Annotated in this window: 54 protein-coding genes (2 of these 54 cut by a window edge); 20 read left to right on the top strand and 34 right to left on the bottom strand. The window is 65.7% G+C overall.

What is annotated here, in order from left to right; translation table 11 throughout:
• Positions 1-440, bottom strand: the 5' portion of a protein-coding gene (locus tag HDC29_RS16580) for a Crp/Fnr family transcriptional regulator (RefSeq protein WP_179499408.1). Its footprint begins 253 nt before the window's first position; the window shows 440 of its 693 coding nt (coding positions 1-440); it begins with the start codon at positions 438-440; its stop codon lies beyond the left edge, outside the window.
• 53 nt (positions 441-493) lie between these two features.
• Positions 494-1,306 carry a universal stress protein gene (locus HDC29_RS16585; RefSeq protein ID WP_179499409.1) on the bottom strand — a complete coding sequence of 271 codons (813 nt, stop codon included), beginning with the start codon at positions 1,304-1,306 and terminating at the stop codon, positions 494-496.
• A gap of 268 nt (positions 1,307-1,574) precedes the next feature.
• Here HDC29_RS16585 and HDC29_RS16590 point away from each other — a divergent pair, with 268 nt between their 5' ends.
• On the top strand, positions 1,575-2,000 hold the full coding sequence (locus HDC29_RS16590) for an ion channel (RefSeq protein WP_179499410.1): 426 nt from the start codon (positions 1,575-1,577) through the stop codon (positions 1,998-2,000).
• A 24-nt stretch (positions 2,001-2,024) separates the two neighbouring features.
• Here HDC29_RS16590 and HDC29_RS16595 read toward each other — a convergent pair whose 3' ends face one another.
• From HDC29_RS16595 to HDC29_RS16610, 4 genes are all read right to left on the bottom strand, one after another.
• A complete protein-coding gene (locus HDC29_RS16595) occupies positions 2,025-3,467 on the bottom strand; it encodes a CHAD domain-containing protein (RefSeq protein WP_179499411.1) in 1,443 nt (480 codons plus the stop codon).
• A 138-nt stretch (positions 3,468-3,605) separates the two neighbouring features.
• On the bottom strand, positions 3,606-3,914 hold the full coding sequence (locus tag HDC29_RS16600; protein ID WP_179499412.1) for a helix-turn-helix transcriptional regulator: 309 nt from the start codon (positions 3,912-3,914) through the stop codon (positions 3,606-3,608).
• A complete protein-coding gene (locus tag HDC29_RS16605; protein WP_179499413.1) occupies positions 3,911-7,081 on the bottom strand; it encodes an efflux RND transporter permease subunit in 3,171 nt (1,056 codons plus the stop codon). The genes HDC29_RS16600 and HDC29_RS16605 overlap by 4 nt, the downstream gene beginning before the upstream one ends.
• Positions 7,078-8,124 carry an efflux RND transporter periplasmic adaptor subunit gene (locus HDC29_RS16610; RefSeq protein ID WP_179499414.1) on the bottom strand — a complete coding sequence of 349 codons (1,047 nt, stop codon included), beginning with the start codon at positions 8,122-8,124 and terminating at the stop codon, positions 7,078-7,080. Before HDC29_RS16610 ends, HDC29_RS16605 begins: the two co-directional genes overlap by 4 nt.
• A 259-nt stretch (positions 8,125-8,383) precedes the next feature.
• On the opposite strand from HDC29_RS16610, the gene HDC29_RS16615 reads away from it, so the two are divergent.
• From HDC29_RS16615 to HDC29_RS16635, 5 genes are all read left to right on the top strand, one after another.
• Positions 8,384-9,661, top strand: coding sequence for an NAD(P)/FAD-dependent oxidoreductase (locus tag HDC29_RS16615; RefSeq protein WP_179499415.1), 1,278 nt, complete (start codon positions 8,384-8,386; stop codon positions 9,659-9,661).
• A gap of 15 nt (positions 9,662-9,676) precedes the next feature.
• The gene (locus tag HDC29_RS16620; protein ID WP_179499416.1) at positions 9,677-9,880 is read left to right on the top strand and encodes a DUF2892 domain-containing protein; all 204 of its coding nucleotides are present in this window, start codon (positions 9,677-9,679) and stop codon (positions 9,878-9,880) included.
• The gene (locus HDC29_RS16625) at positions 9,877-11,139 is read left to right on the top strand and encodes a TolC family protein (protein ID WP_373562827.1); all 1,263 of its coding nucleotides are present in this window, start codon (positions 9,877-9,879) and stop codon (positions 11,137-11,139) included. The genes HDC29_RS16620 and HDC29_RS16625 overlap by 4 nt, the downstream gene beginning before the upstream one ends.
• Before the next feature lie 65 nt (positions 11,140-11,204).
• Positions 11,205-12,128, top strand: a complete 924-nt coding sequence (locus HDC29_RS16630; protein WP_179499417.1) for an MBL fold metallo-hydrolase — start codon at positions 11,205-11,207, stop codon at positions 12,126-12,128.
• 123 nt (positions 12,129-12,251) lie between these two features.
• Positions 12,252-12,467, top strand: coding sequence for a hypothetical protein (locus HDC29_RS16635; protein ID WP_179499418.1), 216 nt, complete (start codon positions 12,252-12,254; stop codon positions 12,465-12,467).
• Between the two features lie 62 nt (positions 12,468-12,529).
• Here the strand turns inward: HDC29_RS16635 and HDC29_RS16640 are convergent, their stop codons facing one another.
• From HDC29_RS16640 to HDC29_RS16660, 5 genes are all read right to left on the bottom strand, one after another.
• The gene (locus HDC29_RS16640; protein WP_179499419.1) at positions 12,530-13,333 is read right to left on the bottom strand and encodes a universal stress protein; all 804 of its coding nucleotides are present in this window, start codon (positions 13,331-13,333) and stop codon (positions 12,530-12,532) included.
• A 101-nt stretch (positions 13,334-13,434) separates the two neighbouring features.
• Positions 13,435-13,833 (bottom strand): response regulator, encoded by a 399-nt coding sequence (locus tag HDC29_RS16645; protein WP_179499420.1) that lies wholly within the window; start codon positions 13,831-13,833, stop codon positions 13,435-13,437.
• Between the two features lie 135 nt (positions 13,834-13,968).
• Positions 13,969-14,763, bottom strand: a complete 795-nt coding sequence (locus HDC29_RS16650; RefSeq protein ID WP_179499421.1) for a universal stress protein — start codon at positions 14,761-14,763, stop codon at positions 13,969-13,971.
• Positions 14,764-15,153: 390 nt separating this feature from the next.
• The gene (locus tag HDC29_RS16655) at positions 15,154-16,197 is read right to left on the bottom strand and encodes a L,D-transpeptidase family protein (RefSeq protein WP_257018345.1); all 1,044 of its coding nucleotides are present in this window, start codon (positions 16,195-16,197) and stop codon (positions 15,154-15,156) included.
• Positions 16,194-16,883 (bottom strand): Crp/Fnr family transcriptional regulator, encoded by a 690-nt coding sequence (locus tag HDC29_RS16660; protein ID WP_179499422.1) that lies wholly within the window; start codon positions 16,881-16,883, stop codon positions 16,194-16,196. The genes HDC29_RS16655 and HDC29_RS16660 overlap by 4 nt, the downstream gene beginning before the upstream one ends.
• A 243-nt stretch (positions 16,884-17,126) precedes the next feature.
• Between HDC29_RS16660 and HDC29_RS16665 the strand changes: the two genes are divergently transcribed.
• Both HDC29_RS16665 and HDC29_RS16670 read left to right on the top strand, forming a co-directional pair.
• Positions 17,127-17,459, top strand: coding sequence for a TraR/DksA C4-type zinc finger protein (locus HDC29_RS16665; RefSeq protein ID WP_179499423.1), 333 nt, complete (start codon positions 17,127-17,129; stop codon positions 17,457-17,459).
• A gap of 79 nt (positions 17,460-17,538) precedes the next feature.
• Positions 17,539-18,819 carry a DUF4010 domain-containing protein gene (locus HDC29_RS16670; protein ID WP_179499424.1) on the top strand — a complete coding sequence of 427 codons (1,281 nt, stop codon included), beginning with the start codon at positions 17,539-17,541 and terminating at the stop codon, positions 18,817-18,819.
• A 12-nt stretch (positions 18,820-18,831) separates the two neighbouring features.
• Here HDC29_RS16670 and HDC29_RS16675 read toward each other — a convergent pair whose 3' ends face one another.
• The 3 genes from HDC29_RS16675 to HDC29_RS16685 all read right to left on the bottom strand — a co-directional run bounded on the left by HDC29_RS16675 (position 18,832) and on the right by HDC29_RS16685 (position 21,627).
• Positions 18,832-19,071 (bottom strand): response regulator transcription factor, encoded by a 240-nt coding sequence (locus HDC29_RS16675; RefSeq protein ID WP_179499425.1) that lies wholly within the window; start codon positions 19,069-19,071, stop codon positions 18,832-18,834.
• A 77-nt stretch (positions 19,072-19,148) separates the two neighbouring features.
• Positions 19,149-19,763, bottom strand: a complete 615-nt coding sequence (locus HDC29_RS16680; protein WP_179499426.1) for a response regulator transcription factor — start codon at positions 19,761-19,763, stop codon at positions 19,149-19,151.
• Complete coding sequence (locus HDC29_RS16685) at positions 19,753-21,627, bottom strand: PAS domain S-box protein (protein WP_257018346.1); 1,875 nt, start codon at positions 21,625-21,627, stop codon at positions 19,753-19,755. The genes HDC29_RS16680 and HDC29_RS16685 overlap by 11 nt, the downstream gene beginning before the upstream one ends.
• Before the next feature lie 234 nt (positions 21,628-21,861).
• Here HDC29_RS16685 and HDC29_RS16690 point away from each other — a divergent pair, with 234 nt between their 5' ends.
• The 5 genes from HDC29_RS16690 (at position 21,862) to HDC29_RS16715 (ending at position 25,030) form a co-directional block, all read left to right on the top strand.
• On the top strand, positions 21,862-22,416 hold the full coding sequence (locus HDC29_RS16690) for a hypothetical protein (RefSeq protein WP_179499427.1): 555 nt from the start codon (positions 21,862-21,864) through the stop codon (positions 22,414-22,416).
• Positions 22,413-22,793 (top strand): STAS/SEC14 domain-containing protein, encoded by a 381-nt coding sequence (locus HDC29_RS16695; RefSeq protein WP_179499428.1) that lies wholly within the window; start codon positions 22,413-22,415, stop codon positions 22,791-22,793. The genes HDC29_RS16690 and HDC29_RS16695 overlap by 4 nt, the downstream gene beginning before the upstream one ends.
• Before the next feature lie 62 nt (positions 22,794-22,855).
• On the top strand, positions 22,856-23,398 hold the full coding sequence (locus tag HDC29_RS16700) for a GNAT family N-acetyltransferase (protein ID WP_257018347.1): 543 nt from the start codon (positions 22,856-22,858) through the stop codon (positions 23,396-23,398).
• A 593-nt stretch (positions 23,399-23,991) separates the two neighbouring features.
• Entirely contained in the window at positions 23,992-24,231 is a 240-nt protein-coding gene (locus tag HDC29_RS16710; protein ID WP_179499429.1) for a hypothetical protein, read from the top strand.
• A 46-nt stretch (positions 24,232-24,277) separates the two neighbouring features.
• The gene (locus HDC29_RS16715) at positions 24,278-25,030 is read left to right on the top strand and encodes an alpha/beta fold hydrolase (protein WP_179499430.1); all 753 of its coding nucleotides are present in this window, start codon (positions 24,278-24,280) and stop codon (positions 25,028-25,030) included.
• Here HDC29_RS16715 and HDC29_RS16720 read toward each other — a convergent pair.
• From HDC29_RS16720 to HDC29_RS16730, 3 genes are all read right to left on the bottom strand, one after another.
• Positions 24,984-26,027 (bottom strand): alpha/beta fold hydrolase, encoded by a 1,044-nt coding sequence (locus HDC29_RS16720; RefSeq protein WP_179499431.1) that lies wholly within the window; start codon positions 26,025-26,027, stop codon positions 24,984-24,986. The genes HDC29_RS16715 and HDC29_RS16720 overlap by 47 nt on opposite strands.
• Before the next feature lie 51 nt (positions 26,028-26,078).
• Positions 26,079-27,746 (bottom strand): MFS transporter, encoded by a 1,668-nt coding sequence (locus HDC29_RS16725; protein ID WP_179499432.1) that lies wholly within the window; start codon positions 27,744-27,746, stop codon positions 26,079-26,081.
• 180 nt (positions 27,747-27,926) lie between these two features.
• On the bottom strand, positions 27,927-29,306 hold the full coding sequence (locus HDC29_RS16730) for a DEAD/DEAH box helicase (protein WP_179499433.1): 1,380 nt from the start codon (positions 29,304-29,306) through the stop codon (positions 27,927-27,929).
• 335 nt (positions 29,307-29,641) lie between these two features.
• Between HDC29_RS16730 and HDC29_RS16735 the strand changes: the two genes are divergently transcribed.
• Positions 29,642-31,114 carry a glycerol kinase gene (locus HDC29_RS16735; RefSeq protein ID WP_179499434.1) on the top strand — a complete coding sequence of 491 codons (1,473 nt, stop codon included), beginning with the start codon at positions 29,642-29,644 and terminating at the stop codon, positions 31,112-31,114.
• A gap of 12 nt (positions 31,115-31,126) precedes the next feature.
• Here the strand turns inward: HDC29_RS16735 and rpmE are convergent, their stop codons facing one another.
• The 12 genes from rpmE to rpsB all read right to left on the bottom strand — a co-directional run bounded on the left by rpmE (position 31,127) and on the right by rpsB (position 42,484).
• On the bottom strand, positions 31,127-31,354 hold the full coding sequence (gene rpmE, locus HDC29_RS16740; RefSeq protein WP_077030436.1) for a 50S ribosomal protein L31: 228 nt from the start codon (positions 31,352-31,354) through the stop codon (positions 31,127-31,129).
• A 114-nt stretch (positions 31,355-31,468) separates the two neighbouring features.
• Positions 31,469-31,948, bottom strand: a complete 480-nt coding sequence (gene fabZ, locus HDC29_RS16745) for a 3-hydroxyacyl-ACP dehydratase FabZ (protein WP_179499435.1) — start codon at positions 31,946-31,948, stop codon at positions 31,469-31,471.
• Between the two features lie 4 nt (positions 31,949-31,952).
• The gene (locus HDC29_RS16750; protein WP_179499436.1) at positions 31,953-32,642 is read right to left on the bottom strand and encodes an OmpH family outer membrane protein; all 690 of its coding nucleotides are present in this window, start codon (positions 32,640-32,642) and stop codon (positions 31,953-31,955) included.
• A complete protein-coding gene (gene bamA, locus HDC29_RS16755; RefSeq protein WP_179499609.1) occupies positions 32,642-35,323 on the bottom strand; it encodes an outer membrane protein assembly factor BamA in 2,682 nt (893 codons plus the stop codon). Before bamA ends, HDC29_RS16750 begins: the two co-directional genes overlap by 1 nt.
• Positions 35,324-35,396: 73 nt before the next feature.
• A complete protein-coding gene (rseP, locus tag HDC29_RS16760) occupies positions 35,397-36,530 on the bottom strand; it encodes an RIP metalloprotease RseP (RefSeq protein ID WP_179499437.1) in 1,134 nt (377 codons plus the stop codon).
• Positions 36,523-37,689, bottom strand: a complete 1,167-nt coding sequence (locus HDC29_RS16765) for a 1-deoxy-D-xylulose-5-phosphate reductoisomerase (protein ID WP_179499438.1) — start codon at positions 37,687-37,689, stop codon at positions 36,523-36,525. The genes rseP and HDC29_RS16765 overlap by 8 nt, the downstream gene beginning before the upstream one ends.
• Before the next feature lies 1 nt (position 37,690).
• The gene (locus HDC29_RS16770; protein WP_179499439.1) at positions 37,691-38,368 is read right to left on the bottom strand and encodes a phosphatidate cytidylyltransferase; all 678 of its coding nucleotides are present in this window, start codon (positions 38,366-38,368) and stop codon (positions 37,691-37,693) included.
• A gap of 4 nt (positions 38,369-38,372) precedes the next feature.
• A complete protein-coding gene (uppS, locus tag HDC29_RS16775) occupies positions 38,373-39,086 on the bottom strand; it encodes a polyprenyl diphosphate synthase (RefSeq protein ID WP_179499440.1) in 714 nt (237 codons plus the stop codon).
• 96 nt (positions 39,087-39,182) lie between these two features.
• Positions 39,183-39,737: a ribosome recycling factor gene (frr, locus tag HDC29_RS16780; RefSeq protein WP_179499441.1), complete on the bottom strand. Its 555-nt coding sequence runs from the start codon at positions 39,735-39,737 to the stop codon at positions 39,183-39,185.
• Positions 39,738-39,758: 21 nt separating this feature from the next.
• Positions 39,759-40,478 carry a UMP kinase gene (gene pyrH / locus HDC29_RS16785; protein WP_179499442.1) on the bottom strand — a complete coding sequence of 240 codons (720 nt, stop codon included), beginning with the start codon at positions 40,476-40,478 and terminating at the stop codon, positions 39,759-39,761.
• 115 nt (positions 40,479-40,593) lie between these two features.
• Positions 40,594-41,520: a translation elongation factor Ts gene (gene tsf, locus HDC29_RS16790; RefSeq protein ID WP_179499443.1), complete on the bottom strand. Its 927-nt coding sequence runs from the start codon at positions 41,518-41,520 to the stop codon at positions 40,594-40,596.
• A gap of 133 nt (positions 41,521-41,653) precedes the next feature.
• Complete coding sequence (gene rpsB, locus HDC29_RS16795; RefSeq protein ID WP_179499444.1) at positions 41,654-42,484, bottom strand: 30S ribosomal protein S2; 831 nt, start codon at positions 42,482-42,484, stop codon at positions 41,654-41,656.
• Between the two features lie 314 nt (positions 42,485-42,798).
• Between rpsB and HDC29_RS16800 the strand changes: the two genes are divergently transcribed.
• Complete coding sequence (locus HDC29_RS16800) at positions 42,799-43,059, top strand: hypothetical protein (protein ID WP_179499445.1); 261 nt, start codon at positions 42,799-42,801, stop codon at positions 43,057-43,059.
• On the opposite strand, the gene HDC29_RS16805 is transcribed toward HDC29_RS16800, so the two are convergent.
• Both HDC29_RS16805 and HDC29_RS16810 read right to left on the bottom strand, forming a co-directional pair.
• On the bottom strand, positions 43,043-43,816 hold the full coding sequence (locus tag HDC29_RS16805; protein WP_179499446.1) for a phosphatidylcholine/phosphatidylserine synthase: 774 nt from the start codon (positions 43,814-43,816) through the stop codon (positions 43,043-43,045). The genes HDC29_RS16800 and HDC29_RS16805 overlap by 17 nt on opposite strands.
• A 2-nt stretch (positions 43,817-43,818) precedes the next feature.
• The gene (locus tag HDC29_RS16810; RefSeq protein WP_179499447.1) at positions 43,819-44,553 is read right to left on the bottom strand and encodes a phosphatidylserine decarboxylase; all 735 of its coding nucleotides are present in this window, start codon (positions 44,551-44,553) and stop codon (positions 43,819-43,821) included.
• 162 nt (positions 44,554-44,715) lie between these two features.
• On the opposite strand from HDC29_RS16810, the gene HDC29_RS16815 reads away from it, so the two are divergent.
• Positions 44,716-45,930 (top strand): NADP-dependent isocitrate dehydrogenase, encoded by a 1,215-nt coding sequence (locus tag HDC29_RS16815; protein WP_179499448.1) that lies wholly within the window; start codon positions 44,716-44,718, stop codon positions 45,928-45,930.
• A 64-nt stretch (positions 45,931-45,994) separates the two neighbouring features.
• The gene (locus HDC29_RS16820; RefSeq protein ID WP_179499449.1) at positions 45,995-47,779 is read left to right on the top strand and encodes a cation:proton antiporter; all 1,785 of its coding nucleotides are present in this window, start codon (positions 45,995-45,997) and stop codon (positions 47,777-47,779) included.
• Here HDC29_RS16820 and HDC29_RS16825 read toward each other — a convergent pair.
• Positions 47,776-50,706 (bottom strand): pitrilysin family protein, encoded by a 2,931-nt coding sequence (locus HDC29_RS16825; protein ID WP_179499450.1) that lies wholly within the window; start codon positions 50,704-50,706, stop codon positions 47,776-47,778. The genes HDC29_RS16820 and HDC29_RS16825 overlap by 4 nt on opposite strands.
• 84 nt (positions 50,707-50,790) lie before the next feature.
• Between HDC29_RS16825 and HDC29_RS16830 the strand changes: the two genes are divergently transcribed.
• Entirely contained in the window at positions 50,791-51,651 is an 861-nt protein-coding gene (locus HDC29_RS16830) for a carbon-nitrogen hydrolase family protein (RefSeq protein WP_179499451.1), read from the top strand.
• Between the two features lie 114 nt (positions 51,652-51,765).
• Here HDC29_RS16830 and HDC29_RS16835 read toward each other — a convergent pair whose 3' ends face one another.
• Entirely contained in the window at positions 51,766-51,993 is a 228-nt protein-coding gene (locus HDC29_RS16835; RefSeq protein WP_179499452.1) for a hypothetical protein, read from the bottom strand.
• A 175-nt stretch (positions 51,994-52,168) separates the two neighbouring features.
• Positions 52,169-52,966 (bottom strand): NUDIX domain-containing protein, encoded by a 798-nt coding sequence (locus tag HDC29_RS16840; RefSeq protein WP_179499453.1) that lies wholly within the window; start codon positions 52,964-52,966, stop codon positions 52,169-52,171.
• Positions 52,967-53,071: 105 nt separating this feature from the next.
• Here HDC29_RS16840 and HDC29_RS16845 point away from each other — a divergent pair, with 105 nt between their 5' ends.
• On the top strand, positions 53,072-53,698 hold the full coding sequence (locus tag HDC29_RS16845) for a DUF4126 domain-containing protein (protein ID WP_179499454.1): 627 nt from the start codon (positions 53,072-53,074) through the stop codon (positions 53,696-53,698).
• A 73-nt stretch (positions 53,699-53,771) separates the two neighbouring features.
• Positions 53,772-56,072, top strand: partial view of an autotransporter outer membrane beta-barrel domain-containing protein gene (locus tag HDC29_RS16850; RefSeq protein ID WP_179499455.1) — the 5' portion only. 495 nt of this gene lie beyond the right edge of the window; 2,301 of the gene's 2,796 nt are visible here — the first part of the coding sequence; it begins with the start codon at positions 53,772-53,774; its stop codon lies beyond the right edge, outside the window.

A 56,072-nucleotide genomic window follows, 5' to 3' on the forward strand; every position in this document is an offset into this window, starting at 1 on the left:
GCCGACTTGCGCCCGAGCAGCATCATCCAGTGCCGCGCGCGATCGAGCTCGTCGAGCGTGCGGCGCAGCAATTTCTGCTGGAGGTCGGGGTGCGAGCTGGCGAATTCGTCGAAACTGTTGCGGTTGAAAATGCACACTTCGGCGTCAGTCATCGCGGTGACGCTGTACGGGCTCTCCTTGCCGAACGGGCGGCCGATGAAATCGGACGGAAAGACGACGCCGACGATCTGCTCGCGCCCGTCGGCGGTCGATACGACCAGCTTCAGCACACCGTCGAGCACATTCGCGACCACGGGCGCGCCATCGCCTTCCCACAACAACGTCTGACCCTGCCGGACCTTCTGCCTGCGCCCCATCTTGCCCAGGTCCGCAAGCTCGGTCGCGTCGAGGCTCGCGCAAATCGCGCGGTTTCGTACGACACAGGCGGCGCAGTCGGTCACGCCGCCGCCGTACAGCAGGCGGTGACCATTGGAAAGCAGCGAGCCGCTGGGGATCAGTGCATCAACAGCAAGGGAGCCGGCGCCGCTTCGAGCAAATAGCGCGTGACGCCGCCGAAAACCGTCTCACGCAAGCGGGTATGCCCGAATGCGCCCATCACGATCATGCCCGCCCCCAGCTCGACCGCCGCGCGCTCGAGCGTCTCTTCGATCGTCTCGGCACCGCGCCCGACCTCGCGCAGCTCGGCATGAAGATCATGGCGCGAGAGATAGCGCAGCGCGTCGTCCGCGGCGACCTGCCCCCGGGCCTCTCCGACGGTCACGAGAAGGATTCTGCTGGCGTTGGCCATCAACGGCACCGCAGCGCGGATCGCGTGCGCCGCCTGCGGGCTACCGTTCCACGCGACCATCACCGGCGCATCGAGATCGACGGGACCGCAGGGTTCGGGAATGGCGAGAACCGGAGCGGGAACAGCCATGGCAATATCCCCGGCCATCATCGGCGGCGTAAAACTGCGGCGCCGATCCGCGGTCCCCAGCGAAACGATCGTGAGATCGGCCAGCGCCGCGGCCAGCGCGAGCGTCGATACGACGTCGCCGTCGGACACGCTGACGTCCCACGGCACATCCTCGCGTTCCAGATCCGCGCGCAGGCGGCCGGCGAGTGCTTCGTCGGCTTGCTGCGCCTTGCTCAGCTGATCGCTCGCCAGATACATGCCGCCGAACGGATCGGTGGCGATGAACTGCTGAAAGGGCGAACTGATCACGAAATTCAAGTGCGACCGCCGCCGCTTGCCGATCGCCAGCGCGCTCTCGAACCGGGCCTTCATCCCCGGACCGTCGTCGGCATGGACCAAGATATTGCGCATATTGCTTCTCCTGCGATTGCGGGCATTTGGACCGATGCGCGGGCGAGGTCATTGATCGGGGTCAATGGTCATAAGCCCAAGGACGCCGGGAACTTCGAGCCGGAATACCGCGCCGCACCCGGCGGCCCTAGGTAGTTCTACCAATCCCGCCAGACGGTCACCTATTGCACCCTGTGCCGCTCCACCGGAAGGAACGGCAACGCGACATGTCGATGAGCAAGGTTCGAGTGACGCGCCCAAACATGCGCACCCCGTCGGCGCCGCGGCCATGATCCGCGAACTGCTGCTCGCGACGCTCATGGTGACGGTAACCGTGCTCATCCACGGCGCGGGGCTGATCCTGCTGGCGCGGCTCCTCCGCCTCGAGGCGCAGCAGGAGGCCGGCGGCCACATGCACCCCGCCTCCTTGCGCGGCCTCGGCACGCTGCTCTTCGCGATCCTTGCCCTCATCGGTCTGCATGGGGTCGAAATCTGGGTCTATGCACTGACTTTCCTCGTCATCGGCGCGATCGATAGCCTGCGCGAGGCGGTGTATTTCTCGACGATCACCTATGGCGCCATCGGCTACAGCGACGATGTGATGGCGAAACCATGGCGGCTCGTGTCGGCGATCGAAGGGATCAACGGCATCCTCATGATCGGCTGGTCGACCGCCTTCCTGATCCGTATCGTCGGCCTGCTGCGGCGCGTCTGACCCTAACGGCGGGGCCAAGCCACCCTAACGCCAGAATCGCTTCAGATCGAACAATTGTCCATGCGCAGCCTCTGCGGCGCGAAGGAGCTTCTTTTTCTGACCTTCCGCCGTCAACCGCGACGCCTCGGCATCGCCCGCGACCCCTAGTTTTTCAAGGACAAGGGCCGCCATCGCCAGATCGTTGAGCGCGCCAAGCTGGTCTTGCAACGCCTGCAGCGATGCGATGAATTCTGCATAACGTCGGCGGTCGCGCTTGCGGACGAACAGGCTGCCCAGGAATTCCGCCGCATAGCGCAGCTTCTTGGCCGCCTTGCGCGCCTCGTGCCGGTCGGCGTCGTCAAGGCCCGCGAGTTTGCGGCCCCGTTTCCTCGCGCGGCGGTAGCAATGGTCGAGCGCCGCGACCGCGTAGGCGCGCGCCGGCAAGTCTTCTTCCGCAGGTCCGGGCCAGCCGGCGCGCGCGATCCACTCCGCCAGATCGAGCATCAACTGCCGCGTCCGCGGCATCTCCAAAACCTCGCCAACGCGGCGATAGGCCGCGTCGCGCGCCAAGGCGACATGGTCGTGCAGCGAACCGGGCCGGGTCCGTGCCAAGAGCACGTCAAGATTGCGCGCTTCCCCCAACTCCGCTGCCAGCCAGCGCAGGTCTGCGGCAAGCGCCGAGCCCAATTCACCGATGATCGGCCGGAAGATCGAAAAAGCCGAGCGCAGCCGGCGGAGCGCCACGCGTGCTTGATGCAGCGCGCCGGCGCTTCCCTCGGCCAACAATAGCGCCTCATTGAGCCGGAACTGCCGTATGCAGCTCTGCGCGACGATCGCGAACGCTCGCCCCGGAGCTGTTCCGTCGGCGAGCAGGACGGGTTCGGCCTTGAACATGGCGGGTGCCGGTCCGGCCAGTCGATAGCCGCGTTCCGCCTTGGTCAGGACGCCCAGGCGCACTGGCGCGACGGCATCGAGCTTGCGTGCGAGGGCGAACAAGGCGGAGGGAGCGCCCGATTTCAGCTCCAGCTCGATTTCGCAGATCGAAGACTGGCGATCGCCAGCGGCAACGTCGCCCCGATCGAGGACGACTTCGATCGTCGCATCGCCCTCCGCGATGATCCAGCTACGCCGGTCGACCCCTACTTCGAAAATGGGCGCGATGGTGTCGATGCAGTCGTCGAGACTGTTCGGCAAGCAGGTTGCGGCATCGAAGACCGGAATGTCGTCCATGACGGCGCGTTCCCATTCCGATCGCGCGAACAGGCCTGCGGTGCTGGCGCCCGCCGCCTTGATCGTCTGCACCCGCTTGCCTTCCGATTTGCGGATACGAAGCGAAACCCCCGCGCGATCGAGAGCGTGATCAGGGGTGTCGAAATAGATCGACGATTGCCGGGCACGGGTCGACCCGCCTGGCAGCAGGCCGGACGCTTCGATGGCAACCGCAGCGCTAGGGCTGAGTTCGAGTTTCAGTTCGATTTCGTCCGCCATGAGTATCTTTCGCGCGGGCCCGGTCGACAACCGGATCGGACTAGACGATTGCGGTACGTCCGGTGTTGATTTAGCGCAAACGCCCTTAACAAGGCATCCCCTCCCACCCGACCCCGTCAGGAGGGGCGCGTGTCGTGTCTATTCGCCGCGGCAGGCCTCGCACAGTGCCGCGATAATCCGCTGCATCTTCGGGTCCGACAGACTGTAATATCGCGTCTGCGCCTCGCCGCGTAGCGACACGATCCCTTGCTTGCGGAAACGCGCGAGGTGCTGCGACACCGCCGACTGGGACAGGCCGGAAATCTCGGTCAGTTCGCCCACCGATACCTCGCGCTCGTCCATCTGGCACAGCATCAGCAGGCGCTCGGGGTTCGCGAGCAGCTTGAGATAACCCGCCATTTCATGCGCATCGCGCTTGAGGATCGAGAGGTCGGTCGGCTTTGTCATGGAGAGAGGCTTCCTTCGCGGCCATCGTCGCGGAGGACGATGTAGATCGCGGGAATAACCAGCACCGTCAGCAGTGTCGAGGAGGCAAGCCCGAAGAGCAAAGATATGGCGAGACCCTGGAAGATCGGGTCGGTCAGGATCGTCGCCGCGCCGATCATCGCCGCCGCCGCGGTGAGCACGATCGGCTTGAAGCGGATCATCCCGGCCTCGATCAAGGTGTCGCGCAGCGGCTTTTCAGGCCGTTTCGCGTGGTTGATAAAATCGACGAGCAGGATCGAGTTGCGCACGATGATCCCCGCGAGCGCGATGAAGCCGATCATCGAGGTTGCGGTGAAGGGTGCCCCGAACAGCATGTGCCCGAGCACGATGCCGACAAGCGTCAAAGGGATCGGCGTCAGGATGACGAGCGGGATTTTGAAGTTCCTGAACTGCCCGACGACGAGCACATAGATGGCGAGCAGCGCGACCATGAAGGCCGCGCCCATGTCGCGGAAGGTCACCCAGGTGATCTCCCACTCGCCGTCCCACAGCAAAGTCGGCACCGCTTCATTCTCGGGCTGGCCGTTGAAGCGGATGACGGGTTTCGTCATCCCGTGCGCCTTCCAGTCGAACGCCTCGATCGCATCGTCGACCGCGAAGATGCCATAGATCGGCGCCTCATAGTCGCCCGCGAGTTCGGCGGTGACCATGTCGGCGGCGCGTCCATTGCGGCGGAACAGCGCCGGCGAACCCTTTTCCTCGCGCGCCTCGACGATCTCGCCCAGTTGAACGAGCCGTCCGCCCGGCCCCATGCTCGCGACCGGCGTCGCGGCGAGGCTGGCGCTCCACGTTCGCTGCGACTGATCGAGTGCAATGCGGATCGGCAGCGGATCACGCCCCTGCCCACGCGGCGCATAGCCGACGGTTTGTCCGCCAAGCAGCGCGCCGATGCTGTCGAAGAGCTGGCGCTCCGAAATGCCATAGGCGTCCATCCGCGCGCGGTCGGGGACGAGGCGCAGCCGCGGGCGCGGCACGCCGAAACTGTTGTCGACATCGACGACATAGGGGATGGTGCGGAACAATTTCTCGACCTGCTCGGCGGTCCGGCGCCGCGTCGCCTCGTCGGGGCCATAGATTTCGGCGAGCATCGTCGCGAGCACCGGCGGGCCCGGCGGTGTCTCGACGACCTTGATCGACGCACCGGCGGGCAGCGGCAACGCCTTTTTCAGCTTGTCACGCAGGTCGAGCGCGAGCGCGTGGCTCGACCGGTCGCGCTCGCCCTTGGGCGCGAGCGTCACCATCACATCGCCCATCTCGGGACGGCTGCGCAGGAAATAATGGCGGACGAGGCCGTTGAAATTGAACGGCGCCGCGGTGCCCGCATAAGCCTCCATCGAGCGCGCTTCGGGCAATTGCCGTGCCACGGCCGCTGCGGCGTCGAGCGTGCGCCCCGTCGTCTCGAGCGAGGTGCCTTCGGGCATGTCGAGGACGAGCTGCACCTCCGATTTGTTGTCGAATGGGAGCAGTTTCACCGTCACCGCCTTGAAATAGAACATCGAGCAGGCAACGAGCGTCGCGACGCCGACCGCGATCAGGAAATTCCGCGCGCTCTTGCGGTCGCGGATCACGCGGGCCGCGACGCGGCCGTAAAGCACGCCCAGCTTGCCGCCGGTCGCATGGTCGTCGTGGCCGTGCGCCAGCGCATTTCTGGCAAAGCGCACCATCAGCCACGGCGCGATGATCACCGCGACAAAGAAGGAGAAGAGCATCGCCGCCGAAGCATTGATCGGGATCGGTGCCATATAGGGGCCCATCAACCCGGAGACGAAGAGCATCGGCAGCAACGCCGCAACGACGGTCAGCGTCGCGCTGATCGTCGGGTTCCCGACCTCGGCGACGGCATCGACCGTCGCATCGATGCGGCTCCGCGCGTCGGCCATCGCCCAGTGGCGCGCGATATTCTCGATCATCACGATCGCGTCGTCGACGAGGATGCCGATCGAAAAAATGAGCGCGAACAGGCTGACGCGGTTGATCGTGAAGCCCATCAGGTTCGATGCGAACATGGTGAGCAGGATCGTCGTCGGGATCACCACCGCGGTCACCGCCGCCTCGCGCCAGCCGATCGCAAAGCCGATCAGGATGACGATCGACACGGTGGCAAGGCCGAGGTGGAAGATCAGCTCGTTCGCTTTTTCGTTGGCGGTCTCGCCATAGTTGCGGGTGACCGCGACATCGACTCCGGCGGGAATCAGCGTGCCGCGCAGCGCTTCGACCCGCGCGACGACGGCGTGCGAGACGTTCACGGCGTTGGCACCCGAACGCTTCGCGACGGCGAGGCTGACCGCGGGCGCCATCGACCAGCGTCCGTCCCCGCCCTTCGCCCAGCGCCACGCGCGCGCCTGCTCCTCGCCCGGTCCCTGCGTCACCGTCGCGACGTCGCGCAGATAGACGGGGCTGCCGTTCGCCCCGCGCACGGTGATCGTCGCCAGATCGGCCGCGCTCCGCACCGTCTGCCCCGCAACCACCGCCGTCGCCGCACCGCCTTCGCGCACCGTGCCGAGCGATACCCCGTGCGCGGCCAGCTTCGCGGGGTCGGGCGTGACGCGAAGCTGTTCCTCCTGCCCGCCCGCGATGAAGGTCAGCCCGACATCGTCGACCTTCGCAACCTCGGTGCGCAGCCGGGTCGTGAGCGCGTGCAGCGCCTGCTCGGTCCATTCGCCGCGCGCACCGGGCTCGGGCGACAGCGTCAGCACGACGATCGGCACGTCGCTGATCCCGCGCACCGTCACCTGCGGCGCTGCGATGCCCGCCGGGATGCGGTGCATGTTCGCCGACAGTCGCTCGTTGATGCGCGTCGCGGCATCGTCGGGATCCGAACCAACCAGGAAACGCGCGGTGACCAACACCCCGTCATCCTCGGCCTGCGTATAGACATGCTCGACGCCATCGACGCTTTTGACGATCGTCTCGAGCGGCTTGCCGACCAGTTCGACCGCATCGCTCGCCGACAGGCCGGGCGCGGCGACCATCAGGTCGACCATCGGCACGCTGATCTGCGGCTCTTCCTCGCGCGGGATCGTCAGAATCGCGAGCAGCCCGACAAGGATCGCCGCGAGCAGCATCAGCGGCGTCAGCGGGCTCTGGATCGTCGCGCGCGTCAGCCGACCGGAGATGCCAAGGCTCATCGGCGCGCCCCGGCCGGCGGTGCGATCAGCGTATCGCCCGTGGCCGCGCCCGAGAGGATTTCGACGCGTGCCGGGTCGTCCGACGGCGCGATCTGGACCGGCACGCGCGACGCCGAATCCTTGCCGACGCGGATCGTCACATAATCGATGCCATAGCTGGTTTCGACGAAGCCCCCTGGGACGACGAGCGCCTGCCGCTCGCCGGTCGCGACCCGCGCGGTGATCCGGCGGCCGACCATATTGCTCGCAAGTCCCGGTATCCGGACGTCCGCGGCCATCTGCCCGCCAGTCACCGCGGGATAGACACGGCTGACGGTCGCGTGCGGGGCAACGCCCTTCGCACCGTCTGCCAGGCCCGTCGCCAGGACCGCGCTACCGACGCGCACCTTGCCCGCCAATGTTTCGGGAAGCTCGAGGCGCAATACCATCGGCCCCGAGGTGATCGTCGCAATCGATGTGCCGGCCGCGACGGCGGAGCCCGCAGGAACCTGCGCCATCAGGACGCGCCCTGCCGAGGGAGCGACGACCGCGCCCTGTCCCGCAACCGCGCCGACCGCCGATTGCTGCGCCTTCGCCGCGTTGACCTGCGCCCGCGCGGCGCGCGCCGCGGCCTCGGCCTGATCGAGCCGCGCCTGGGCATAGACGCCGTTGGCGTGGAGATATTTGACGCGCGCCAGCTCGGCCTCGGCCTGCGCGACCTGCGCCTGCGCCGCGGCCGCCTGCGCGCCATAAGCCGCGCCTTCGTAGCCGAGCCTGCTGTCGACGACGCGGCCGATCACTTGTCCCTTGCGGACAAGATCGCCCTCGCGGACGGTCAGGCTTTCGAGGATGCCGGGGATGCGCGCGCGCGCATCGGCCATGTCGACGCTGGTGACGAGCGCGCCGACATCTTTCCATTCGGTAACGGCGACGGACCGGAGAACCAGCGATTCGCCCTTCACCTCGGCTGCCTGATCGGCCGGCAAGGATGCGCCGCCGTCGCATGCCGAAAACGTCAGCGAAAGCGTGACCATCGCTGCGGGCAGGATGAAGCGGCGGGACATGGCGCTCACCCGCACACGACCGACAGGCCGGCAAGTTCCTGTGCGGGAATCCCCTTATATCGCGGACGGCAGAACAGGCTCAGCATGATCAAACTCCTCGGTTGATGGACAGGCTAGCGAGCGCCACAAAATTTCAACATTGCTAATATTACGTAGTGCTAATATTACGTAGTGCTAATATTATGCAACTATAATATATATCGACCGGGCCGCATCGAAAGGTGCCGGAGCCTCACGCGCCTCGAACAAGGAGAGAGATATGTCGTTGCCGCGGATCGTCGTTCTGGGTGCCGGCCTCGGCGGCACGATCGCCGCTTATGAAATTCGCGAAGCCGTAAAGGGCAAGGCGGAGGTCATGGTCGTCTGCGACCAGGAAGATTACTGGTTCGTGCCTTCCAACCCATGGGTCGCGGTGCGCTGGCGCGAGCCCGAAGCGATCCGCGTCCACCTGCCCCCGGTGATGAAGCGCAAGGGTATCGGTTTCACTGCGGTCGGCGCCAGATGGGTCCACCCCAAGGACAACCGGATCGAACTGAACGACGGATCGTCAGTCGATTATGATTATCTGGTGATCGCGACCGGTCCCCACCTCGCTTTCGACGAGATCGAGGGTTTCGGCCCCGACGCCAACACCGTGTCGATCTGTTCGACGGATCATGCGTCCGCCGCCGCCGACGCGTTCGACCGCTTCTGCGAAAATCCGGGCCCGATCGTCGTCGGTGCGGCGCAGGGGGCCTCCTGCTACGGGCCCGCCTATGAATTCGCGCTGATCCTCGACACCGAGCTCAAGCGCCGCAAGATTCGCGACAAGGTGCCGATGACCTTCGTTACCGCCGAACCCTATATCGGGCATCTCGGTCTCGACGGCGTCGGCGACACCAAGGGTCTGCTCGAGAGCGAGTTCAGGAACCGCCATGTCAAATGGATCACCAACGCCCGGGTCACGAGCTTCGAGCCCGGCCTGGCGCATGTCGAGGAAGTCGCCGAGGACGGCAGCATCAAGGCGAAGCACGACCTGCCCTTCGGCTATTCGATGCTGCTCCCCGCCTTCCGCGGCGTCGATGCGGTGTTCGGGATCGAAGGGCTTACCAACCCGCGCGGCTTCATCCTCGCCGACAAGCATCAGCGCAACCCGACCTTCACCAATGTCTATTCGCTGGGCGTCTGCGTCGCCATCCCACCGGTCGGCCCGACCCCGGTCCCCGTCGGCGTGCCGAAGACCGGTTTCATGATCGAATCGATGGTCGCCGCGATCGCGCAGAACCTGAAACTCGAGGTCGACGGAAAGCCGCCGGTGCATGAGGCGACCTGGAACGCGGTCTGCCTGGCCGATTTCGGCGACGGCGGCGTCGCCTTCGTCGCCCAGCCGCAGATCCCGCCGCGCAACGTCAACTGGTCGTCGTCCGGCAAATGGGTGCATTTCGCCAAGATCGGCTTCGAGAAATATTTCCTGCGCAAAATCCGCAAGGGCGAGAGCGAGCCCTTCTACGAAAAGCTCGCGATGCATGCCCTCGGCATCAAGAAACTCCGCTTCTGACGAAAGGATAATCCCATGAACGTCGATCGTGCCGTCCTGCGTTTCGCCGGTTTTATCGTCCTCTTGAGCATCGCGCTCGCCTGGCTCGTGCATCCCTACTGGATCGGCCTCGCCGTCTTCGCCGGCCTCAACCTGATCCAGGCGAGCTTCACGGGCTTCTGCCCCGCCGCGATGCTCTTCAAGCGGCTCGGCGTGCGGCAGGGTATCGCCTTTAAGTGAGGCGTGCCGGTTTCCGCATGATTGCGGTCGTCACCGCGCTGTACCCGCTTGCTATCGCCCAGGCGCAGGATCTGGAAACCGCGATCGCCGAGGCGCGCGCGCATTCGCCCGCGCTGGTCACCGCCGAAGCTGAGGCCGAGGCCGCCGATGCGCGGCTCGCGCAGGCGCGGGCGGCGGCGGGACCGACGGCGCGTGTCGAAGGCAGCATCGGTTACGGGAGGCTCGATCCGGGCGGCTATTTCGGGCTGACCGCTGACGACGTCACGCCGAACGCGGTCCAACTCGTCGGCGAATATCCGCTCTACGCTGGCGGACGCATTGCCTCGGCGATCGGCCAGGCCGCCGCTGGACAGCGCGCCGCAAGGCTTGGCACCGACATGGCGCGGCAGAATCTGACGCTCGCAACCGTGTCGAGCTATGCCGAGGTGCTGACCGCGCGCGAGATGGTGGCAAGCTACTCCGGGCTGGTCGCTGCGCTCGACGAGATCGTCCGCCACGCAGGGCTGCGCTATGACGTCGGCGATGCGACCAGCAGCGATGTCGCGCAGGCAAAGGCGCGCCGCGCCGAGGGGCTGGCCTGGTTCGTCCAGTCGCAAGGGCGGCTGGCGGCGGCCGAAGCGCGCTTCGAACGGCTGACCGGCAAGCCGGCGGGCAAATTGTCTCCGCTGCCGCCGCGACCAAAGGTGCCTTCATCGCTCGGTGAGGCCCTCGATGCAGCGACGCTCGCCAATGTCATGCTCGCGCAGGCGGGTTCGAGCGTCGAAGGCGCCGAGGCCGGGGTTCGCGCCGCCAAGGCGAGCAATCGCCCGACCGTTGGCGTATTTGCCGAGGGCGCGCGCGTCCGCGACCAGTTTTTCCCCGACTATCGCGCCGATAGCGTCACCGTGGGGCTCCGCGGCCACTGGACCTTTTTCGACAGCGGCGCGGGGAGTGCGCGCGTTCGCGAGGCACGCGCCAACCTGACGGCGAGCGAAGCCCGGCTGCGACAGGCGCGCGACGAGCTGATGCAGGCTGTGATCGAAGCCTGGAGCGGCCTCGAAAGCGCGGAACGCGGGCTCGATGCCGCGCGCGAGGGCGACACGGCCGCGCGCGAGGCGCTGCGCGGCACGCGGCTCGAAGTGCGATCGGGGGCAAGGCCGCCGCTCGCCGAACTCGATGCCGAGCGCGAGGCGATCGCAGCCACGGCGCGCCTCGCCGCAGCGCAGGCTGCGGTACAGGTCGCCGCGTGGCGGCTGCGGCTGCTGTGCGGGATCGAATAGGCCGCGACTGGACTTCCGCCGCCTCATCATTACATTAGCAATATATAATATTATAGGATTGTCCGATGATCGATCTCCACCGCCACAAGGCCGCCGCCACGATCGAAGCCGCGCGCCGCTCGGGAAAAACTCCCGTCGTCCGCACCTTTTTCGACGAAGCGACCTTCACCGCCACGCACGTCGTCCACGACCCCGCGACACGCGCCGCCGCGATCATCGACAGCGTGCTCGATTTCGACCAGCCGTCGGGCGGCACGAGCCATGCCTCTGCCGATGCAATTATCGACCATGTTCGCACCCAGGGCCTGACCGTCGAATGGCAGATAGAAACCCATGCCCATGCTGATCACCTGTCGGCCGCGCCCTATCTGCAGGAAAAGCTCGGCGGCCGGATCGTCATCGGGCGGCATATCAAGACGGTGCAAACGGTGTTCGGCGACATTTTCAACGAGGATGATCGCTTCGCCCGCGACGGATCGCAGTTCGACCGGCTGATGGACGATGGCGAAACCTTCCGGCTCGGTGCAACCGAGGGGATCGTGCTCCACACGCCGGGACACACGCCCGCCTGCATGGTGTGGATCATCGGCGATGCGCTGTTCACCGGCGACACCTTGTTCATGCCCGACTATGGAACGGCGCGAGCCGATTTCCCCGGCGGCGACGCGCGCACGCTCTATCGCTCGATCCGCCGGCTGCTCGCGCTTCCGGGCGAAACGCGCGCCTTCCTCTGCCACGACTACAAAGCGCCGGGGCGCGACGCCTACGCCTGGGAAACTACGATTGCGTCCGAACGCACCTCGAACGTGCATGTCCATCAAGGCGTGAGCGAGGACGAATTCGTCGCGATGCGCGAGGCGCGCGACCGGACCCTGTCGATGCCGAAGCTCATCCTCCCGTCGATCCAGATCAATATGCGTGCCGGACATCTTCCCGAGCCCGAAAGCAACGGCACACGCTATCTGAAACTGCCGCTCGACATACTCTAAGGGCTGGCGCGATGCCGAGTCCCCGGTGCGCGGTAGGGATGTCTACGTAATCCCTGCACCGCGCCGCTGCGCTAGGATTTGGCCCGAACCGGCCTGCGAAGCCAAACGGCGAAGGAACCGAAAATGGACGATACCGCCTTTTCCCACGCTGGAGGGCCAGCCCATCCCGCGGAGTGCCCGAACACAGAGCCGCCCGAACGTCCCGAAAAGCCCCTTCCCGAGCGGCCCGATCAGGCACCCGAGGATCAGCCGCTGACGGTTCCGCAGGAAACGCCGGTCGTCCCCGAAACGCAGCCAGGTCCGCCGCCGACCGAGTTTCCGGAAGAACGCGGAGGCTGAGGGGCGCTTGCGGACGGCAGGCGGCAGGACAATCCGGATAGCGCCCCGGCCCGCCGGATCGCTCAATGACACATCAGCAGCGGGACGGTGCTGTCGCGCAGCATTCGCTTTGTAACTCCGCCGAAAACCTCGCACCACTGGCCCCGGCCATAGGCGCCCATCACGACATAGTCCGCCCGCCACCGCCGGCATTCTTCGGCAATGAGCCGATCGACCCGATCGCCGCCGCGGTCGGTCATGCGCGTCTCGGTGGCGATGCCGTAGCGCGACAGGTAGATCGCGGCATCGGCGGGATCGGCGTCATTGTCGGCGCCCGCGTCGCCCGCCGTGAATATCTCGACCCGCGCGGCGAGCGCGAGCAGCGGAACGCAGGCACGAAGCGCCGCAGCGGCCGACGAGCGACCGCCCCAGGCGACCAGCGCGCGGTCGAATTCGAAGCGGTCGAGCGAGGGCGGCATCGCCACGATCGGCGTATGCGTGTGGCCCAGCACGCGCGACACGATTCCCCGCATGTCGGGAACCCGATGGTCGTCGAGCGCGCGGTTGAGGAGGATCAGGTCGGAAAAGCTCGCCCGGTTCGTGACGCAACTGGCGATATCGCCCGTGGCATCGACCCAGCTCCAGTCGACATCCTCACGCGACAGCCTGTCGCGTACCGCGATCTTGTTCGCCGCCTCGCTGCCGCGCTCGTCCGAAATGATCGCGGCCTCGCCAAAGCCGACATAAAGATCGCCCGCGATGATCGGACTGGGCGTCACATCGATGCAGGCTAAATGCCCATCGAGCGCGCGCACGATCTCAAGCGCAGCCTCGAGCCGGGCGTCCTGACCTTCATCGTCGTGGACCAGCAATAATATCGTTTTCATGAGCCCTGCCTTCATGTTGTGGCGAACAAGCTAGGCCGCCGCGACTCGCGCCAATATGCGCAAAGCTACGGATGCAATGGCACCGGGCCGTGAGGCGTGTTTCACCCTTTGGCGTCGGTCAGCCGACGGACGGTATCCACCAAGGCATGCTCGCGGAGCGGTTTGTCAAAGACCGCCGCGAAGCCCGCCGCGCGCGCGCGGTCCGACAGTTCGTTCGATCCAAATGCGGAAATCAGCACCGCCGGTCCCCTCCACCCCCCCGCCAGCATCGCTGCGTGCAATGCAATCCCGTCCTGATCGTCGAGGCGGAAATCGGTCACGAGACAAGCCGGCGGACAGGCCGCGGCGTCGGCGAGAGCCTGCGCCGCAGCGGGATAGGCGACCACGTCGAAGCCGCGTCCTTTCAGCAATAAAAGCAAGGAGCGACGCACTGCCGGATCGTCCTCGACAATCAGGATTCTGGGAAAATCCGCTCGATGATGGGCGCCCTCGTTCGGCATTATCGTTACCTGGCATGGCAAAATATTTGCCGCGTGAAATTTGGGAGCGACCTTCATTCGTCTGGAAAGGGCGGGTGTCCGCGCGACCGCGCCGTGCCTGCCATCAAATCTTCGCAGGCCGCCACGACTTCCCGGTCAATGCCCGAGGAGGAGCGGAAGCTTGCTGTCCTGCAGCATACGCTTCGTGACGCCGCCAAAAGTTTCCATCACGCGGCCGCGGCCATAGGCGCCCATCACGATATAGTCGGCGCGCCCCGCCTGGGCTTCGGCGGCGATCAGCTTATCGGCCCGACCGTCCTTGTCGACGATCTTGACGCGGGCATGAATGCCGTGGCGCGAAAGATAGGTTGCCGCTTGGTCGGGACCGTTACGGGGCTCGTCTTCGCGCGCCGTGAATATCTCAACCTCGTTCGCGAGTGCGAGCAACGGGACCGCAGCGCGCAGCGCCGCGGCGGCCGATCGTCCGCCGTCCCAGGCGACGAGCGCGCGATCGATCGCAAAGCGCTCCAGCGTCTCGGGGACCGCGAGAACTGCGGCGCTGGTCCGCGCAACGATGCGGCTGGTGATGTCGCGCATGTCGGGCAAAGGATAACCGTCGAGCGCGCGATTGAGAATGATGAGGTCGGCAAGATCGGCAGCATCGAGTACCGATGCCGCCATTTCGCCAATCGTATCGGCCCAGCTCCAGCTGACATCTTCGCGCGACAGACGATCGGTCAGCGCCGACTTGTTCTTCGCTTCGCTATCGCGTTCGTCGAATACGACGACCGTTTCGGCATAGCCCATGGCGGTTTCGCCCGCGATGACAGGGTAAGGCGTCACATCGATGCAGGCGAGATGGCCGTCCAGCGCACGCACTATGTCGAGCGCCGCCTGAAACCGCGCCTCCTGGCCCGCGTCATCATGCACCAGCAAAAGAATATTCTTCATGTGCCATCTCCTTCATCTCGTCGAAGGCTAGGGGGCGGCACCCCGACCCGATATGCGCAAAGTTACGGAGTCCTCGCGCGGGCTGCGATCAGGCTGTTCCGGGATTGCTGCTGCGAGGTACGTTCCGCCAGCACAAACCGAACACGGAAAGCAGCGCTGCGGGGAGTCGGGTCGCAATCGCCTCCTCGCAGCGCTGCATCCCTGACTGCGCCGATTCCACCCGGCTCAGGATGAAACACAGGCAGCACAGGGACGTCGTGCCTGGCGAAGATCCGGTTTCGTGACGCTGAGGACACCCTGCCGACTTCAACCAGATGCCCCATTCTGCACAGCCGATCAGACACGGCACATTCGCAATTACCCGTACGGGTTTTCGGTTCGCCTCCTCATCTATGGCGGGGCCGGCCGACGCGGAGTTTGATGAGGCCCCGACGCGCCCTCATCATCCTCGATGTGGAAAGGTATCGCGTTCGCGTCGTCCGCGCGGAGCGAGTCGCCGGTTATGATAACGCTCGAACCGGGTCCAAGCAGCGGCTCGACCACAGCCCGAAAGTCGGGCGCGACGTGGATCCGGCCGCGGAGGCTTTCGGTCGGCGCCGAACCAAGCGGTTCGGGCAAATGCACGCGGGTCCACTGTGCTCGCCCGTCGGGCGCGCCCTGTCGCATGAAAACCGACGTCCCGGCGACCGGCCCGTCGATCCGGACGGGTGCAGAACCGATCGCGATCCCGTTCCTCAGCACAAGGACGCGGCGGTCGGCCGCGCTGACGACGACCGCGACGGGCCCCGATGGCGCGCGTTCGGGATGCCAGTCGGCGATGCCGCCCGCATCGGTGCCCGCCCATGCAACGGGATCGCCGGGCGCCACGCGCGGGATCGCCGCCGTCTCGGTGACGATCACCGTCATGCCGGGCCGGGTAACGCCGTAAAGCAGCCGCGCGAACGCGTGCGGCAACCGGATGCAGCCGTGCGACGCCGGATAGCCGGGCAATGTTCCGCCATGGAGTGCGATCCCGCCCCAGGTAAGCCGCTGCATATAGGGCATGGGAGCATTGTCGTAGATGCTCGAATAATGCTCGACCCGGCGCTCGAGGATCGTGAAGACGCCGACCGGCGTTCGATGATCGGCGCTGCCCGTCGACACCGTGGAAATCGCGATCGGGATGCCGTTGCGATACAAGGTTGCGCGCTGCGTCGCGAGGCTGACGACGAGCAAAAGCGGCCCGTTCGCCGCGATTTCCGGCGCCCAGAAAAATTCGCCCGGTTTCAGCGCCTTCGCCGCACCGACAACCGATTTTTCACCCGCCGGCGATTGCGCCGTCGATACCAGCGGCAGCAGCGCCGCGCCGATCAGCATGGCCGCTCGCGCGAGCTGCGCCGGTCGAGCGCATTGCCGGCGATCGCCCGGACGACCGATGCGCGGGCGCATGATCATCCGGCCATCGCTTCCACCGCGCGCCGATCGTGGATGACCACCTCGCGGCGGGAGGGAAGATCGAGCAGCCCGTCGGCGCGCATCCGGGTCAGTTGCCGGCACGTCGTTTCGATCGTCAGCCCCAATATGTCGGCGATCTGCTGACGGCCAAAGGGCAGTTCGAATCCGTCGTCGCGGCGCGTCGGGCCCGCCTGACCCGCCAGACGATCGGACATTTCGAGAAGGAAGGACGCCACTTTTTCGGCGGCCGACTTGCGGCCGAGCAGCATCATCCAATAGCGTGCCCGGTCGAGTTCATCGAGCGTCCGGCGGAGCAATTTCTGCTGCAGATGGGGATGCGCACCGGCAAAGGCGTCGAAGCTGTTGCGGTTGTAGATGCACACTTCAGCGTCGGTCATCGCAGTCACGCGATAAAGACTTTCCTTGCCGAACGGCCGGCCGATGAAGTCGCAGGCGAAGACGATCCCGACGATCTGCTCGCGCCCGTCGGAAGCCGCCACGACCAGTTTGAGCACGCCCTTCAGGACATTGGCGACGAGCGGCGCATCGTCGCCTTCCCATATCAGTGTATGGCCCGATTTGACCCGTTGGCGGCGCCCCATCCGGCCAAGTTCGGCGAGTTCGCCGGCGTCAAGGCTCGCGCAGATCGCGCGGCCCCGCACGGCGCAGGACGCACAATCGCTCACTGACGATACTCCGGCATGATGCTGCGAATGGCGGGCGCTTGGTTCATGCCGTGCCTTCTATGCGCGCCCTGCGGCGAAGTGAGTAAGGAAGAGTACGTATGAAGGCCGGGAGGATCGGCCCACGGCGGACCGTAAGGGGAATTGCGTAACGACGTCGCGGTGCATTCGCCGCATCACGAGGCCTGATCTTTCGATGCGAGCGGGTCTGCACAGCCCACTAAGGCATCCTTCACAAGAGGAAAGATGATGTACGACGCCGTCACCCTCCGCACGCAACTCGAAGCGCGTCTCCTCGCGCTTGGCGCCCGCATCGACGACATCGAGGCGACGCAGCGCGAACCGCTCGGCGAGGATTTTGCCGACCAGGCTGTCGCACGTCAGGACGACGAGCCGCTCGATGCGATCGAAGGCGCGGCGCTGAGTGAAATCGCACTGACCCGGCAGGCGCTCGCGCGGCTGGCAGCCGGAACCTACGGCCTCTGTATCGCTTGCGGTAAACCAGTTTCCGCGGCGCGCCTCGAGGCGCTTCCTGTCACTCCGCATTGCATCACATGCGCACGCGACGCCCGAAGCTGATCCGCTCCTCCCGATGCGCCGATATCCGGGCGGGGGCGATGCGCAAAACCGCCTCCGCAGCTTTCGAAAGGGGGCCGGAATGTCCGTACTGATCGCGCCCGCCGGGTTTGGGCAATGGCCGCTTCTTACCGGCATCGGGCTGTCGCTTGGGCTGGGTCTGCTGATCGGCGTCCAGCGCGGATGGACGGCGCGAAACGAAGCCGATGGAAGCCGCTTTGCCGGGATCCGCACCTTCGGCCTGCTCGGACTGACAGGAGGAATCGCCGGGGCTCTCGAACCGATCGACCGCGCGGCCGCGATCCTGTTGCTGACGGCCGCCTCGCTTCTGATCCTCCTCGGCTATGCAAGGATGGCGCATCGCAGCGTGAGCGGCACCGCCGGTCTTGCTTCGCTGATCGCCCTCGCCTGCGGCTTTCTCGCGACGTCAGCCCAGCCCCTGCTCGCATCAATCCTGGCGGTCGCCACCACGCTGCTTCTGACGATGCGCCCCCAGCTTCACCGCTGGATCGGCGCCATGACCGAAACCGAGGTCAGTGCAATCGCCCGCTTCGCGTTGATCGCGATCGTCATCCTGCCGCTGCTCCCCGATCGCGCGCTCGGCCCTTATGAGGCATGGAATCCGAGGCAGCTCTGGCTCGTCGTCGTGCTCGTCTCGGGCTTTTCCTTCGCCGGCTATGCCGCAGCGAAACGGTTCGGTGCGACGCGCGGAACGCTGGCGATGGCCGCAACCGGCGCGATGGTGTCTTCGACCGCCGTGACCGCAGCGCTGGCGACACGACTGCGCGACGAGACGGAAAATGCGCCCGCGCTGGTAGCGGGGATCGCCGCGGCCTCGGCCGTGATGCTCACCCGCGTCGTCGTCCTTGTCGCCATCCTCGCGCCGATTGCATTCGGCACCGCCGCGCTGCTGATCGGTCCCGCCGCGTTCGTCAGCCTCGCCGCCGCAATCTGGTGCCTGCTGCGCGCCCGCCACGCCCCCGCAACGCCGACCGAAGCCATGAATTTGCGCAACCCCTTGAACTTCGCCCCGGCGCTGGGGTTGACCGTGCTGGTGATGGCGATGGCGCTCATCGCTCGCTGGCTGATGGAGCGGATCGGCGAAGGCGGAACCGCGATCATCCTGGCGCTGTCGGGAATCGCCGACGTCGACGCGGCAATCGTCACGATCGGCGGGCTGCCATCCGGGACCCTCGACGGCCGGACGGCCGGAATGGCGCTCGCGGCGGCGGTCATGGCCAATACGCTGTTCAAGGCGGCGATTCCTCTCGCTCTCGTCCGGACGCGCCGCGGCTGGCTCGCGGCGCTGCCGCTCGTAGCCAGCGTGGTCGCCGGCTTCGCCATGCTGCCCTGGATAATGTGACAGGGTCTGGACTCATCCGCCTCGCGGGAACTCGTTCCGATGGGGCAAGACCAGCGAGAGAAGCGCCGCAAGCGTCGGCGTCCGCAGCTTTCGCATCGCCCGCGCGCGGTGGATCTCGACCGTCCGGTGACTGATACCGAGTTCATGGCCGATCTGCTTGTTGGTGAGGCCCCGCATCAACCCTGCCACGACCTCGCGCTCGCGCCCGGAAAGGTCCGCAATCGACGGCAGCGCGGCGGGCTCGATTTTCATGGGAAAGCGCGCATTCGTATCATGCCCGCTTTCTAGCGAGCCGTGCTTCCGTCGGTCGCTACGTATTGCTCCCTATATCAGGCACCCATGCCGGCCGCGAAGGCGAGGCGCAGCGCATCGGACAGGCTGCGGACGTCGAGCTTCGCCATCAGATTGGCGCGGTGCACTTCGACGGTGCGCGGCGAGATACCGAGGTCATAGGCAATCGTCTTGTTCGGCAGCCCCTGAGCCAGACCGTCGAGCACCTCGCGTTCGCGCGGAGTGAGGACGCCCAGCACGACATTGGCTTCAGCGGCGCGCGCGGCCGCGCCGTCCGCCGCTGCGATCCGGTCGAAAGCAGCCTCGATCGCGGCAATGAGCACCACTTTTTCGAACGGCTTTTCGAGGAAATCGACCGCGCCCGCCTTCATCGCCCGCACCGCGATCGACACATCGGCATGGCCGGTCAGCACGATCACCGGCATCGTTACACCCCGGTCGAGCAGCGCCTGCTGGACTTCGAGGCCGTCCATCTCGGGCATCCGGACGTCGAGCAGGACGCAGCCCTCAGCGGCATGTCGCACCTCTTTCAGAAAGGCAGCGCCGCTCGCCCATGTCTGGACGCTGTAACCCGACGTCTTGAGCATGAAGCTCGCCGAGCGCCGGATGGCGTCCTCATCGTCGACGATATGGACAAGCTTATTATCCGTCATCCCGTTCCTCGGCTTTCGCGCTGACCAGTGTGAAATGAAATTCGGTACCGCCGCCTTCCCGCGGCTCCATCCAGATCCGCCCACCGTGCGCTTCGACGATCGTGCGGCAGATCGAAAGGCCCAGCCCCATCCCTTCGGACTTGGTGCTTGTAAAGGCCGTGAAAAGTTGTTCGGCAATCTGCGCATCGACGCCCGGCCCGGTATCGGCGACGATCACGCGCACGAAGCCGCGCTCGTCGGGGCGGCTCATAACACTGAGTTCGCGCACCGGACTCGCCGCCATCGCCTCGCAGGCGTTGCGGATGAGGTTGATGAGAACCTGTTGGATCTGGATCTTGTCGACGAGCACGGGCGAGGCATAGGGGTCGAGATCGAAGCGCGGCGCGATCCCCTTTTCGCGCGCGCCCATCAGGCCGAGCACCGCGGCTTCGTTGATCAGCAGGGGGAGCTTCTCGATCGTCTTCTCGACCTCGCCGCGCGCCACGAAATCGCGCAGGCGCCGGACGATATGCCCCGCCCGCAGCGCTTCCTTCGCTGTGTCGTCGAGCGCATCGCGGATCATCGGGAAATCGCCCGGGTCGGGCCGGGCGAGCATGTCGCGCACCGCCTCGACATAATTGGCGACCGCCGTCAGCGGCTGGTTGAGTTCGTGCGCGAGGGTCGATGCCATCGTTCCCATCGCACTGACGCGCGTAACATGGATGAGCTCGGACTGCAGCGATTCGAGCTGCTCTTCGGTCTTCTGACGCTCGGTGAGGTCGCGAATGAAGCCAGTGAACAACGGATGCGCCTCGCCCGTCGCCTCGCCGATCGAAAGCTCCATCGGAAAGGTCGATCCATCCTTGCGCTGGGCAAAGACGACGCGCCCGATGCCGATGATCCGCTTCTCGCCCGTTTCCAGATAGCGCCGGATATAATTGTCGTGACGTTCGCGGTCGGGCGACGGCATCAGCATGCTGACGTTGGCGCCGAGCAGTTCGGCCTCGCTATAGCCGAACAATTGTTCGGCGGCCGCGCTGAACGACAGGATCAGGCCCTGGTCGTCGATCACCACCATGGCATCGGGCACCGCCGAAAGGATCGAGCGAAGATGGCTTTCCTGCGACCGCAGCGCCTCTTCCGAAGCACGCCGGCCGGTGATATCGGACACGACCTTGGCAAACCCCCGCAGGCTGCCGTCGGGATGGCGCAGGGCGGTGATCGACACGTCGGCGAGGAACTCGGAGCCGTCCTTGCGGACGCGCCAGTCCTCGGTATCGAAACGGCCATCGCGCGCGGCGCGCGCAAGATCGTCGGCGGGTTTTCCGCTTGCGATCGCGTCGGACGGATAGAAAACCGACGCGTCGAGCCCGATGACGTCCTCCTCGCACCAGCCCTTCAGGCGCTCAGCCCCCTTGTTCCAGATCGTGACCCGCCCCTCGGGGTCGAGAAGATAGATGGCATGACCCTCAGCGCCGTCGATGAGGAGACCGAGTTCCTCGGCGAGCACGTCGGCCTCGGCTGCACGGCGGGCCGCGCTTCCTTCGCTTTCGCGAATGCGTCCCTTCAGCCCGTGGCTCGAGCGTGCGAGCAAGATGATACCCGCAGCCGTCAGCAGGAAAAGCGCCGCTTCGACGAAATCGACGGCGCCTGTTTCCCGAAACCCGGAAAAGTAGATCCCGAGGAGCAGCGAGGGAAAGACGGCGATCGCCGCAGCGAGCGGGCCTGCGAGGATCGATGCGGACAGAATGGCGAGCGCGAAGAGGAGAAAGGCCGCTTGGCCGTCGATCCAGAAATCGAACAGATTGCGGACCAGCGCCGCCACAACGACCAACGCCAGCGCGACCAGCACACGGGCCGGTAAGGATCGTTCCATCAAAGGCATCGGCGCAGTCGCTCCCTCCCGCGCGGGGCAACCGGCGCCAATCGAACGCCCTGCCCCTCACCGACGAGCATATCGCCAAATGGCTTCGCGCGAAACCCGTGCGGGAGGTCCGACACGAGTATCACACTTTCGCCATAGGCCTGTCCCCAGCACGCGTGGCATCCGTAGAATCCCGAACTGCGGCGGACGCATTCGGCGCCTATCCTTGCCCCCACAGACAGCAAGGAACGCGATATGGCCGGCTTCATGGCGAGAACAGCGAGCCCGCAGGGCGAATACGGCAACCTGTTCTGGGCTGCGGGTCTGGCTATCGGCGCGGGCGCCGTGCTCCTCTTCCTTCAATTTTCGCCGCGCCCCTTCCTCACGACAATAGCGGCCATCCTGTGGCTGGTCGTGCTGATGGGCGTCGCGGCGCTCATCCAGATTCGCGAGGCGCACATATCGCGGCATCGCGGAGAACGGACCGCCTGGCGGGCGGCGGCGGCGCCCTATCTGATCGCTGCCGCGATCCTGATCGCCGATCCGCTACTCGGCCAGGGCGGGCTGGCCTATGCGCTGGCGGCCGGCCTCGGCATTGCCGGGGTCGCGCGCGTGGCCATCGCGCTCGGAACCGGCCGGCGGCGCCGCGGATGGCTCTATATTTCGGGCGCGGCAACCCTTGCCGTGGCGATGGCGCTCGGTTTCGGCTGGCCCTTCGCGCTCGCCTCACCCGCCATCAAGGCGCTGGCGTTCGACCTTCTCATTCTCGGCATCACATTGGTTCTTTCGCAGGCAGGAGGCAGATCATGATGGAATGGATCAACGGCGCGGACGACGTCATCGCGCTCAGGCTCGCCGACAAGATCACCGGCGCCGACCTCGACGCCATCATGGACAGGCTCGATGCGGCCATGGCGCAGCATGCGAAGGTGCATATCTTCGTCGAAACGCATTCGGTCGACGGAATCGAGCTTTCCGGCCTCGGCTCCTATATGGCCAGGGCGTTGCCGCTGTTCGGCAAGCTCGGCCACTTCGGCCGGGTGGCGGTCGTTGCCGACCAGGCGTGGATCCGCGCGGGCACGCGGCTAGAAAGCGCGCTGCTGCCCGGCATCAGCTATCGCACCTTCACGCCCGAACGACGCGAAGAAGCCCTCACCTGGGTTGTGGGCGCAACCGTCGATGCCTGAGCGGCGAACCACCGTCCGAAACGGCCGCGGCCGGACCCGGCACCAAGCAAAGGAAAGCTGACATGACTGACCAATCGCTGGATATGACGCTCTCCGAAGCCGGCGGCACGAGCATCGTCACGCGCGATGGCGCCGAGATCATGTTGCGGCCCGTCACCGCCGACGATGCAGCGCTGCTCAATCGCTTTTTCGATGGTCTGGCGCCCGATGATATGCGGTTTCGCTTCCTCAGCGCCCAGCCGCATCTGTCGGGCGCGCAGCTGGCGGCGATGATCGACGTCGATCACCGTCATCGCGAGCATCTGCTGGCGTTCGAAAGCAACCGCAACGAACTTGTCGCGAGCCTCCTGATCGCGGCCGACGACAAATTCGAGGTGGCCGAGGTCGCGATCGCGATTTTGCCGGCATATAAGGGCCGCGGCGTCGGATGGAGCCTGTTGAACCACGCTGTCGACCTCGCGAAGAAGCGCGGCGTCAAACGGCTGCGTTCGATCGAAAGCCGCGACAATCGCGAAGCGATCGACGTCGAACGAACGCTCGGCTTCCGTTCAAGTGACTATGAAGGCGATGCGACGCTGGCGCTCCTCGAGATCGACCTCGGCTAGGTGCCACGCGATATTTTGCGAGCATGACTTTCGCAAAACAGCCGAGATTGCTCTGCCGGCGAGATCGAACACATTCCTGGCATCCTATCCTGCCTACGCGAACGGCAGGTTTCGGGCAGCCGCCGCGCGGCCGGCTACGACCTCGATCAGGCGCATAGCAGCCTTGTAGTGCGGCCAATGCCCCCCCGGAGGGAAGGGTTGGATCGCGATTCACGGGCATCTGGCTGGATATTCGTTGGGAATTTCAAAGAGTTATCTAGGCGAGCCTACAAGCGCGGTAGTCGCTCAGCGAATAAAATATCCCATTATTTCGATGCGACGATTCGCGGGCGCGCCATGCCCGCGCGCATTTTCACGAGACGGGGCGCCCGATTATCGAGGGCTATGATCCGCCCGAGGGATGGGGCTGGTGCTATATCGACGATGTTGTCGTCGCACTTCCCGATCAAACGCGGCAAGTCGGGCCAATCCCGCGCTATTTCCAGGCGCCCGCCCTTCCACCATCTGTCGGATTAACTTACAGTTTACCATAGTCTCGGCGCGCCAAATCCTCGATTTGCGCCACTGGCACGGCGCTTGCTTGGTTTAAGGTGATGCTCAAAAAAATCGGACGCCTGTTCGTTATCAAGACCCGCTTCGAGGCGTGCCTCATCATCTATGCGCTCGCCGTTGGCGCGATGGCGCGCGGAGCGGCCTATCTGCATGAATATCCGGGCTATGGCGGCAAGCTGCTGTTGCTCGCCTGCACCGGTTCGGTCTTTCTCGCCGGCGCGAAGATCTTCGACTGCCTGCGCTACGAGCAGGCCGCCGAGACCGCGGGACAAGCCGAGTAGCGCACCGGTCTTTCGCCGGAGGTCAGGATATGCGATGGCGCAGGCCATGAGCAGGATCAGCGGCCGGCCGGCCATCAGCACCGAGCATGTCTACGGCCTTTCGCTTCGCGTCGCACGTTGGCGTGAGGGAGCACCCGGCACGCCGCTGCTGTTCCTCAACGGCATCGGCGCCGATATCGCCGCCGCCGCGCCGCTGCTCGCGCAAATCCACGGTCGCGAAGTGTGGACGCTGGACATGCCGGGCGTCGGCGGCTCGCCCGACGCGCTGCTGCCCTATGGCGCGCCGACGATCGCGGCGGTGGTGATGGAGATAGCGGACCGGCTGGGTCACAAGCTGGTCGATGTCGCGGGCTTCAGCTGGGGCGGCGCGCTGGCGCAGCAGGTCGCGGTCCAGTTCCCCCACCGCGTACGGCGGCTGGTGCTGATGGCGACGACACCGACCGTCAGCGCGCCGGGGATCGGCTGGGCCGCGCTGCTCGATGACGATATGCTGGCAAGCGGGCTCAAGCTGCCGACCGCGACGCCGCTCGGGCTCGCCTATCAGTCGATGGCGATGGCGGGATGGACGAGCGCGGCGGCGCTGCCGCACCTGAAAGGCACGCCCGTCCTGATCCTGATGGGCGAGCGCGACGGCGTCGTTCCCGCATGCCACGGCCAGGCGATCGCCGACCTGATCGACGGCGCGGTGCTGGAAGTGGTGCCGGGATCCCACCTCTTCCCCTTTACCCATGCCGCGGCGATTTCGGCGCGGATCAGCGCGTTTCTGGACGAGCCGGAGCGGGCGCAAGCCGCCGCTTGAGGAAGTCGGCGATGGCGGCTGCGGTCGCGTCCGGCGCCTCTTCCATCGGCAAGTGACCGATGCCCGGCAGGATCACGACTTCCGACCCCGCGATCCGTTCGTTGAAGGTCTTGGCCGCGGTCGGGTTGATCACCCGGTCCCGGTCGCCAAACAGGATCAAGGTCGGCGCCCCGATCTCCCCGACGTGCGCGGCCATCGCGGGCTCGCGGTTCATCCGCGCGCGCAACACGGTGGCCGGGCGATTGCCGGGAAAACGCAGCAATTCCCAATAGCGGTCGATCATCGCGTCATCGATGATCTCCTGCTTCTCGACCGAACCGCGCAGCGACTGTTCGACGAGCATCCGCGGCGTCACCCGAGTCGCGAGCCAGCGCCCGAAGGGATATTCGAGGATGCGAAAGCCGACGTTCGATTCGGGGCGCTTTTCGCCCTTGCGAAGCGGCATGCCGGCGGCGTCGATCAGCAGCAGCGCATCGACGCGCGCGGGCTGCGCGAGCGTGTAACGCCACGCCACCCAGCCGCCCATCGAATTGCCGCCGAGGATGAAATGATCGAGCCCGAGCCTGGCGGCAACGACATCGACCGCCTCCATCATCCCCTTGGCCGAATAATCGGTATCGGGGGTGGCGCCGGTGAGCCCGTGGCCGGGCAGGTCGAGCGTGACGATGCGATAGGTGGCGCCGAGCCGCTTCACCAGCGGCTCCCACGTATGGAGGCTGGCATTGGCGCCGTGGATCAGGATGATCGGCGGGCCATCGGCCCGGCCCTGATCGCGATAGTGAATGCGCTGGCCCGCCGGTCCTGCGGCGAAGGCCGCGTTCGGGCCGCCATATTTGGCGATCATCGCGTCACGATCGGTATCGGGAGTCAGGAGGAGAAGAAAACCGACGATGATCGCGAGTATGACGCCAAGCGGGATCAGCACCCGCTTGCGCCGGAACAAGGGACGCCGCGTTGGCGGCGGCTCACCGAAATCTATGTCCTCGACAGTCATCATGCCCCCCTGAAGGCCTGACGATACTCTAGCGGGCGACCCCGATGGGTCAATCTATGCCTGAGGATGGAGCGGGCGGCGGAAGGTCTCGGGAAGGAACAACAAACCGATCACCAGCGTGATCACCGCGACGATCACGGGATACCAGAGGCCGTAATAGATATTGCCCGTCGCGGCGACCATCGCAAAGGCCGTCGTCGGCAGGAAGCCGCCGAACCAGCCGTTGCCGATATGATAGGGCAGCGACATGGCGGTGTAGCGGATGCGGCTGGGGAAAAGCTCGACGAGCAGCGCAGCGATCGGGCCGTAGACCATCGTCACCAGCAGCACGAGGTAGAAGAGGATCGCGACGACGAGCGGTTTGTTCATCGCATCGAGATCGGCCTTGGCGGGATAGCCCGCGGCGGCGGTCGCGGCGGCGAGTTCCTGGCGGAAGGCTTCGGCCGCAGCCGCGCGATCTTCCTCGGCAAGCCGCCACGGTTCAGGCGCAACCAGCACGCGATTGCCGATCCAGACGTCGGCGGCCTCGCCGGTGTGGCGCGGGCGCGTCACGCTGGTATAGCTGACCCCGGCTTTGGCGAGCGCCGACTTGGCGATGTCGCAGCCGCTGCTTTCGAACTTTTCCTTGCCGATCGGATCGAACTGGACGGCACAGGTGCCGGGGTCGGCGTTGACCGTCACGGCGGCAGTCTGCTGCGCCTTTGCCATCGCCGGATTGGCGGCGCTGGTCAGCATGTGGAACGCGGGGAAATAGGTGAGCGCCGCGAGCGCGCACCCTGCAAGGATGATCGGCTTGCGCCCGATCTTGTCGCTAAGCCAGCCGAAGACAATGAAGAAGGGCGTGCCGAGCGCCAGCGCGATGGCGATCAGGATATTCGCGGTCGCGCCATCGACCTTCAGCGTCTTTTCGAGGAAGAAGAGCGCATAAAATTGCCCCGAATACCAGACGACCGCCTGCCCCGCGACCGCACCGAACAGCGCGACGAGCACCCATTTCAGATTTTCCCAGCGGCCGAAGGCTTCGGTCAGCGGCGCCTTCGACGTCGTCCCCTCCTCCTTCATCTGTTTGAAGACCGGGCTTTCCTCGAGCTGGAGGCGGATCCAGAGCGAGACGCCGAGCAGGATGATCGAGATGAGGAAGGGGATGCGCCAGCCCCAGTCGGCGAAGGCCGCCTCGCCCATCGCCGAGCGGATGGCGATGACGACGCCGAGCGCCGCGAACAGCCCGAGCGTCGCGGTGGTCTGGATGAAGCTGGTGAAGAGGCCGCGTTTGCCCTCGGGTGCATGTTCGGCGACATAAGTGGCGGCGCCGCCATATTCGCCGCCAAGCGCGAGACCCTGGACGAGGCGCAGCAGGACGAGGAGGATCGGCGCCGCGACGCCGATCGACGCATAGCTGGGCAGGATGCCGACGAGGAAGGTCGACGCGCCCATCAGCCCCATGGTGACGAGGAAGGTATTCTTGCGCCCGACGAGATCGCCGATGCGGCCGAAGACGAGCGCGCCGAAAGGCCTTACCGCGAAACCCGCGGCAAAGGCCGCGAGCGCGAAGATGAAGCCGGTGGTTTCGTTGACGCCCGAAAAGAACTGCGCCGAGATGATCGTCGCAAGCAGGCCGTAAAGGTAGAAATCATACCATTCGAACACCGTGCCGAGCGACGAGGCCAGGATGACCTTGCGTTCGCTCTGGCGGGTGTCGATGGTTGCCGTTGCGTCCGTCATCCGCTGCCCCTTCGCCCTGTTATGGCGCGAAAGTAGACTTTAGCTGCTTGGCGTCAATGGTGCGCCACAGCCCCGCGATAACAGTTCGTCATTGCGAGCGAAGCGAAGCAATCCAGAGCGGTTTACGCTACTCTGGATTGCTTCATCGTTACGCTTCTCGCAATGAAGAGGGTTTTAGCGTCAACCGACGCGCTTCACCGCGCCCTTGTGCGCGCCGACGCTCTTGTTGCGTGGGCGGAAGCGGCGCTTGCGCTGGCCTTCGGCGCCTTCGCCGGCTGCACCGTCGCGGCGCGGGCCGCGATCGCCGCCCGGCTTGCCCGGACCGCGGCCGCGCATCGCATCTTCGCGCTGGCGCTGCGGATTGCGGCCCTGGCTGCCGGTGTCGCGCGGCGGCTGCACCGGCTTGGGCAGGTTACGCACCATCTCGTTGAAATTCTCGGGCAGCGGCATCGGTTCGGACTTGCTGCGGGTAACGCGCTCGATGTCGCGCATATAGGGCCGCTCGTCGGGGGCGATGAAGCTGATCGCCTTGCCCTCCGCGCCGGCGCGCGCGGTGCGGCCGATGCGGTGGACATATTGTTCGGGCACGTTCGGGATCTCGAAGTTGATCACATGGCTGACGCCCGACACGTCGATACCGCGCGCGGCGATGTCGGTCGCGACGAGCAGCTTGATGTCGCCCGAGCGGAACGCCTGCAGCGCGTGGGTGCGCTGCGACTGGCTCTTGTTGCCATGGATCGCCATCGCCTTGATGCCCGCGCCCGCGAGGTGGCGCACGACGCGGTCGGCGCCATGCTTGGTGCGGGTGAAGATCAGCGCGCGGTCGATATCTTCGCTCGCGACGATCGAGTGCAGCAGCGCCTGCTTTTCCTTCTGTTCGACGAAGGTCGCGTACTGGCTGATCTTTTCGACCGTGGTCGCCGCCGGGGTAACCGACACCGTCACCGGATCCTCGAGGAACTGTTCGGCGAGATGCGCGATTTCCTTCGGCATCGTTGCCGAGAAGAAGAGGTTCTGGCGACGCGAGGGCAGCAGCTTGGCGATGCGACGCAGCGAGTGGATGAAGCCCATGTCCATCATCTGGTCGGCTTCGTCGAGGACGAAGATTTCGACATCGTCGAGGCGCAGCGCGCGCTGGTCGATCAGGTCGAGCAGGCGACCGGGGGTCGCGACGAGGATATCGACGCCGCCCGACAGGTCGCGGATCTGCTTGTTGATCGGCACGCCGCCAAAGACGGTCGAGACGCTAAGCTTGGTGAAGCGGCCATAGTCGCGGCAGCTCTGCGCGATCTGCGCCGCGAGCTCGCGCGTCGGCGCGAGCACGAGCATCCGGCAGCCGCGCGGGGTCGGGCGGTGCGGATAGGTCAGGAGGTGATGGATCGAGGGCAGCGAGAAGCCGGCGGTCTTGCCAGTGCCCGTCTGCGCGATACCGCACAGGTCGCGGCCCTTCATCAGCGGCGGAATCGCCTGAACCTGGATCGGGGTCGGGACGGTATAATCCTTGGCGGCAAGCGCGCGATTGATATCGGCGTGCAGGCCAAAGTCGTTGAAAGTCGTCATGAAATACTCACTATGAGCGACGCGCAGGCACATCCGTTCGGATCGAACGGACGGCGCACGGGCCGCGGGTTCGAAACGACCCGCGTGAAAGGGTGCCTCTGGGGACAAAGCGCTGGTCCGGCTCGTCCCGCGCCTGAAATCGGGCGGGAAAATCACGCTGCCGGTGGTTGCGGCGGGATATCCCGCCATGCTGCGCTGCACAATCATATGGCATGAGTTGCGCGATATTGCAAGATAATTGCTTGCTTCCCTCTTCCCGTTCGCCTCCAGCTTGTCGAAGCGCCGTTCTTTCTTCATTGATGGCGAAAGAAAAGAACCGTGCGGAGGAGGATCAGGTGTCCGAAAAGATCATCGTCATCGACGAGGGCACGACGTCGACCCGCACGATGCTGTTCGGCGCCGACGGCACCCCGCTCGGCAGCGCACAGCGCGAGATCCGGCAGCATTATCCCGCCCCCGGCCTCGTCGAGCATGACGCGGCCGAAATCTGGGAAGCGACGCTCGCCTGCACGCGCGAGATGGTGACGCGCGCCGGCGGCGCCGATCATGTCGCGGCGATCGGCATCACCAACCAACGCGAAACCGTCGTGTTCTGGGATCGCAACACCGGCGAACCGCTCGCCCGCGCCATCGTGTGGCAGGACCGGCGCACCGCCGCCGATTGCGCCGCGCTAAAGGAAGCGGGGCATGAGGAGATGGTGCAGGCGACGAGCGGCTTGCTGCTCGATCCCTATTTCTCGGGAACCAAGGCCGGCTGGGCACTGAAGCACTGGCCGCAGCTGAAGGAAGCCGGCGACCGGCTCGCGGTCGGGACGGTCGAATCCTATCTGGTCTATCGCCTGACCGGCGGCGTCCATGTCACCGATGCGAGCAATGCTTCGCGCACGCTGCTGATGGACATCGATGCGGGCCGCGGCTGGGACGACGGGCTTTGCGACCTGCTCGGCGTTCCCATGGACCTGCTCCCCGAAATCACCGGCTGCACCGCGACGGTGGGCACGACCGACCCGGCGCTGTTCGGCGGCGCGATCCCGATCTGCGGCATGGCGGGCGACCAGCAGGCAGCGACGATCGGGCAGGCGTGCCTGTCGCCCGGGCAGACGAAGGCGACCTTTGGCACCGGCGCCTTCGTCCTTTCGGCCAGCGGCACGACGCGGCCCCGATCAGACAACCGCCTGCTCGCGACCGTGCTCGTGCAGGAAGGCGACGTGCGATCCTATGCGCTCGAAGGGTCGGTGTTCGTTGCGGGCAGCCTGATCAAATGGCTGCGCGACGGATTGGGCCTGCTGGCAAGCGCAAGCGAAAGCGAGGGGCTGGCGCGGTCTGTCGCCGACAATGGCGGCGTCTATCTGGTCCCCGCCCTATCGGGCCTTGGCGCACCGCATTGGCGGCCCGATGCGCTGGCGGCGCTGTCGGGGCTCAGCTTCGCGAGCACGAAGGCGCATGTCGCGCGCGCAGCCTTGGAGGCACAGGCCTATCAGGCGCACGACCTGAAATCCGCCTTCGCCGCCGACGGCGTCGATTGGGCGGAACTGCGCATCGACGGCGGCATGGCCGCGAACGACTGGATGGCGCAGGATCTCGCCGACATGCTCGACCTCGTGGTCGAACGCCCGGGTTTCGTCGAAAGCACGGCGCTCGGTGCCGCGATGCTCGCCGCAACGGGCGCTGGGCTTTATCCCGATCTGGCGAGCGCGGCGCAGGCGATGCGCGGCACCGCGACGCGCTTTACCCCGGCGCTCGATGCCCCGAAACGCAAAACGCGCCTTGCCGGGTGGCAAAGCGCGCTTGCAAAAGTCCTGGCGTGAGCCGGACGCGAATTAACGCTTGAGGGTGAGACCGCCGAAGCGCTTGTTGAACTTCGCGACCTGACCACCCGCGTCGAGCAGGCGTCCGGTGCCGCCGGTCCAGGCCGGGTGCGCGGTGGGGTCGATTTCGAGCGTCATCACATCGCCCTCTTTGCCCCAGGTCGAGCGCGTCTGATATTCGGTACCATCGGTCATCTTGACCGTGATCATGTGGTACGCGGGGTGAATGTCTTTTTTCATCTCAAATGCTCCTGTGCCGCTGGTTTCCGACCAGCCGCGTGAGTCGATGCTTCCCCGTCCGGGGCCGCGAAGCGGCGTCCCCTAACGGCGAAAGCCATAATTTGCAAGTGGTGCTTAATCGCTCGGCGGATCGGCGATCATCGCGGTGAACTGGCATTCGGTCGCCAGCTGGCCGTCCAGCATCGCCCGCCCTTCGAACTTGCAGATATTCCGCTTTGCCTGAAGTATGGTGACGTGGAGGTCGAGCAGGACGCCGGGTTCGACGGGCTTGCGGAACTTCACCCCGTCGATGCCCATGAAATAGACAAGCTTGCCCGAGCCGCCGAGGCCCAGCGATTCGACCGCGAGAATGCCACCCGCCTGCGCCAGCGCCTCGACGATGAGGACGCCAGGCATGATCGGCCGGCCGGGGAAATGGCCCTGAAAAAAGGGCTCGTTCATCGTCACCGCCTTGACCGCGTGGATCGAGGTGTCCTTCACCATCGAAACCACCCGGTCGACGAGCAGCATCGGATAACGGTGCGGCAGCAGCGTCAGGATCCGGCGGATATCCACCGGGCCCAATGCCCCTGCCCCATTTTGCCCGTCGGCCATCGGATCAGCGCGTGGTCGGTGCGGTGCCGGCCGGGGCCGGAGCCGGAGTTGCCGTTCCCTGCGACGCGCGCGCCGCATCCATCAACTGCTGGTTGCGCTGCTGGACGAGCTGGCCGGGCTGGTAGCCGGCGGGGACCGCGATCGAAACGCTGGGCAGGATGCGGTTGAGTTCGGTCACCACCGCGTCGGTGATGTCGACATTGTTCTCGCGCGCGAGAACCGCATCGGGATTGAGCAGCAGGTCGATCTTCTTCGCGGTCATCGCGGCCTTGATCGCCTCGTTCATGCGAACGCTGATCTGGTCTTCGACATAGGCGATGGCGAGGTCGACCGGCGCGCCGATCTGGCCGAGTTCGGTCTGCGCCGCCTGACGCTTGTCCTGCACCGCCTTTGCGGCGGCCTGCAGCGCGGCCTGGTTCTGCGGCGTCTTTTTCGCCTCTTCGTTATATTTCGCGATCAGCACGTTGATTTCAGCCTGCAGCGTCTGACCGCGCGACTGCTGCTGGTCGATCTGAGCCTTGTAGGTGGTTTCGATCTGCTGCGACGCGGTGCGGAAGGCGTTCGAACGCGCGGCGGCGACGCGGACGTCGGCGACGCCGACGCCCTTCGCCTGCGCGAGGGCGGGAGCCGACAGGATGGGCGAAACCGACAGCGCGGCGATCGCCAGCGCGGAGGCGGCAAGAATTTTCTTCATCAGAATTGGGTTCCTACATTGAATGAGAAGCGTTTGGTATCATCGCCCTCTTCTTTGCGAAGGGCGTAAGCGAAGTCGATCCGGAAGGGACCGAAAGGAGAGTTCCAGTTGACCCCGGCGCCGATCGAGACGCGCGGCATCCAAGTATCGCCGAAGAAGCGTTCCTCGAACGGCGCGAGCGACGAGAATCCCGTCGGACAGGTCGTGTACTGGCCGGTTCCCGTCGTGACCCCATCGGTGGTCGTCGTCGTTTCGGTCGCGAACTGGCTGACGCCCGTCGTTGCGTTGCGGCAGAGGAACTTCGTGAAACCGTCGGCGGGATCGCGGAAATCGTCGAGAGTGGTCAGCGTCGGGCGCTTCACGCTGAACACCGACCCGACGTCGAGGAAGATCGACGGCCGCAGCCCCAGTTCCTTCGCGCCGGTGCCGAGCGGGATATCGAGTTCGACCCGCCCCTGATAATAGGCGCGCCCGCCGAGCGCATCGTCGATCTGGCCACGGTTGTCGTTGCTGGTGTCGATCACCGGATTGAGCGGATCATAGGTCGCGGCATAGCGGATGACGCGCGGACCGATGCCGCGAATGTCGAAGCCGCGCATCTGCGGTTCGCCGAGGAAGAAGCGGTCGGTCAGGCGGACCTTGTCGCTGGTCGGGGTCGGGCGCCCGCCGAACGGGTAGATATAGCCCCCCTCGGCCGAGATGTTGAGGATGAAGCGGCTGCCGAGATTGAAGTGTTTGGTGCCCGCAAGGCGCGTGCGAACATATTTGACGCTGCCGCCGAGCCCCGCGAAGTCCTGGCTCAAGGACAGCGACTGGCCGCGCGTCGGACGAATGCGATTGTCGCGGTCGTCATAGGCGAGCGTGTAGCCGAGCAGCGACGTCGTGCGGTTGCCGATCGCGTCGCACAGATAACGGCCGGCGACGAGCGGGTCGCATTCGTCGCCGAAATAATAGATCGACCTGTCGAGCGTCACATCGTCGAAATTGATGCTGTAGCGGCCAAAGAAGGACATGAATTCGGTCAGCGGCACGCCGACGTTGACCTGCGCGCCGGTCGTGACCTGTTCGAAGGTCGTGCGGCGATCATTGTCGATGAAGTTGAACGAATTGAGGTCGCGGCGATAGACGCTGCCGCCGATCGAGATGTTGCGGTCGAACAGATAGGGTTCGGTAAAGCCGAGCTCGATCGACTTCGAATAGCTCGAATAGTTGACCGAGGCTTGCAGTTGCTGGCCGAGGCCGCGGAAGTTGCGCTGACGGATCGAGGCCTGGAGCAGGAAATTCTCGATCGACGAGAAACCGGCCGAGAGCGAGAGTTCGCCGGTGGGCTTTTCCTCGACATTGGTTTCGAGGATGATGCGGTCGGGCGCGCTGCCTTCCTTGCGCTCGATCTCCAGATTTTCCTGGAAATAACCGAGGCTGTTGATGCGATTCTCGGTGCGCTTGACGCCGAAGCTGTTGAAGGCGTCGCCTTCGTTCAGGCGGAATTCGCGGCGAACCACCTTGTCATGGGTCAGCGTGTTGCCGTTGACGTCGATGCGCTCGACATAGGTACGCGGGCTTTCGCCGACGTTGAAGGTGATCGCCATCGTCCGGTCGTCGGGGTTGCGGCGGAACTCGGGATTGATGTCGGCAAAGGCGTAGCCGAACAGGCCTGCGGTCTCGCTGAGGCTTTCGACCGTGTCCTCGACCAGCTTGGCGTCATACCAGTCGCCGGTCTTCATCGGCAGCAGCTTCTTCAGCATCTCGGGCTGGAAGTCGCGGATTTCGCTCTGCACGTCGACGTCGCCGAACTTGTAGCGTTCGCCCTCCTCGACGACATAGGTGATGATGAAGTCCTGCTTGTTGCTCGTCAGCTCCGCCACCGCCGAAATGACGCGGAAATCGGCATAGCCGTTGGTCAGGTAGAAAAGGCGCACCTTCTGCTGGTCATAAGCGAGGCGGTCGGGATCGTAGCTGGTGTTCGACGACAGGATCGTCAGCAGCCCTGTCTCCTTCGTCGCCATCTCGTCCTTGAGGTCGCCGTCGCTGAACTTCTCGTTGCCGATGATGTTGATCTGGCGGACCTTCGACTTCGGACCCTCGTTGATCTCGAACACGACATCGACGCGGTTCTGGTCGAGCGACACCATCTTGGGTTCGACCGTCGCCGCGAAGCGGCCCTGCCGCTTGTAAAGCTCGATGATGCGCGCAACGTCCGCGCGCACCTTGGAGCGCGTGAAGATCTGGCGCGGCGCGAGCTTGATCTCGGGACGGATTTTGTCCTCCTTCAGGCGCTTGTTGCCCTCCAGGATCACGCGGTTGATCACCGGGTTTTCGGTAACCTGGATCGTCAGCGCACCATTGTTGTCGGTGATCTGGAAATCCTTGAACAGCTCGGTCGCGGCGAGATCCTTCAGCGCCTGGTCGAGCACCGCGCGGTCATATTGCTGGCCGACGCGCAGGCGCAGGTAGGAAAGGATCGTCTGCGCCTCGAGCCGCTGGTTGCCGACGACGGTGATCGACTGGACCGTCGTCGCGGTCGGGACCGCTTCGGGCGCGGGCGCCGGGACGGTCGGAGCGGGGACGGGCGGCGGCGCAACCTCCTGCGCCATCAGCGGCGTCGCGAGCATCGTGCCGGCCAACAGAGCGACCGACAGCTGCGTCCGCGCCGAAAATTTGTGTGAAGCCACGCTGTTCATCCCGAAAAAATAACTCAAAAGCGACAAACCCGCCTGACCGCGGGCTCGCGCGCCACTCCCTGCCCCAGACTCGCTAGCCAATCAAGCGCGCGATCCGGTCCCACAGGCCCAATGAGCCCAAATCGTTGAAAGTTACGACCAGCATCAGCGTCGCGACCGCCGCGAAGCCGAAACGAAACGCCCATTCCTGCACCTGCAGCGGCGCAGGGCGCCGGCGGACTGCTTCATAGGCGTAGAATAGCAAATGACCACCATCGAGCATCGGCAATGGCAAGAGATTGATGAACCCCAGATTGATGGAAATCAGGGCGATAAAGAATATGAGCGAGGCAAGCCCGAGCGTCGCAGCCTGCCCCGAAATCTCCGCGATCTTGACCGGCCCGTTCATATCCTTGATCGAGCGGCGGCCGGTGAGGAACTGGCCGAGCACTTCGCCGGTCTGCCGGACGATCTGCCAGGTCTGGTGCAGCCCGACCGCGGGCGCTTCGAGCAGCGACACCGGCTGCAATTGCGGTGCGGGCGGCGCGAGACCAAGGATCGCGCGTTCATATTCCTTGCCGAACGGATCCTTTTCCTTGACCAGCCGCGGGGTCAGCTCGACCGCGCGCTCGCTTCCCGCGCGCAGCACGCGGACCTGCAGCGCCTCGCCGGGACGGTGCGCCACCGCCAGCGGGATATCGCCAAAGGTCTCGATCGACCGCCCGTCGATCGTGACGATCCGGTCGCCCGCGCGCAGCCCCGCGGCAGCGGCGGCCGACCCTGCCTCGATCCCGCCGGCGACGGGCGGCGTGACCGGCTTGCCGCCGATCCACGCAAAACTGGCGAGAATCAGGATCGCGAACAGGAAATTGGTGACCGGCCCCGCCGCGACGATCGCCGAGCGCTTCCACACCGGCTGCGCGGGAAAGGTGTGCGACTTCTGTTCGGCCGGCAACGCCTGCCAGTTCGCGTCGGGCTGGCTGACGGCGTCGCGGTCGCCCGCGAACTGGACATAGCCGCCGAGCGGCAACCAACCGATCTTCCACTCGGTGCCGCGCTTGTCGGTCCAGCCGAGGATGCGGCGACCGAAGCCGATCGAGAAGGTATCGGCCTTCACCCCGCACCAGCGACCGACGATATAATGGCCATACTCGTGCACGAAGACGAGCGGCCCGAGCACGAGCAGGAAGGCCAGAACCGTGAAGGCGAAACCCGGGGTCTCAAGCATGTTCTAATTGGTCCACAAAATGCTGCGCAGCCGCACGGGATGCGGCATCGACGCTGAATATGTCCTGAAGCGATGCGGGCACGGCCGGCGCCTCGGCATCGATGACCCGGCGCACCGTATCGACGATCGCGGGGAAGGAAATCCGGCCGGCAAGGAAGGCGGCGACGGCCACCTCGTTCGCGGCGTTGAGTTGCGCAGGTCGCGCGCCGCCCTCGGCGATCGCGGCGCGGCAGAGCGCGGTCGCGGGAAAGCGCACCTCGTCGGGCGCCTCGAAATCGAGCCGCGATATGGTCGCGAGGTCGAGCGGGGCGCACGGCGTCGCCATCCGCTGCGGCCAGGCGAGCGCGCTCGCGATCGGGATGCGCATGTCGGGCGAACCAAGCTGCGCGAGCGTCGAGCAGTCGATATATTCGACGAGGCTGTGGATCACCGACTGCGGGTGGACGAGGATTTCGATGCGATCGAGCCCGACGGGGAAGAGGTGGTGCGCCTCGATCAATTCGAGGCCCTTGTTCATCATCGTCGCCGAATCGACGCTGATCTTGGCCCCCATCGACCAATTCGGATGCGCGACCGCCTGCGCCGGGGTGACGGCGGCCATGTCGGCGGCGCTCATCGTGCGGAAGGGGCCGCCGCTCGCGGTCAGGATGATACGGCGCACCTGGTCGATGCGCCCGCCCGCGAGGCACTGGAAAATCGCATTATGCTCGCTATCGACCGGCAGGATCGTCGCGCCCGATGCGCGCGCCGCAGCGGTCATCAGCTCGCCCGCCGAGACCAGCGCTTCCTTGTTGGCGAGCGCGACGTCGTGCCCCGCCGCCAGCGCCGCCATCGTGGGGGCGAGGCCAGCGGTGCCGACGATCGCCGCGAGGACGAGGTCGGTGGGTCGCTGCGCCGCCTCGACGAGCGCTGCGGATCCGGCGGCGGTTTCGATACCGGTTCCGGCGAGCGCTTGCCTCAGCGCGTCGTGACAGCTTTCGTCGGCGACAACCGCAAGGTCGGGACGAAATTCCCTTGCAAGCTTCGCAAGTTCCCCGACGTCGCAATTGGCCGTGAGCACGGTGACGCGCCACGCCTCGCCATCGCGGCGGACGAGATCGAGGGTCGATCGCCCGACCGACCCCGTTGCGCCGAACAGCGAGAGGCGGCGCTGCGCCATTTCAGCCCGCCGCCCGCACGGCGATCTGGCCGACGAAGGCCAGCCCGCCGAGCAGCAGCGCCACCGGCAGCACGCCATCGACGCGGTCGAACAGCCCGCCGTGCCCGGGAATGAGCTTGCCCGAATCCTTGACCCCCGCGCGGCGCTTCATCCAGCTTTCGCCAAGGTCGCCGAGCTGCGCAAGCAGCCCCATGAAAAGGCCGATCCACAGCGGCACGCCGATGATCCCTGCGCGGTCGCCGATCGTCGCGCTGGCGATCAAGGCAGCAACCATCCCGCCGACCAGCCCCGACCAGGTCTTCGACGGGCTGATTTTCGGTGCCAGGCGCGCGCCGCCGAAGGCACGGCCAGCGAAATAGGCGCCGATATCGGTCGCCCAGACCATCCCGAACACCCACAGCGCCGCCGTCATGCCCAGATGATCGCGGACGAACCAGAGCCCGGCCATCGCGCCGACGACGAGGATCGGGCCGAGAATGTTGAGCGCGGCCTTGCCCCCGCCACCGAGCGTCATGCGCTTCACAAGCTGGAACCATTCGACGAGCACGAGCGCACCGCCGATCAGCAGCAGCAGGCCGAAGGCGATGCCGCCGAACCACAGCGCGGCGCCCGCAATCGCGAACAATATGATCGCCGACCCGGCCCGCACCCAGAGATCCGATTTCACCGCTGTCACCATGCCCTTAAAGTCCCCCGTAACGGCGATCGCGACGCGCGAAATGGTCGAGCGCCGCTTTCAGATCGGCCGGCTTGAAGTCCGGCCACAAGATGTCGGTGAAATAGAGTTCGGCATAGGCCGACTGCCAGAGCAGGAAGTTCGACAGCCGCACCTCGCCCGAGGTGCGGATGAGCAGGTCGAGCGGCGGCATGTCGGCGGTGTCGAGGTTCGCCTCGATCGCCTCGGCGGTGATCCCGCCCTGCGCCGCGGCGGCGTTCGCCGCGCGCACCAGCTCGTCCTGCGCGCCATAGTTGAGCGCGACCGCAAGCGTCGTGCGCTTGTTGCCCGCGGTACGCTCAAGCGCATTTTCGATGAGCGCGACAACGTCGGGCGCGAGCGCGCGCCAGTTGCCGATGACCTTCAGCTTCACATCGTTCGCGGCGAATTCGTCGAGATCGGAGAGGATGAAGCGCTTCATCAGCCCCATCAGATCGCTGACTTCCTCTTCGGGCCGCTTCCAGTTTTCGGAGCTGAAGGCATAGAGCGTCATCGCCTCGATGCCGAGGTCGCCCGCGGCGCGCACGATCGTGCGCACTGCCTCGACCCCCGCCTTGTGCCCGGCGACGCGAGGCAGGAGGCGCTTCTTCGCCCAGCGGCCGTTGCCGTCCATGATGATGGCGACATGGCGCGCGCCGTGGTCCGAAACCGTCACAGGAAAAACCTCAAAATCCGGTCGCATCGAGCGAAGTCGAGATGCCCCCCGGCCTTGCTCCAGTCCGATGGGTGTCTCGACTTCGCTCGACACGAGCGGAAGAGAGATGGGCGCCCCGAAGCACTAGCCGAGGATTTCCTTTTCCTTGGCGGTCGCGGCGGCATCGATTTCGGCGATCGTGCTGTCGGTCAGCTTCTGGACGTCGGTTTCGGCGCGCTTGCGCTCGTCCTCGCTGATTTCCTTCTTGTTTTCGTCGGCCTTGAGATTGTCCATCCCGTCGCGGCGGACGTTGCGCACCGCGACGCGCGCCTTTTCGGCATATTGGCCGGCGAGCTTCGACAATTCCTTGCGGCGTTCCTGCGTCATTTCGGGGATCGGCAGGCGCAGCATCTGGCCGTCGACGATCGGGTTGAGCCCGAGGCCTGCCGAGCGGATCGCCTTGTCGACCGGGCCGACGTTCGACTTGTCCCATACCTGCACCGACAGCATGCGCGGTTCGGGCGCGCTGACCGAGGCGACCTGGTTCAGCGGCATATGACTGCCGTAAACCTCGACCGTCACGGGATCGAGCAGCGCCGTGTGCGCGCGACCGGTACGCAGACCCGAAAGGTCGCTCTTCAATGCTTCGACCGCGCCGTGCATGCGGCGTTCGAGGTCGGCCTTGTCATATTTCGCCATCTGTCTTTCCTCTCATTCTTCTCAGGCGTCGCCGACGACGGTCGAAACGCCCTCGCCCGCCAGCACGCGCGCCAGATTTCCGGGCTCGCGGATATTGAACACGACGATCGGGATATGATTGTCGCGGCAGAGCGCCACCGCGCTCGCGTCCATCACCTTCAGATTGTCGGCGAGCACGCGGTCATAGCTGAGCGTATCGTAGCGGACCGCGCTCGGGTCCTTTTTGGGGTCGGCGTTATAGACGCCGTCGACGCTGGTGCCCTTCAAGAGCGCGTCGCACTTCATCTCGGCGGCGCGCAGCGCCGCGCCGCTGTCGGTGGTGAAATAAGGCGCACCGACGCCCGCGGCGAAAATCACGACGCGGCCCTTTTCCATATGGCGTTCGGCGCGGCGACGGATCACCGGCTCGCACACCTTGTCCATCTCGATCGCCGACTGCACGCGCGTTTCGACGCCGAGCTGCTCGAGCGCATTCTGCATCGCGAGCGCGTTCATCACGGTGGCGAGCATGCCCATATAATCGGCCTGCGCGCGGTCCATGCCCTTGGCCGCCCCTGCCATGCCGCGAAAGATGTTGCCGCCACCGATGACGAGGCAGATTTCAAGCCCACGGCCCTTTGCTTCCTTGACCTCGGCCGCCATGCTCGCGACCGTTTCGGGGTCGATGCCGAAAGGGGTGGAGCCCATCAGCGCCTCGCCCGACAGCTTGAGCAAAATGCGTTTCATGCCGGGCAATGCCATGTCGTGGGGAACCTCTTGCAAACTCGATATAAGCGAATGGCGCGCACCCTAGAGCGGGCACGCGCCATTGCCAAGCGGACTACCGCGACAGACGCGGCAATCCGTATCTTCCCTTTTAGACGCCAGCGGCCGCCGCGACTTCCGCCGCAAAGTCGCTTTCTTCCTTCTCGATGCCTTCACCGAGCTGGAAGCGGACGAAGCCCTTCAGGGTGATCGTCGCGCCGACATCCTTGCCGGCGGCAGCGACGACTTCGGCGACCGGAGTCTTGCCGTCCATCACGAACAGCTGCGACAGCAGCGCGTTTTCCTTGCGGTACTTGGCGATCGCGCCATCGACCATCTTCGAAACGATGTCGGCGGGCTTGCCCGACTGGGCCGCCTTTTCTTCGGCAATCGCGCGTTCGCGCGCGACGAGGTCGGCGTCGAGATCGTCGCCGTTCAGCGCCAGCGGGTTCGCGGCGGCGACGTGCATCGCGAGCTGCTTGCCGAGCGGCTCGAGAACATCGGCGCCGGCGGTCGATTCGAGCGCGACGAGCACGCCGATCTTGCCCATGCCGGGTGCGGCGGCGTTGTGGACATAGCCGGTGACGACGCCCGAGCTGACCGACACGACCGCCGCGCGGCGCAGCGACTGGTTCTCACCGATCGTAGCGATGTTGCTGGTCAGCTTTTCGGCGACGGTGCCGCCGGTGGGATAAGCGGCAGCGTTCAGCGCATCGATGTCGGTGATGTTGCCGGCAAGCGCGACCTGCGTCACGTCGCGGACGAATTCCTGGAACTGTTCGTTCTTGCCGACGAAATCGGTTTCGCTGTTCACTTCGACCAGCGCGCCTTTGGTGCCTTCGGTCGCAAAGCCGACGAGGCCTTCGGCGGCGACGCGGCCGGCCTTCTTGGCGGCGGCGGCGAGGCCCTTGGTGCGCAGCCAGTCGATCGACGCTTCGATGTCGCCGTTGTTTTCGGCGAGCGCCTTTTTGCAGTCCATCATGCCTGCGCCCGTGCGGTCGCGCAGTTCCTTGACGAGGGCGGCCGTGATCTCAGCCATGGAATATTCCTTTCAAAAGGGCGAGCCCGTCCGGCCCGCAAGACGCCCCGCGCGCATGGCGGGGCGATAAGTCAAAGGGATGACAGCGACGGCGCGGACCCTAGCCGCGCCGTCCTGCCATGCCCGCGAGCGATCAGGCGTCGCTCTGGCGTTCGGTTTCGGCGGCGGCTTCGGCTGGGACCTGTTCGTCCTCGGTCACCGGAGCGGCGGCTTCTTCGATTACCGGCTCGGCGGTCGGCTCGACCGCGGCGCCAAGGTCTTCGCCGCGATCGGCGCGGGCCTGCTGGCCGCCACGCGTTGCCGCCTGGGCAACCGCATCGCAGTAAAGGCGGATGGCGCGCGCGGCGTCATCGTTCGCCGGAACCGGGAAGGCGATGCCGTCGGGCGAAACGTTCGAATCGAGGATCGCGACGACGGGGATGCCAAGGACGTTGGCTTCCTTGATCGCCAGCTCTTCCTTGTTCGCGTCGATCACGAACATCACGTCGGGAATGCCGCCCATGTCGCGAATGCCGCCAAGCGACATTTCGAGCTTGTCGCGCTCGCGCGTCTTGTTGAGCACTTCCTTCTTGGTGAGGCCCGAGGTGTCACCCGAGAGCTGTTCCTCAAGCGTCTTGAGGCGCTTGATCGAACCCGAGATCGTCTTCCAGTTGGTGAGCATGCCGCCCAGCCAGCGGTGGTTGACGAAATGCTGACCCGACGCGCGCGCGGCGTCGGCAATCGGACCCTGCGCCTGGCGCTTGGTGCCGACGAACAGCACCTTGCCGCCGGCGGCCGACGACGAAGCGATGAAGTCGAGCGCGCGCGCGAAGAGCGGCACGGTCTGCGACAGGTCGAGGATGTGGATGCCGTTGCGCGCGCCGAAGATGTACGGCTTCATGCGCGGGTTCCAACGGTGGGTCTGGTGACCGAAGTGGGCGCCAGCTTCGATAAGATTCTGCATCGTGACGACAGGTGCCGCCATAGTCTTTCTCCTTCCGGTTAGTCCTCTGGAAGGCAAGAACCGGGGTGTCCGCTCAAAGCGATATCCCGGCACCGGTATGTGCGCCTTCCATGTGGAATGGGCGGGCCGTTAGCCGTCTTGGCCGCCAAAAGCAAGGGGTGTAGGCGTCTTTTCACGCTCGACCCGTCGCGCGCGCCGGACTCGGCTCAACGACAAAGCGACTCCGTTCGTCGCAAAGGTGTTGAGAACAAAACGGGAACATGGAACAAAAAGTTCACGGAAACCGTCGCTGGTTAACAAAAGCTTTCGCACAGGAAAGCCGAAAGGACAAGATCATGGTTCAGGTCGCAGCCGCTCTCCTCTTCGTCGCCGCCGCCGGGCTCGGCGTCACGGTCATCCTGGCCATGCTCAGAAACAATGAGGATGCGATCCTGTCGGCACTGATGGGCGAAGGCGCCTTTCCGCTCGACATCGCGCCGCAGCCGGGGCCGGCCTCGTGCAGGGTGACGCTGCGCCGTTCGGCAGCGCGCCGCGATACCTCGCGCCCGGTCCGCGCCACGGTCCGGATGCAGCCGGCAATCAGCCGCGCCGCCTGACCTTCGCATAGCTCGCAAGCCCGAAGGGCAGCGTCGCGGCATAGAGCGCGCAGACCGCGAGCAGGGTCAGCCAGGGCGCCGTGACCAGCGCCGCACCGAACAGGCCGACCCCCGCCAATGCGAACAAGCGCCACGAACGGCGCAGCCGGATTGACGCCCAGCTATAGGTGGGGATCGCCGAGATCATCAGCATCGCAATTCCGAGTGCCCACGGCAGCACGACATACCATTCGCGAAACAGATCATGGCCCGTCGTCAGCCACAGATAGACGGGCACGAACGACAGCCCCGCCCCCGCCGGCGCGGGAATGCCGGTGTTGAAACCCGCCGACTTGTGCGGCTGGAACTCGGCATCCATGCGCGAATTGAAGCGCGCGAGGCGAAGCGCGCAGCAGACGGCGAGCGCGAGCGCGGCGGTCCACCCGAATTTCGGTGCCTCGTCGAGCGACCACAAGAACAGGATCATTGCCGGGGCGACGCCGAAGGCGATCACGTCGGAGAGCGAATCGAGTTCGGCGCCGAATTTGCTTTGCGCGCGCAGCAGGCGCGCGATGCGCCCGTCCATTCCGTCGAGCACGCCGGCGACAATGATCATCGTAATCGCCGCCGCCCACTCGCCATCGATCGCGAAACGAACGCCGGTCAGCCCCGAACACAGCGCCAGCAGCGTGATCGCATTGGGCGCGAAGGCGCGCAGCGGAATCCCGCCGATGCGGCGATGTTCGGCGTCGACCGGAACCGGGGCTTCGTCCGCCATCCTTACTGTCCGACTCCCTCGATCGTCTCGGCAATGCCGATCCGCGCGATCACCGTTTCGCCCGCCAGCGTACGCTGGCCGAGCAGCACCTGCGGCGCGGTGCCCGCGGGCAGATAGACGTCGACGCGGCTGCCGAAACGAATGAGGCCGACGCGCTGGCCGGTCGCAAGTTCGTTGCCCATCGTCACGAAAGGCATGATGCGCCGCGCGACGAGGCCGGCGATCTGGGTGAAACCGATGCGCATGCCGTCGGCGCGCTCGACGACGAAATGCTGGCGCTCATTCTCCTCGCTCGCCTTGTCGAGATCGGCGTTCACGAACTTGCCGGGGATATAGACGAGCTTGCGCAGCGTCCCCGCGACGGGGGTGCGGTTGATATGGACGTCGAAGACGCTCATGAAAATCGAAACGCGCAGCATCGGCGACGCGCCGAGCCCGTCAGAGCCCGCGATTTCGGGTGGCGGCGGGACCTCGGCGATCTGCGTGATCAGCCCGTCCGCCGGGGCGATGACAAGATCGGCACTCGCCGGGGTGACGCGCACGGGATCGCGAAAGAAGGTCCCGATCCAGATCGTCACGCCCAGCATCAGCCAGCCGAGTATCTCCCACCCGAGCAGCCAGAAACAGAGGGTCACGATTCCCGCGATTAACAGGAACTTGCGGCCTTCGGGATGAACCGAGGGCCATTGCCATTTGATGCCCCCGCCGGGCCGGTTCGATGAGATGATAGTGGACATGACCATTCTTCTAGGGTGCGGCTTCTATACTGACAATGGATAAGGCGACGCGATCGTTGCCGCCCCGCGGCCATCGGCAAGCACGACGGGCGGTTGATCAATCGCGCCGCTTTGCCTAAGGCCCGCTGCAACTCCGACTCCCCAAGGAAAAAGGCTGAACGCATGGGCAAGATCAAGGTAGCCAACCCGGTCGTCGAACTCGACGGCGACGAAATGACCCGGATCATCTGGCAATGGATCCGCGAACGGCTGATCCTTCCCTATCTCGACGTCGACCTTCACTATTACGACCTCGGCATCGAGGAACGCGACCGCACCGACGACAAGATCACCGTCGAGGCCGCGAACGCGATCAAAAAATATGGCGTCGGCGTGAAGTGCGCGACGATCACCCCCGACGAAGCCCGCGTCGAGGAATTCGGCCTCAAGAAGATGTGGAAATCGCCGAACGGCACCATCCGCAACATCCTGGGTGGCGTGGTGTTCCGCGAACCGATCGTGATGAAGAATGTGCCCCGGCTCGTCCCCGGCTGGACCGACCCGATCGTCGTCGGCCGCCACGCGTTTGGCGACCAGTATAAGGCAACCGATTTCCGCGTCCCCGGCCCCGGCAAGCTGCGCCTGGTGTTCGAGGGCGAGGACGGCACGCTGATCGATGAGGAAGTGTTCCAGTTCCCGTCGTCGGGCGTCGCGATGGGGATGTACAATCTCGACGATTCGATCCGCGACTTCGCGCGCGCCAGCCTGAACTATGGCCTCGCGCGCCAGTGGCCGGTGTATCTGTCGACCAAGAACACGATCCTCAAGGCCTATGACGGCCGCTTCAAGGATCTGTTCGAGGAAATCTTCAACGCCGAATTCAAGGCGAAGTTCGACGAGATCGGCATCGTGTACGAACATCGCCTGATCGACGACATGGTCGCCTCGGCGCTCAAATGGTCGGGCAAGTTCGTCTGGGCTTGCAAGAATTACGACGGAGACGTCCAGTCGGACACCGTCGCGCAGGGCTTCGGCTCGCTCGGCCTGATGACCAGCGTGCTGATGACCCCCGACGGCAAGACCGTCGAGTCCGAAGCCGCGCACGGCACCGTCACCCGCCACTACCGCATGCACCAGCAGGGCAAGGCGACGTCGACCAACCCGATCGCTTCGATCTTTGCGTGGACGGGCGGCCTCAAGCACCGCGGCAAGCTCGACGACAATGCCGAACTGGTGAAGTTCGCCGGCGACCTCGAAAAGGTCTGCGTCGCCACCGTCGAGAGCGGCAAGATGACCAAGGACCTCGCGCTCCTGATCGGTCCCGACCAGAACTGGTTGACGACCGAAGGCTTCTTCGAGGCGATCGTCGAAAATCTCGACAAGAAGATGGGCGCTTAAACAAGCGAATTAGTTGAGATAGCGCTCTAGCCAATCGGGGCCGGCCTGCATAAGGTCGGCCCCAATGGTATCCGAAACAGAAACCTCCGCCATCGGCAACGCGCTCGTGGTCCTCGGCGCGGCGGGCGTCGTCATTCCCGCGTTCGCAAGATTCAGGATCTCGCCGGTAATCGGCTTCATCCTCGTCGGCCTTCTCGTCGGTCCGTCGGGGCTCGGGATGCTGGCGGGCGATTATCCGTGGCTGAAACACGTCACGATCGCCTCGACCGAGGATATCGCGCTGTTCGCCGAATTCGGCATCGTGCTGCTTCTCTTCTCGATCGGGCTGGAACTCTCGTTCAGGCGCCTCTGGCAACTGCGCAAGCTCGTCTTTGGTATCGGTGCCGCCGAACTGATCTTCGGCGGCGCGATTCTGGGCTCGGCGATCCTGTTGTTCCGCGACCAGCCGCTCACATCGGCTTACGGCCTCGGCATCGCCCTCGCGCTCTCCTCGACCGCGCTCGTGCTCCCGATCGCGGGAACCAAGTCGGCTGTGGGCCGGGCCTCCTTCTCGATGCTGCTGTTCGAGGATCTGGCGCTCGTTCCGATCATCTTCATCCTCGCCGCGCTATCCCCCGCAGCGTCGGGCGACAGCGCCGAATTGCTGCTGACAACGCTGTGGCAGGGGGCGCTCGTCGTCGCGGCGCTTGCTATCGGCGGCTGGTTCCTGCTCCCGAAGATCTTTGCGCAGGCAGCGCGCGCGAAGGATCCCGAGCTGTTCCTCGCCGCAAGCCTGCTCGTCGTCATCGTCGCCGCGCTCGCGACCGCCGCGGTCGGCCTGTCGCCGATCGTCGGTGCGCTGCTCGCGGGGCTGATGATCGCCGAAACCGAATATCACGAGGAGGTCGAAACGATCACCGCCCCCTTCAAGGGCCTCGCGCTCGGGGTGTTCCTGATCAGCGTCGGCATGGGGCTCAACCTCCAGACGATCGCGAGCCAATGGCCCTCCCTGATCATGGCGGTCGTCGGCGTCGTACTGGTCAAGGCCGTGGTCACGGCGGCGCTCCTGCGCTTCGCGGGCGCGGCGCGGCGCGGCACTGCGGCCGAGGTCGGCCTGTTGATGTCGAGCCCGTCCGAAACGACGCTGATCGTGCTCGCGACCGCCTTGCAGGCGCAGCTGATCAGTCGCGACACCGCCGAATTCTGGCAGCTCGTCACCGCGATCGGCCTGACGATCACGCCGCTGCTTGCGCGCGTCGGCCACGACGTAGCGCGGCGGATCGAGATGCGTTCGGGCGACGCGCAGGACGAAGAAACGCCCGAGGATCGCACGGTGATCGTCGGCTTTGGGCGCGTCGGCCACACCGTCGCCGAATTGCTGCGCGAACACGGCCGCCCCTATGTGGCGGTCGATGCCGATATCGACACGGTCGCGGCGGCGCGGCGCGACGGCTTCAGCGTGCGTTTTGCCGACGTCGCGCGGCCGGGCAGCCTCGACAAGCTCGGCATCGAACATGCCAAGGCGATCGTGCTGACAATGGACGATCCGGTGCAGCAGTTACGGATGACGCGCCAGTTGCGCCGGAAATACCCCGACCTGCCGATCATCAGCCGCGCGCGCGACGCCGACCATGCGGCCGCGCTGTATCAGGCGGGCGCCAGCGACGCGGTGCCCGAAACGCTCGAAAGCTCGCTGCAACTCGCCGAGGCGGTGTTGATCGACCTTGGCGTCGCAATGGGGCCGGTGATCGCGTCGATCCACGACGTCCGCGCCACGATGCGCCACGACATCATGACCAAGGGCAAGCTCGACCATGAGCCGCGGATCCGCACGACCAAGCGGCCGATAGCCGGAAACGAGACCGCCTAACGCCCGCCCACTGCTGCGGGCGCGTCATCCAGCGCCGACGCATCGGCAAGGGTCATGCCCTTGGGCAGGATCGCCAGCGACCATTGCCGTTCGGGGGTCAGATATTGCCGCGCGAGCCGCTGGACGTCGGCGGCGGTGACCGCCGAAATATCGTCCTGGATCGACAGCGCCGCGGCGGCGACGCGCGGATCGCGCGTCGCGCCTTCGAGCAGGAACATCCAATAGACGTTCCCCGTCGAAGCCCGCGCGACCTGTTCCCGGATCGGACCCGCATTGCGCGCCAGCTCGTCGGCGCCGACGGGCTTCGTCACCAGGTCGGCGGCGATATCCTTCGCTATGGAATAGAAGCGGTCGAGATCCTTCGGCGCGAGCAGGCTACCGACCAGAAGATAACCGCCGGTGTCGAAACCGGTCGGCCAGTGGCTGTCGACGACCGGGCCATAGCTGGCCCCCTGTTCGGCGCGCAGGCGATCGAACAACCGGTCGTTGAAGATCGCCGCGAGTATCTCGAGCCCGCGCGCGTCGCGCGGGCTGGCGAGGCCGCCACCGGTGGGCCATGCCGTCATCGCCGCGGCCTGTCCCTGCTCGCCGCGGTGGTAAGCGATGTCGGGTTCGGACACATGCTTGGCGAACGCGACCCGCTGGCCGCTCGGCGGTGCCAGGGTCTTGCGCGACGGCAGCGCCCCCAGTGTTTCAGCGAGGATCTTCTTGTAATCGACCGTTTCGAGGTCGCCGAAAATCTGCACTTCGATCGGCCCGCTCGCAAGGCGCGGTTCCCAGAAGGCGCGGAAGGCGGCCGGCGTCAGCGCCTCGATCTGCGCCTTGTCGGGCGCGGCCCAGCGGGCGTCGTTGTTCGTCAGCCAGCCGCGCAGGTTGCGGTCGAGCACCGCGTTGGGCGTCGCATCGTTGAGGTCGTATCCGGTGAGGTAGCCGATACGCAGCCGCTCGACCGGTGCGGGATCCCAGCGGGGAACCGCCAGCTTGCCCGCGATCAGGCGCATCTGATCGGCAAGGTCGGCGGGCCTGCTTTCGGCGGACAGTTCGAACGCATCGTCGTCGATCGCGAAATTCATCTGAATCTGGCGTCCGTTGGTCAGCTTGTCGATCTCATTCTGCCCCCATGGGCCGATCCCGCTCGCGACCAACGCATAATCGCCGGTCCACAGGAGGTTGGGCGCATCGGCCGCGACGCTGCGATTGCCGGTGCCAAAGCGCACATTGACGCGGACCTTGCCCGGTTCGACTTTGTTGTTCGAAATCAGCGCCGTGACGCCGTTGGAAAATTCGACCCGCTCGGCGCGCAAGCCCAGAATGGGAGTCGTCGAAACGATCGCACCCGGCTGGCCGAACCCGGGCAATTGCCCGAAATCGGCCTTGACCGCCGTGAGCCGGTCGTCGCGCGCCGCCACCGGCGCCTTCAGCGCGGCCAGCACCGCAGCGTTGCCACCCGCCGAGGTCGGCGTCGTCAGCACGACGCGCGTCACGGGCGCCGAAAAGATCGCCTTGCTGATGTCGAGCATCACCTGCGGCGTCGCCGAGGCGCGGATCGCCTTGAACATGTCGACCTGCCCTTGCGGGCTCGTTACCGTTTCGCCGATGTCGACCGCGCGCACCATGTCGTCGGCAAGCCGCGCACCGGGTTCGTTGCGGGCATTTTCGAGTTCCTTCAGCAGAAACGCCTCGATCTCGTTCATCTCGCGGTCGATATCGGCCTGCGACGGCGGCGTCTTCACGGCGTCGGCGATCACCCCGCGGACGTCGGCGAGCGCGGCCTTCCAGTCGTTCAGGGGCACGATCGACGCCATCGTCACGTCGGCGCTGCGGCTGACATATTGCTGCTCGACCGTCGCGACGAGATAGCTGCCGCCCGTGCGCGCGCGATTTTCGAGCCGGCGGTTGACGAGCGCCTGGGCCAGATATTCGAGATAGAGCCGCCGCGTGTTTGCGACCGTGTCGATGCGTTTCTTCCACGGCCGCACCATCGCGAGGGTCAGCGCGAGCGGCTGGCTTGCCTCGACAATCTCGAGCGCCGCGGGCTGCTTCGGGTCGGGCTTGCCGAAATCGGGAGCGACCGGGTTCGGCGCGTCCGCCTGCCAGTCGCCGTAATATTTGGCGATCAGCCGCGCGAATTCCGCCGGGTCGCCGTCGCCGGAGATAACGACCACCGCCCGGTCGGGGCGGTACCAGCGATCGTGAAAGGCACCGACCGAGGTCGCGCTCGCCTTGCCGAGCGAGGCCGTGGTGCCGATCGGCGAACGGTCGCCGAGGAGCTGGCCGGCGAAGAGATGCGCGTTGGTCGCATCGGCGATCCGCTTTTGCGGGCCGTCGGATTCGCGCAGTTCGGCCATCACCACCCCGCGTTCGGCGGCAACCGCCAGTTCGGAGATGCGCGGTTCGCGGATCATGCCCGACAGCAATTTCATGCCTTCGTCGAGATTGGCCGGCGTGACGCTGGGCAGGTCGAGCTGGTACACAGTTTGCGTCGGCGTCGTTTGCGCGTTCGAATCGCTGCCGAAGGTGACGCCGAACCGTTGCCAGATGCGTTTCGCTTCGCCGTCGGGGATATGCTCCGATCCGCGGAAGGTCAGATGTTCGAGCAAATGCGCATAGCCGCGCTCGTCCTCGGTTTCGAACATCGAACCGACGTCCATGCGCACGCGGATCGACACCTGCCCCGGCGGCACGCCATTGTTGCGCACGGCATAGCGCACGCCGTTGGGGAGCACACCGAACTGCCACGCGGTATCGCGCGGGATATCGCTGCCCGCATAGAGCCAGTCGGCGTTCTTCGCCGCGTTCTGGGCCGTCGCGGTCGGGCTGCTGTCCTGCGCGCTTGCGGTAAGCGGCACGAGAAGCAGTGCCGCGGCACCGGAAAGAAAAAGCGAACGGCCGAAGCGAAGCGAATGGCGCGGGGGAGAATAGGACATTGCCCCTTCTTATCGCGTCCGAACCTTGCTGGCCACTGAACTGTCATGCTTGCCCGGCGCGCGGCAGGAGCCTAGCCAGCAAGAATGGACGCTTCCTCGCCTGCACCGCTTGCCGCGCTGATCCAGATGACGAGCGGCATCGACCCTGACGCGAACCTGGCGACGATCGACCGCGCGATGGCCGAGGTCGCGGCGCGCGGGGCGGTCATGGCCTTCCTTCCCGAAATGTCGCTGCTGCTCGACCGCGACCGCGTGCGGTCGGGCGGCCATATCGTCCGCGAAGCCGACAGTCGCTGGCCCTCCGCGCTGCAAGCTTTGGCGCAAAAGCACGGGATATGGCTGCATTCGGGATCGATGCCCCTGCTCGCCGACGACGGCGAACGGCGCGTCAACCGCAGCCATGTCATTGCCGCCGACGGCGGCATCCGGGCGCGCTATGACAAGATCCACATGTTCGACGTCACGCTGCCTTCGGGCGAGAACTGGCGCGAATCGGCGGCCTATGAGGGTGGGAACAGGCTGGTTCTCGTCGATACGCCGCTCGGACGGATGGGCCTCAGCATCTGCTATGACCTGCGCTTTCCCGAACTCTATCGTGCGCTGGCCGATCGCCGCGCGACGATCATCGCCATCCCGGCCGCCTTCACCGTATCGACCGGCGAGGCGCATTGGCATGTGCTGATGCGCGCGCGAGCGATCGAAACGCAATGCCATGTCGTGGCGGCCGCGCAATATGGCTCGCATGCCGACGGCCGGCAAACCTATGGCCACAGCGTCGCAATCGATCCCTGGGGCACGATCCTTGCCGATGCGGAAGCGAAACAAGCCGTGGCGCAAAAGGGCTATGCGCTGGCGCTCGCGCCCATCGACGCGGCAGCCGCCGAGCGCGCCCGTCAGGCGATTCCGTTGGCGCAATCGCGGACGGTGCGGAACGTCGCCCCCTGATCGCGCGACGCCGCGACTTCGCGCGGCGATTCTCGATTTTTGGGAACTCCTAACGCACAAAAGGCCCCGAGCGACGCTCGGAGCCTTTCGGTATTCGGTAGCGATCAGCCGATATTACGGGCTGGTCGGTTCGTCGTCGTCGTTGTCCGACGCGATGATGATGCCGCCAACGACAGCAACGAGAGCGAGGACAGCGATGATCCAGCTCGTGCTGCCTTCGAGTTCGCTCTGGCCGTCAACTGCCGAAGCGGCGCGAGCCGCAGGAGCTGCCGATGCGGCGACCGGAGCCGCGATCATCGAGGTCGCTGCGAGAGAGATCGCAGCCTTCTTAAGCAGGTTCATCTTATTCTCCGTCCACTGGATTACTTTTGTCGAATCACACCGGAGAACCCGCCCCGGTCTGCTTCTGCAGCGCCTTCTTAGGCACGGCCTTCAGCAATTGCAACGACGATTTGCCCTAGCCCAACAAATGTTAGTAAATAATAAATAGGGAAAAAGTTGCCATACTGAACTGCCGTTATCCGCGCCGAACGCGGTCGAAGGGCTCGCTCGTCACGGGGTAGCCGAGGTGGCTCGGAATGCAGAGATGGCTTTGCCCATCGCGGTCCTCGATCCATGGCGTCACCAGATCGACAGGAAACTGACGCGAATGGGACGAGAAACCCGCAAAATCGGCGGCTTGCGCGATGCGTTCAAGATTGCGCCGGGTCGGAAAGATCACCGATACCTCGCCCCGATCGGCCATCGCCAGCGTCGCGTCGGCGCTCGCCCAGAAGATATGGCTGTGCTCGGCCTCTTCGACCGTCAATTCATGGCCGTGGGGCGGCGCCGCGACGGCATAAAATCGCGTGTCGAACGTCCGGGCTTCTTTGAAATTGGGGCACCAGCGCGCGAAGGGAACGAAGGATTCCAGGGCGATTCGGTCGCCGCGCGCCGTCAGGATATCCGAAAGCAGCGTCCCGCCGAGCAGCGCCCGCCGCACCTCGGCGACCTCCCCTTCCTTCAGTTCCGGCCAGCCGACAGCCAGCCCCGTTTCCTCGAGCGTCTCGCGCAGCGCGGCGACACGCGCGGCGCCGTCGGCCTCGTCGATCCCGAAGCCGTAGAGGCGCGCGACGTGATAATCGTCGGGATCGACGCGTCCCCCCGGAAACACGACGGCGCCGGCCGCGAATGCCATTTTCGTCGAACGCTTGACCATCAATATCTCGTCGGCCCCGCCACATTCCGACGGGCGCATGATGACCAGCGTCGCCGCCGGAATGGCGCCGTCGGGCAAGACTTCGGGCGGTGCGGTCGGCGAAGCTGCGTCGGTCATAACCCGAGCGATAACCGCACCACGACGCCTTGTCATCCCGGCATTGCGGGCGCGCGCGGACGGGTGCAAGATGGCATCATGTGATGCGGGACGGGGAGCGGGACATTGGGAATCGTCGAGATTTTGGGCGTCGCCGGCAGCCTCAGCCTCCTCGCCGGCTGGCGGCTCTACCTGACCATTTTGGCGACCGGCGTCGCGATGCGCTTCGGTTGGCTGCCGCTTCCCGAACATCTCGCGGCGCTGCAGATACTCGCCAACCCGTGGGTACTGGGCGTGGCAGCCGTCGGCACGCTCGCCGAATTCCTCGCCGACAAGATCGCGTGGGTCGATTCGATCTGGGACACCGTCCACAGCTTCGTCCGTCCGCTCGGCGGCGCGCTGCTCGCGCTCGCGCTGGTCGATGCGTCGGATCCGGCGTGGCAGGTGATCGCCTTCCTGCTCGGCGGCGGCGGCGCGTTGCTCAGCCATGGGGCGAAGGCGACGACGCGCGCGGTCGTCAACGTCAGCCCCGAGCCCTTCAGCAACGCCGCGGTCTCGACCGGCGAAGATCTCGCTACGGGCGGCCTGCTGGCGCTCGCGATCGCCTATCCGCCGCTGGCGATCGTCATCGCGATCCTGCTCGCGGTCGCCGCGGTCGTGGTGATCATCGCGCTGCGGCGCCTGCTGCGCAATATCAAGGCAACACTGAAGCGCGCGCTGGGTGACGAACCGCCGCCAGCTATTGACGCTTAACATTTTGGCAATATTCGATTAATAGGTTGCACGGACAGGGGGGCGCACCGACCCGGAAAGGGAGCGATGCCCCATGTCCCCCAAACATACCCTCAGGCCCCTATTTCTGTCGTCCGCCGCCCTCGTCGCGCTGGGGCAGACCTCCGCCGCCTTTGCGCAATGCGTCTTCACGCCCACTGCCGGTGACGACGTCCACATCTGCGACAGCGGCACGTCCGCGGGCGGACTCGACGATCCGGACGGAAACAATCAGCTGACGCTCCCTGCCGGCGGCACCGGCACCGTCGCGGGCGACGTCACTTTCGGCGGCGGAGCCGATGCGGTTACCGTCAATTCGGGCCGGATCGAGGGTTCGGTCGATCAGGGCAATGGCGACGACAGCTTCTCGATCAGCGCGGGAACCGTCACCGGCCAGGTGCAGCAAGGCGAAGGCGTCGACGATTTCGTCATGACGGGCGGCGAGGTGGACCGGCTCAATCAGGGTGGTTCGATGGACACATTCCTGATGACCGGCGGCCGCATCGTCGATGCGTTCGACGACGGCGATACCGCGCGAATGACTGGCGGGCGGATCGGACGCGTGAATATGAAGCTCGCCGACAATCTCTTCGACATGTCGGGCGGCGTCATCGACCGCAACCTTGTCGCCGGTTTCGGCAACGACACGATCATCCTCTCGGACGGGACAATCGGCGGCAATATCAGCGTATCGGGCGGCACCGACAGCGTGACGATCACCGGCGGGTCGGTGGGCGGCGACGTGCTGCTCAGCGCCGGCACCGACAGTTTCGTCTGGGACGGCGGCGGGATCGTGCATGGCATGGTCGACATGGGCGGCGATGACGACAGCGCGCGGCTTGCCAATCTGACCAACGCGAACCTCGGCGGGTCGCCGCGGATCACCGGCGGGGTCGGCACCGACGCGCTGGTCTTCGACAATGTCACGACGGGCGGTGTCGCACGCTTCGACGGCTGGGAAGATGTCCGGGCGACGAACGATAGCGAACTGACGTTCGACGGCCTCCTGACCCTCGGCGACGCCGGGACCGGCACCGGGCGCTTCGAACTCGACGCGTCGAGCACGATCTTCGGCGGCGGCCTGCAGGGCGGGATCGTCGCCTTCACCGCGGGCGAGCGCGCGACGCTGGTCAATGCCGGACGCATCGACCTGACCAACAGCGGCAATGCGCCGGGCGACAGCTTTACCGTCGGCGGCGACTATGTCGGCAACAACGGGCTTTTGCTGATCGATACCGTTCTCGGCGACGACGCGTCGCTCTCCGACAAGCTCGTGATCGACGGCGGCGATGCTTCGGGCACGACCGGCGTGACCGTGATCAACGCGGGCGGCACCGGCGGCGCCACGCAGCAGAACGGCATTCTCATCGTCGAGGCGGTGGGCGGCGCAACGACAGCGAGCGGCGCCTTTGCGCTCAACCACCGCGTCGCCGTCGGCGCCTATGAATATTTCCTGTTCCGCGGCGGCACGACGGCCGGAACCGGCGAAAACTGGTATCTCCGCTCGACATTGCCGCCGCCGCCCGAACCAGCGCCCGAGCCCGAAACCCCGCCGCCCCCCGAACCCGCCCCCGCGCCGCCGGTGTTAACCCCGCCGGCGCCCGATCCTGCGCCCGAACCGCTGCCGCCCGAGCCGCCTGCCCCGCCGCCCGCTCCAGCGCCCGAGCCGCCACCGCCACCGCCCGAACCGACGCCGGACAATCCCGATCCGGTCGACCCCGCGCCGCCGGTGACCGAGACCGATCCGCCCCCGGCGCCGACGCCCGCGCCCGAGCCGGCGCCCGAACCCGAAGCGCCGCCGCCGCCGCCCGAGCCGCCGGCGGAACCGGCGCCCCTTCCCTCCCCGGCCCCGGAGGTCGTGGTCGAGCCGCCGACCCCCGGTGCGACACCGGTGATCGCGGAGGTAGTGCCGCTCTATCGTCCCGAAGTCGCGGCTTTTGTCGCGTCGGTGCCGGTGGCGCATCATCTCGCGAGCGCAACGCTCGGGACTTTCCATGAACGGCGCGGCGAACAGGCGCTGCTGCGCGGCGGCGGCGCGCTACCCGCGACCTGGGGGCGCGTCTTTGCCGAAAATAGCGAGATCAAATGGGATGGCGACGTTGCCCCGTCGCTCGATGGCGATCTCTCGGGCTTCCAGATCGGCCAGGATTTTGCAGGCTTTGGAGAGGATGGCGGCACGAACGTCCGTCTCGGCGCCTTCGTCGGACGCTCGTCGACCGACGGCAGCGTCCGCGGCGGCGCGCTCGGCTGGAACGACCTGACGGTCGGCCAGATCGACGTCAAGGCGACGAGCCTTGCCGGCTATGCCACGCTCGTCGGGGAAAACGGCTGGTATGTCGATGCCGTCGTCATGCAC

The organism is Sphingopyxis sp. JAI108, assembly GCF_013410105.1.
Lineage (GTDB): Bacteria > Pseudomonadota > Alphaproteobacteria > Sphingomonadales > Sphingomonadaceae > Sphingopyxis > Sphingopyxis chilensis.

Excerpts from the sequence above, each read along its gene's own strand:
- HDC29_RS16585 (WP_179499409.1), bottom strand. The coding sequence starts at position 1,306 with ATGCGCAATATCTTGGTCCATGCCGACGACGGTCCGGGGATGAAGGCC.
- HDC29_RS16590 (WP_179499410.1), top strand. The coding sequence starts at position 1,575 with ATGATCCGCGAACTGCTGCTCGCGACGCTCATGGTGACGGTAACCGTG.
- HDC29_RS16595 (WP_179499411.1), bottom strand. The coding sequence starts at position 3,467 with ATGGCGGACGAAATCGAACTGAAACTCGAACTCAGCCCTAGCGCTGCG.
- HDC29_RS16600 (WP_179499412.1), bottom strand. The coding sequence starts at position 3,914 with ATGACAAAGCCGACCGACCTCTCGATCCTCAAGCGCGATGCGCATGAA.
- HDC29_RS16605 (WP_179499413.1), bottom strand. The coding sequence starts at position 7,081 with ATGAGCCTTGGCATCTCCGGTCGGCTGACGCGCGCGACGATCCAGAGC.
- HDC29_RS16610 (WP_179499414.1), bottom strand. The coding sequence starts at position 8,124 with ATGTCCCGCCGCTTCATCCTGCCCGCAGCGATGGTCACGCTTTCGCTG.
- HDC29_RS16615 (WP_179499415.1), top strand. The coding sequence starts at position 8,384 with ATGTCGTTGCCGCGGATCGTCGTTCTGGGTGCCGGCCTCGGCGGCACG.
- HDC29_RS16620 (WP_179499416.1), top strand. The coding sequence starts at position 9,677 with ATGAACGTCGATCGTGCCGTCCTGCGTTTCGCCGGTTTTATCGTCCTC.
- HDC29_RS16630 (WP_179499417.1), top strand. The coding sequence starts at position 11,205 with ATGATCGATCTCCACCGCCACAAGGCCGCCGCCACGATCGAAGCCGCG.
- HDC29_RS16635 (WP_179499418.1), top strand. The coding sequence starts at position 12,252 with ATGGACGATACCGCCTTTTCCCACGCTGGAGGGCCAGCCCATCCCGCG.
- HDC29_RS16640 (WP_179499419.1), bottom strand. The coding sequence starts at position 13,333 with ATGAAAACGATATTATTGCTGGTCCACGACGATGAAGGTCAGGACGCC.
- HDC29_RS16645 (WP_179499420.1), bottom strand. The coding sequence starts at position 13,833 with ATGCCGAACGAGGGCGCCCATCATCGAGCGGATTTTCCCAGAATCCTG.
- HDC29_RS16650 (WP_179499421.1), bottom strand. The coding sequence starts at position 14,763 with ATGAAGAATATTCTTTTGCTGGTGCATGATGACGCGGGCCAGGAGGCG.
- HDC29_RS16655 (WP_257018345.1), bottom strand. The coding sequence starts at position 16,197 with ATGATCATGCGCCCGCGCATCGGTCGTCCGGGCGATCGCCGGCAATGC.
- HDC29_RS16665 (WP_179499423.1), top strand. The coding sequence starts at position 17,127 with ATGATGTACGACGCCGTCACCCTCCGCACGCAACTCGAAGCGCGTCTC.
- HDC29_RS16670 (WP_179499424.1), top strand. The coding sequence starts at position 17,539 with ATGTCCGTACTGATCGCGCCCGCCGGGTTTGGGCAATGGCCGCTTCTT.
- HDC29_RS16675 (WP_179499425.1), bottom strand. The coding sequence starts at position 19,071 with ATGAAAATCGAGCCCGCCGCGCTGCCGTCGATTGCGGACCTTTCCGGG.
- HDC29_RS16680 (WP_179499426.1), bottom strand. The coding sequence starts at position 19,763 with ATGACGGATAATAAGCTTGTCCATATCGTCGACGATGAGGACGCCATC.
- HDC29_RS16685 (WP_257018346.1), bottom strand. The coding sequence starts at position 21,627 with ATGCCTTTGATGGAACGATCCTTACCGGCCCGTGTGCTGGTCGCGCTG.
- HDC29_RS16690 (WP_179499427.1), top strand. The coding sequence starts at position 21,862 with ATGGCCGGCTTCATGGCGAGAACAGCGAGCCCGCAGGGCGAATACGGC.
- HDC29_RS16695 (WP_179499428.1), top strand. The coding sequence starts at position 22,413 with ATGATGGAATGGATCAACGGCGCGGACGACGTCATCGCGCTCAGGCTC.
- HDC29_RS16700 (WP_257018347.1), top strand. The coding sequence starts at position 22,856 with ATGACTGACCAATCGCTGGATATGACGCTCTCCGAAGCCGGCGGCACG.
- HDC29_RS16710 (WP_179499429.1), top strand. The coding sequence starts at position 23,992 with ATGCTCAAAAAAATCGGACGCCTGTTCGTTATCAAGACCCGCTTCGAG.
- HDC29_RS16715 (WP_179499430.1), top strand. The coding sequence starts at position 24,278 with ATGAGCAGGATCAGCGGCCGGCCGGCCATCAGCACCGAGCATGTCTAC.
- HDC29_RS16720 (WP_179499431.1), bottom strand. The coding sequence starts at position 26,027 with ATGATGACTGTCGAGGACATAGATTTCGGTGAGCCGCCGCCAACGCGG.
- HDC29_RS16725 (WP_179499432.1), bottom strand. The coding sequence starts at position 27,746 with ATGACGGACGCAACGGCAACCATCGACACCCGCCAGAGCGAACGCAAG.
- HDC29_RS16730 (WP_179499433.1), bottom strand. The coding sequence starts at position 29,306 with ATGACGACTTTCAACGACTTTGGCCTGCACGCCGATATCAATCGCGCG.
- rpmE (WP_077030436.1), bottom strand. The coding sequence starts at position 31,354 with ATGAAAAAAGACATTCACCCCGCGTACCACATGATCACGGTCAAGATG.
- fabZ (WP_179499435.1), bottom strand. The coding sequence starts at position 31,948 with ATGGCCGACGGGCAAAATGGGGCAGGGGCATTGGGCCCGGTGGATATC.
- HDC29_RS16750 (WP_179499436.1), bottom strand. The coding sequence starts at position 32,642 with ATGAAGAAAATTCTTGCCGCCTCCGCGCTGGCGATCGCCGCGCTGTCG.
- bamA (WP_179499609.1), bottom strand. The coding sequence starts at position 35,323 with ATGAACAGCGTGGCTTCACACAAATTTTCGGCGCGGACGCAGCTGTCG.
- rseP (WP_179499437.1), bottom strand. The coding sequence starts at position 36,530 with ATGCTTGAGACCCCGGGTTTCGCCTTCACGGTTCTGGCCTTCCTGCTC.
- HDC29_RS16765 (WP_179499438.1), bottom strand. The coding sequence starts at position 37,689 with ATGGCGCAGCGCCGCCTCTCGCTGTTCGGCGCAACGGGGTCGGTCGGG.
- HDC29_RS16770 (WP_179499439.1), bottom strand. The coding sequence starts at position 38,368 with ATGGTGACAGCGGTGAAATCGGATCTCTGGGTGCGGGCCGGGTCGGCG.
- uppS (WP_179499440.1), bottom strand. The coding sequence starts at position 39,086 with ATGCGACCGGATTTTGAGGTTTTTCCTGTGACGGTTTCGGACCACGGC.
- frr (WP_179499441.1), bottom strand. The coding sequence starts at position 39,737 with ATGGCGAAATATGACAAGGCCGACCTCGAACGCCGCATGCACGGCGCG.
- pyrH (WP_179499442.1), bottom strand. The coding sequence starts at position 40,478 with ATGGCATTGCCCGGCATGAAACGCATTTTGCTCAAGCTGTCGGGCGAG.
- tsf (WP_179499443.1), bottom strand. The coding sequence starts at position 41,520 with ATGGCTGAGATCACGGCCGCCCTCGTCAAGGAACTGCGCGACCGCACG.
- rpsB (WP_179499444.1), bottom strand. The coding sequence starts at position 42,484 with ATGGCGGCACCTGTCGTCACGATGCAGAATCTTATCGAAGCTGGCGCC.
- HDC29_RS16800 (WP_179499445.1), top strand. The coding sequence starts at position 42,799 with ATGGTTCAGGTCGCAGCCGCTCTCCTCTTCGTCGCCGCCGCCGGGCTC.
- HDC29_RS16805 (WP_179499446.1), bottom strand. The coding sequence starts at position 43,816 with ATGGCGGACGAAGCCCCGGTTCCGGTCGACGCCGAACATCGCCGCATC.
- HDC29_RS16810 (WP_179499447.1), bottom strand. The coding sequence starts at position 44,553 with ATGTCCACTATCATCTCATCGAACCGGCCCGGCGGGGGCATCAAATGG.
- HDC29_RS16815 (WP_179499448.1), top strand. The coding sequence starts at position 44,716 with ATGGGCAAGATCAAGGTAGCCAACCCGGTCGTCGAACTCGACGGCGAC.
- HDC29_RS16820 (WP_179499449.1), top strand. The coding sequence starts at position 45,995 with ATGGTATCCGAAACAGAAACCTCCGCCATCGGCAACGCGCTCGTGGTC.
- HDC29_RS16825 (WP_179499450.1), bottom strand. The coding sequence starts at position 50,706 with ATGTCCTATTCTCCCCCGCGCCATTCGCTTCGCTTCGGCCGTTCGCTT.
- HDC29_RS16830 (WP_179499451.1), top strand. The coding sequence starts at position 50,791 with ATGGACGCTTCCTCGCCTGCACCGCTTGCCGCGCTGATCCAGATGACG.
- HDC29_RS16835 (WP_179499452.1), bottom strand. The coding sequence starts at position 51,993 with ATGAACCTGCTTAAGAAGGCTGCGATCTCTCTCGCAGCGACCTCGATG.
- HDC29_RS16840 (WP_179499453.1), bottom strand. The coding sequence starts at position 52,966 with ATGACCGACGCAGCTTCGCCGACCGCACCGCCCGAAGTCTTGCCCGAC.